The organism is Streptomyces silvae (genome assembly GCF_016745505.1).
GTDB classification, from domain to species: Bacteria; Actinomycetota; Actinomycetes; order Streptomycetales; family Streptomycetaceae; genus Streptomyces; species Streptomyces silvae.
The window spans coordinates 1-54,709 of sequence record NZ_JAERUC010000195.1 but is presented as its reverse complement, the minus strand read 5'-3'; the positions used below and the strand labels follow the sequence as shown (position 1 = coordinate 54,709).

General features: G+C 71.0%; 57 protein-coding genes and 1 pseudogene (1 of these 58 cut by a window edge). 24 read left to right on the top strand and 34 right to left on the bottom strand.

Annotated elements, in window-relative coordinates:
* Together JKV81_RS32050 and JKV81_RS32045 are read right to left on the bottom strand one after the other, a co-directional pair.
* Positions 1-673, bottom strand: the 5' portion of a protein-coding gene (locus JKV81_RS32050; RefSeq protein ID WP_307820644.1) for a geranylgeranyl reductase family protein. It extends 650 nt beyond the left edge of the window; only the first 673 of its 1,323 coding nucleotides appear in the window; it begins with the start codon at positions 671-673; its stop codon lies beyond the left edge, outside the window.
* A gap of 175 nt (positions 674-848) precedes the next feature.
* Positions 849-1,052, bottom strand: a complete 204-nt coding sequence (locus JKV81_RS32045; protein ID WP_014158060.1) for a cold-shock protein — start codon at positions 1,050-1,052, stop codon at positions 849-851.
* Between the two features lie 515 nt (positions 1,053-1,567).
* On the opposite strand from JKV81_RS32045, the gene JKV81_RS32040 reads away from it, so the two are divergent.
* Both JKV81_RS32040 and JKV81_RS32035 read left to right on the top strand, forming a co-directional pair.
* Positions 1,568-2,170 carry a hypothetical protein gene (locus JKV81_RS32040; protein WP_202079112.1) on the top strand — a complete coding sequence of 201 codons (603 nt, stop codon included), beginning with the start codon at positions 1,568-1,570 and terminating at the stop codon, positions 2,168-2,170.
* A 339-nt stretch (positions 2,171-2,509) separates the two neighbouring features.
* Positions 2,510-3,766: an MFS transporter gene (locus JKV81_RS32035; RefSeq protein WP_129260458.1), complete on the top strand. Its 1,257-nt coding sequence runs from the start codon at positions 2,510-2,512 to the stop codon at positions 3,764-3,766.
* 64 nt (positions 3,767-3,830) lie between these two features.
* Here JKV81_RS32035 and JKV81_RS32030 read toward each other — a convergent pair whose 3' ends face one another.
* On the bottom strand, positions 3,831-4,904 hold the full coding sequence (locus JKV81_RS32030; RefSeq protein WP_202079110.1) for a glycerophosphodiester phosphodiesterase family protein: 1,074 nt from the start codon (positions 4,902-4,904) through the stop codon (positions 3,831-3,833).
* Between the two features lie 261 nt (positions 4,905-5,165).
* Here JKV81_RS32030 and JKV81_RS32025 point away from each other — a divergent pair, with 261 nt between their 5' ends.
* Positions 5,166-6,056 carry a TIGR03620 family F420-dependent LLM class oxidoreductase gene (locus JKV81_RS32025; protein WP_202079108.1) on the top strand — a complete coding sequence of 297 codons (891 nt, stop codon included), beginning with the start codon at positions 5,166-5,168 and terminating at the stop codon, positions 6,054-6,056.
* Positions 6,057-6,147: 91 nt separating this feature from the next.
* On the opposite strand, the gene JKV81_RS32020 is transcribed toward JKV81_RS32025, so the two are convergent.
* The 3 genes from JKV81_RS32020 to JKV81_RS32010 all read right to left on the bottom strand — a co-directional run bounded on the left by JKV81_RS32020 (position 6,148) and on the right by JKV81_RS32010 (position 8,009).
* The gene (locus JKV81_RS32020) at positions 6,148-6,993 is read right to left on the bottom strand and encodes a GNAT family N-acetyltransferase (RefSeq protein ID WP_202079106.1); all 846 of its coding nucleotides are present in this window, start codon (positions 6,991-6,993) and stop codon (positions 6,148-6,150) included.
* Between the two features lie 270 nt (positions 6,994-7,263).
* Positions 7,264-7,770, bottom strand: a complete 507-nt coding sequence (locus JKV81_RS32015) for a GNAT family N-acetyltransferase (protein ID WP_202079104.1) — start codon at positions 7,768-7,770, stop codon at positions 7,264-7,266.
* A gap of 68 nt (positions 7,771-7,838) precedes the next feature.
* A complete protein-coding gene (locus tag JKV81_RS32010) occupies positions 7,839-8,009 on the bottom strand; it encodes a hypothetical protein (RefSeq protein ID WP_164493781.1) in 171 nt (56 codons plus the stop codon).
* A gap of 174 nt (positions 8,010-8,183) precedes the next feature.
* Here JKV81_RS32010 and JKV81_RS32005 point away from each other — a divergent pair, with 174 nt between their 5' ends.
* Positions 8,184-8,930, top strand: a complete 747-nt coding sequence (locus JKV81_RS32005; RefSeq protein ID WP_129260463.1) for a class I SAM-dependent methyltransferase — start codon at positions 8,184-8,186, stop codon at positions 8,928-8,930.
* 122 nt (positions 8,931-9,052) lie between these two features.
* On the opposite strand, the gene JKV81_RS32000 is transcribed toward JKV81_RS32005, so the two are convergent.
* The gene (locus JKV81_RS32000) at positions 9,053-10,126 is read right to left on the bottom strand and encodes an alkene reductase (protein WP_129260464.1); all 1,074 of its coding nucleotides are present in this window, start codon (positions 10,124-10,126) and stop codon (positions 9,053-9,055) included.
* A gap of 121 nt (positions 10,127-10,247) precedes the next feature.
* Between JKV81_RS32000 and JKV81_RS31995 the strand changes: the two genes are divergently transcribed.
* Positions 10,248-10,625: a MerR family transcriptional regulator gene (locus JKV81_RS31995; RefSeq protein ID WP_124278825.1), complete on the top strand. Its 378-nt coding sequence runs from the start codon at positions 10,248-10,250 to the stop codon at positions 10,623-10,625.
* A gap of 119 nt (positions 10,626-10,744) precedes the next feature.
* Here the strand turns inward: JKV81_RS31995 and JKV81_RS31990 are convergent, their stop codons facing one another.
* Positions 10,745-11,329: a DUF1707 SHOCT-like domain-containing protein gene (locus JKV81_RS31990; protein WP_202079102.1), complete on the bottom strand. Its 585-nt coding sequence runs from the start codon at positions 11,327-11,329 to the stop codon at positions 10,745-10,747.
* A gap of 206 nt (positions 11,330-11,535) precedes the next feature.
* Between JKV81_RS31990 and JKV81_RS31985 the strand changes: the two genes are divergently transcribed.
* Positions 11,536-13,056: an alpha/beta hydrolase gene (locus JKV81_RS31985; RefSeq protein WP_129260466.1), complete on the top strand. Its 1,521-nt coding sequence runs from the start codon at positions 11,536-11,538 to the stop codon at positions 13,054-13,056.
* 42 nt (positions 13,057-13,098) lie between these two features.
* Here JKV81_RS31985 and JKV81_RS31980 read toward each other — a convergent pair whose 3' ends face one another.
* On the bottom strand, positions 13,099-13,365 hold the full coding sequence (locus JKV81_RS31980; protein WP_202079100.1) for a hypothetical protein: 267 nt from the start codon (positions 13,363-13,365) through the stop codon (positions 13,099-13,101).
* 247 nt (positions 13,366-13,612) lie between these two features.
* Between JKV81_RS31980 and JKV81_RS31975 the strand changes: the two genes are divergently transcribed.
* The gene (locus tag JKV81_RS31975; protein ID WP_202079098.1) at positions 13,613-14,035 is read left to right on the top strand and encodes a PPOX class F420-dependent oxidoreductase; all 423 of its coding nucleotides are present in this window, start codon (positions 13,613-13,615) and stop codon (positions 14,033-14,035) included.
* Positions 14,036-14,287: 252 nt separating this feature from the next.
* On the top strand, positions 14,288-14,719 hold the full coding sequence (locus tag JKV81_RS31970) for a VOC family protein (protein WP_129260469.1): 432 nt from the start codon (positions 14,288-14,290) through the stop codon (positions 14,717-14,719).
* A 110-nt stretch (positions 14,720-14,829) separates the two neighbouring features.
* Here the strand turns inward: JKV81_RS31970 and JKV81_RS31965 are convergent, their stop codons facing one another.
* Both JKV81_RS31965 and JKV81_RS31960 read right to left on the bottom strand, forming a co-directional pair.
* Positions 14,830-15,597, bottom strand: coding sequence for an NPP1 family protein (locus JKV81_RS31965; RefSeq protein ID WP_129260470.1), 768 nt, complete (start codon positions 15,595-15,597; stop codon positions 14,830-14,832).
* Between the two features lie 113 nt (positions 15,598-15,710).
* The gene (locus JKV81_RS31960; RefSeq protein WP_236058312.1) at positions 15,711-16,847 is read right to left on the bottom strand and encodes a hypothetical protein; all 1,137 of its coding nucleotides are present in this window, start codon (positions 16,845-16,847) and stop codon (positions 15,711-15,713) included.
* A 187-nt stretch (positions 16,848-17,034) separates the two neighbouring features.
* Between JKV81_RS31960 and JKV81_RS31955 the strand changes: the two genes are divergently transcribed.
* A complete protein-coding gene (locus JKV81_RS31955) occupies positions 17,035-18,483 on the top strand; it encodes a hypothetical protein (RefSeq protein WP_372444269.1) in 1,449 nt (482 codons plus the stop codon).
* A 110-nt stretch (positions 18,484-18,593) separates the two neighbouring features.
* Positions 18,594-19,094 carry a GNAT family N-acetyltransferase gene (locus tag JKV81_RS31950; protein ID WP_129260472.1) on the top strand — a complete coding sequence of 167 codons (501 nt, stop codon included), beginning with the start codon at positions 18,594-18,596 and terminating at the stop codon, positions 19,092-19,094.
* A 142-nt stretch (positions 19,095-19,236) separates the two neighbouring features.
* Here JKV81_RS31950 and JKV81_RS31945 read toward each other — a convergent pair whose 3' ends face one another.
* Together JKV81_RS31945 and JKV81_RS31940 are read right to left on the bottom strand one after the other, a co-directional pair.
* Positions 19,237-20,085, bottom strand: coding sequence for a PepSY domain-containing protein (locus JKV81_RS31945; RefSeq protein WP_202079094.1), 849 nt, complete (start codon positions 20,083-20,085; stop codon positions 19,237-19,239).
* Between the two features lie 180 nt (positions 20,086-20,265).
* Positions 20,266-20,520 carry a DUF5133 domain-containing protein gene (locus tag JKV81_RS31940; RefSeq protein WP_202079092.1) on the bottom strand — a complete coding sequence of 85 codons (255 nt, stop codon included), beginning with the start codon at positions 20,518-20,520 and terminating at the stop codon, positions 20,266-20,268.
* A 275-nt stretch (positions 20,521-20,795) separates the two neighbouring features.
* Here JKV81_RS31940 and JKV81_RS31935 point away from each other — a divergent pair, with 275 nt between their 5' ends.
* The 6 genes from JKV81_RS31935 (at position 20,796) to JKV81_RS31910 (ending at position 25,782) form a co-directional block, all read left to right on the top strand.
* Positions 20,796-21,056, top strand: coding sequence for a DUF6296 family protein (locus tag JKV81_RS31935; protein ID WP_129260475.1), 261 nt, complete (start codon positions 20,796-20,798; stop codon positions 21,054-21,056).
* Between the two features lie 143 nt (positions 21,057-21,199).
* On the top strand, positions 21,200-21,961 hold the full coding sequence (locus tag JKV81_RS31930; RefSeq protein WP_202079147.1) for a DeoR/GlpR family DNA-binding transcription regulator: 762 nt from the start codon (positions 21,200-21,202) through the stop codon (positions 21,959-21,961).
* A complete protein-coding gene (gene pfkB / locus JKV81_RS31925; protein ID WP_202079090.1) occupies positions 21,958-22,905 on the top strand; it encodes a 1-phosphofructokinase in 948 nt (315 codons plus the stop codon). The genes JKV81_RS31930 and pfkB overlap by 4 nt, the downstream gene beginning before the upstream one ends.
* 82 nt (positions 22,906-22,987) lie before the next feature.
* Positions 22,988-24,976: a PTS fructose transporter subunit IIABC gene (locus JKV81_RS31920; RefSeq protein ID WP_202079088.1), complete on the top strand. Its 1,989-nt coding sequence runs from the start codon at positions 22,988-22,990 to the stop codon at positions 24,974-24,976.
* Positions 24,977-25,026: 50 nt separating this feature from the next.
* Positions 25,027-25,308, top strand: coding sequence for an HPr family phosphocarrier protein (locus tag JKV81_RS31915; RefSeq protein ID WP_124278813.1), 282 nt, complete (start codon positions 25,027-25,029; stop codon positions 25,306-25,308).
* A 39-nt stretch (positions 25,309-25,347) separates the two neighbouring features.
* The gene (locus tag JKV81_RS31910; protein WP_129260478.1) at positions 25,348-25,782 is read left to right on the top strand and encodes a protein-tyrosine phosphatase family protein; all 435 of its coding nucleotides are present in this window, start codon (positions 25,348-25,350) and stop codon (positions 25,780-25,782) included.
* A 108-nt stretch (positions 25,783-25,890) separates the two neighbouring features.
* Here JKV81_RS31910 and JKV81_RS31905 read toward each other — a convergent pair whose 3' ends face one another.
* Entirely contained in the window at positions 25,891-26,178 is a 288-nt protein-coding gene (locus JKV81_RS31905) for a hypothetical protein (protein ID WP_099171177.1), read from the bottom strand.
* A gap of 123 nt (positions 26,179-26,301) precedes the next feature.
* A complete protein-coding gene (locus JKV81_RS31900) occupies positions 26,302-26,733 on the bottom strand; it encodes a DUF2000 domain-containing protein (RefSeq protein ID WP_202079086.1) in 432 nt (143 codons plus the stop codon).
* A gap of 89 nt (positions 26,734-26,822) precedes the next feature.
* On the opposite strand from JKV81_RS31900, the gene JKV81_RS31895 reads away from it, so the two are divergent.
* Entirely contained in the window at positions 26,823-27,626 is an 804-nt protein-coding gene (locus JKV81_RS31895; RefSeq protein ID WP_202079084.1) for a helix-turn-helix transcriptional regulator, read from the top strand.
* Here JKV81_RS31895 and JKV81_RS31890 read toward each other — a convergent pair.
* From JKV81_RS31890 to JKV81_RS31855, 8 genes are all read right to left on the bottom strand, one after another.
* Positions 27,620-28,132 (bottom strand): mycothiol transferase, encoded by a 513-nt coding sequence (locus JKV81_RS31890; RefSeq protein WP_202079082.1) that lies wholly within the window; start codon positions 28,130-28,132, stop codon positions 27,620-27,622. The genes JKV81_RS31895 and JKV81_RS31890 overlap by 7 nt on opposite strands.
* A 52-nt stretch (positions 28,133-28,184) precedes the next feature.
* Positions 28,185-29,192 carry an alpha/beta fold hydrolase gene (locus tag JKV81_RS31885; protein ID WP_202079080.1) on the bottom strand — a complete coding sequence of 336 codons (1,008 nt, stop codon included), beginning with the start codon at positions 29,190-29,192 and terminating at the stop codon, positions 28,185-28,187.
* 105 nt (positions 29,193-29,297) lie between these two features.
* Positions 29,298-29,531, bottom strand: coding sequence for a DM13 domain-containing protein (locus JKV81_RS31880; RefSeq protein WP_129260482.1), 234 nt, complete (start codon positions 29,529-29,531; stop codon positions 29,298-29,300).
* 8 nt (positions 29,532-29,539) lie between these two features.
* Positions 29,540-30,211: a TNT domain-containing protein gene (locus JKV81_RS31875; RefSeq protein ID WP_129260483.1), complete on the bottom strand. Its 672-nt coding sequence runs from the start codon at positions 30,209-30,211 to the stop codon at positions 29,540-29,542.
* 139 nt (positions 30,212-30,350) lie between these two features.
* The gene (locus JKV81_RS31870; RefSeq protein WP_372444268.1) at positions 30,351-30,788 is read right to left on the bottom strand and encodes a nuclear transport factor 2 family protein; all 438 of its coding nucleotides are present in this window, start codon (positions 30,786-30,788) and stop codon (positions 30,351-30,353) included.
* 109 nt (positions 30,789-30,897) lie between these two features.
* The gene (locus tag JKV81_RS31865; protein WP_129260485.1) at positions 30,898-31,611 is read right to left on the bottom strand and encodes a DUF4230 domain-containing protein; all 714 of its coding nucleotides are present in this window, start codon (positions 31,609-31,611) and stop codon (positions 30,898-30,900) included.
* A 90-nt stretch (positions 31,612-31,701) separates the two neighbouring features.
* A complete protein-coding gene (locus JKV81_RS31860; RefSeq protein ID WP_129260486.1) occupies positions 31,702-32,217 on the bottom strand; it encodes a DinB family protein in 516 nt (171 codons plus the stop codon).
* A 127-nt stretch (positions 32,218-32,344) separates the two neighbouring features.
* On the bottom strand, positions 32,345-35,182 hold the full coding sequence (locus tag JKV81_RS31855) for a glycoside hydrolase family 48 protein (protein WP_236058318.1): 2,838 nt from the start codon (positions 35,180-35,182) through the stop codon (positions 32,345-32,347).
* A gap of 1,149 nt (positions 35,183-36,331) precedes the next feature.
* On the opposite strand from JKV81_RS31855, the gene JKV81_RS31850 reads away from it, so the two are divergent.
* A complete protein-coding gene (locus tag JKV81_RS31850) occupies positions 36,332-38,086 on the top strand; it encodes a glycoside hydrolase family 6 protein (protein WP_307820642.1) in 1,755 nt (584 codons plus the stop codon).
* On the opposite strand, the gene JKV81_RS31845 is transcribed toward JKV81_RS31850, so the two are convergent.
* Positions 38,083-38,886, bottom strand: a complete 804-nt coding sequence (locus JKV81_RS31845; RefSeq protein WP_202079078.1) for a VanZ family protein — start codon at positions 38,884-38,886, stop codon at positions 38,083-38,085. The genes JKV81_RS31850 and JKV81_RS31845 overlap by 4 nt on opposite strands.
* A gap of 62 nt (positions 38,887-38,948) precedes the next feature.
* Here JKV81_RS31845 and JKV81_RS31840 point away from each other — a divergent pair, with 62 nt between their 5' ends.
* Positions 38,949-39,449, top strand: a complete 501-nt coding sequence (locus JKV81_RS31840) for a tetratricopeptide repeat protein (protein ID WP_202079076.1) — start codon at positions 38,949-38,951, stop codon at positions 39,447-39,449.
* 281 nt (positions 39,450-39,730) lie between these two features.
* On the opposite strand, the gene rpmG is transcribed toward JKV81_RS31840, so the two are convergent.
* Positions 39,731-39,895 (bottom strand): 50S ribosomal protein L33, encoded by a 165-nt coding sequence (gene rpmG, locus JKV81_RS31835; RefSeq protein WP_103515106.1) that lies wholly within the window; start codon positions 39,893-39,895, stop codon positions 39,731-39,733.
* Positions 39,896-40,415: 520 nt separating this feature from the next.
* Between rpmG and JKV81_RS31830 the strand changes: the two genes are divergently transcribed.
* Positions 40,416-41,846, top strand: coding sequence for a PP2C family protein-serine/threonine phosphatase (locus tag JKV81_RS31830; RefSeq protein WP_202079074.1), 1,431 nt, complete (start codon positions 40,416-40,418; stop codon positions 41,844-41,846).
* A gap of 75 nt (positions 41,847-41,921) precedes the next feature.
* On the opposite strand, the gene JKV81_RS31825 is transcribed toward JKV81_RS31830, so the two are convergent.
* A complete protein-coding gene (locus JKV81_RS31825; RefSeq protein WP_129260491.1) occupies positions 41,922-43,418 on the bottom strand; it encodes a DNA-binding protein NsdB in 1,497 nt (498 codons plus the stop codon).
* 231 nt (positions 43,419-43,649) lie between these two features.
* Between JKV81_RS31825 and JKV81_RS31820 the strand changes: the two genes are divergently transcribed.
* Positions 43,650-44,786, top strand: coding sequence for an aminoglycoside phosphotransferase family protein (locus tag JKV81_RS31820; protein WP_099171208.1), 1,137 nt, complete (start codon positions 43,650-43,652; stop codon positions 44,784-44,786).
* 101 nt (positions 44,787-44,887) lie between these two features.
* Here the strand turns inward: JKV81_RS31820 and JKV81_RS31815 are convergent, their stop codons facing one another.
* Positions 44,888-46,219: an N-acetylmuramoyl-L-alanine amidase gene (locus JKV81_RS31815; protein WP_129260492.1), complete on the bottom strand. Its 1,332-nt coding sequence runs from the start codon at positions 46,217-46,219 to the stop codon at positions 44,888-44,890.
* Between the two features lie 241 nt (positions 46,220-46,460).
* On the opposite strand from JKV81_RS31815, the gene JKV81_RS31810 reads away from it, so the two are divergent.
* Complete coding sequence (locus tag JKV81_RS31810) at positions 46,461-48,722, top strand: family 2 encapsulin nanocompartment cargo protein terpene cyclase (RefSeq protein WP_129260493.1); 2,262 nt, start codon at positions 46,461-46,463, stop codon at positions 48,720-48,722.
* Here the strand turns inward: JKV81_RS31810 and JKV81_RS31805 are convergent.
* Complete coding sequence (locus JKV81_RS31805; protein ID WP_031095964.1) at positions 48,661-49,161, bottom strand: hypothetical protein; 501 nt, start codon at positions 49,159-49,161, stop codon at positions 48,661-48,663. The two genes, JKV81_RS31810 and JKV81_RS31805, sit on opposite strands and share 62 nt — an antisense overlap.
* Before the next feature lie 46 nt (positions 49,162-49,207).
* Entirely contained in the window at positions 49,208-49,609 is a 402-nt protein-coding gene (locus JKV81_RS31800; RefSeq protein ID WP_129260494.1) for an ACT domain-containing protein, read from the bottom strand.
* A 136-nt stretch (positions 49,610-49,745) separates the two neighbouring features.
* On the opposite strand from JKV81_RS31800, the gene JKV81_RS31795 reads away from it, so the two are divergent.
* Positions 49,746-50,816, top strand: a complete 1,071-nt coding sequence (locus JKV81_RS31795) for a right-handed parallel beta-helix repeat-containing protein (protein ID WP_202079072.1) — start codon at positions 49,746-49,748, stop codon at positions 50,814-50,816.
* Between the two features lie 34 nt (positions 50,817-50,850).
* Positions 50,851-51,936: a methyltransferase gene (locus JKV81_RS31790; protein WP_202079070.1), complete on the top strand. Its 1,086-nt coding sequence runs from the start codon at positions 50,851-50,853 to the stop codon at positions 51,934-51,936.
* 73 nt (positions 51,937-52,009) lie between these two features.
* Here JKV81_RS31790 and JKV81_RS31785 read toward each other — a convergent pair whose 3' ends face one another.
* The 5 genes and pseudogenes from JKV81_RS31785 to JKV81_RS31765 all read right to left on the bottom strand — a co-directional run.
* Complete coding sequence (locus JKV81_RS31785; RefSeq protein ID WP_202079068.1) at positions 52,010-52,342, bottom strand: TcmI family type II polyketide cyclase; 333 nt, start codon at positions 52,340-52,342, stop codon at positions 52,010-52,012.
* Positions 52,343-52,361: 19 nt separating this feature from the next.
* A complete protein-coding gene (locus JKV81_RS31780; protein ID WP_099171220.1) occupies positions 52,362-52,841 on the bottom strand; it encodes an SRPBCC family protein in 480 nt (159 codons plus the stop codon).
* Between the two features lies 1 nt (position 52,842).
* On the bottom strand, positions 52,843-53,100 hold the full coding sequence (locus JKV81_RS31775; protein WP_099171222.1) for an acyl carrier protein: 258 nt from the start codon (positions 53,098-53,100) through the stop codon (positions 52,843-52,845).
* 15 nt (positions 53,101-53,115) lie between these two features.
* Complete coding sequence (locus JKV81_RS31770; RefSeq protein WP_099171224.1) at positions 53,116-54,366, bottom strand: ketosynthase chain-length factor; 1,251 nt, start codon at positions 54,364-54,366, stop codon at positions 53,116-53,118.
* A pseudogene (locus JKV81_RS31765) lies at positions 54,363-54,709 on the bottom strand (beta-ACP synthase); the annotation flags it as partial. The pseudogene JKV81_RS31765 and the gene JKV81_RS31770, both read right to left, overlap by 4 nt.

The window sequence follows — 54,709 nt, the reverse complement described above, 5'->3', positions numbered from 1 at the left end:
GGTCACGGCCCGTACGGGAGCAGAGCAGGTCGGCCCAGAGCTCCAGATACGGGTCGTGGGTGCGGGCCTCGCTGCGGTAGTAGCGCCGGGCGGCGGTGGCCATCGGCCTGCTGCGGTCCCGCTCCAGCCCCATGGCGAGGGCGGTCCGGGCGGAGGCACCGTCGGCGGCGATCACCACGGGTGCGTGGAAGTTCTTCGGCTGCTTGTCAGCTCCGGCGACGGTGCTCACGCCGACGATGCGTCCGGCACGGTCGGTCAGCGGGGCCGTGGCCTTCGTCTCCAGGCACAGCCTCGCCCCGGCGGCCACGGCGTGCTGGGCCAGGATGTCGTCGAAGTCGTGGCGGGAGCGGGTCAGGCCGAAGTCCGGATGGCTGCCGGAGCGGGGCCAGTCGATGTGTACCTGGCGTCCTCCGCAGACCCATCGCATGCCTTTGGTCCGCATCCAGCCGGGGGCGTCGATGTCGACGCCCATGCGCACCAACTGCTGTACGCCTCGCGGGGTCAGGCCGTCCCCGCACACCTTGTCGCGGGGGAAGGTGCCCTTCTCCAGCAGCACCACGTCCACGCCGGCGCGCGCCAGGTGGAGTGCCGCAGCCGAGCCGGCGGGCCCCGCGCCCACCACGATCACCTGCGCCTGCTGATCGCCGCTGCCCATGCCGTCGTCCGACTCCACGTGCTGCCTCCTCGATGAGCGGGGCGGGCCGGGAGGTCCGACGCCCGATGCCGGCCGGACCGGTTCCGGTCGTGTCGAGGCCGCAGGGCCGTTTCCGGCAGGGTGAACGTGTGCGGAACAGCAGGCCCTCGGACGGTTGTTCCCTCCGAGGGCCTGGCTGTCTCGGCCTACGCGCTCAGGCGGTGGTGATGTTCTCCGCCTGCGGGCCCTTCTGGCCCTGGGTGACGTCGAAGGTCACGGCCTGGCCTTCCTGGAGCTCACGGAAGCCGGTGGCGTTGATGGCGGAGTAGTGCGCGAAGACGTCCGGACCGCCGCCGTCCTGCTGGATGAAGCCGAAACCCTTTTCGGCGTTGAACCACTTGACGGTTCCGCTGGCCATGCTCGTGCCTTCCCTTTGAGATCCGGACCCGCACCTCGCGGTCCCGGAGGCGTCGTGGTTCCGTGTCTGCCCAGCAAAACGCCCGCACCGAAGCGCGGGCAGGCAGGCGAACCACGACATCTGGCAGTGACGCTACATGGCGAAACCGGCCCCCACCAGAGAGCAACGACGCGATGTGCGCGTCCGGTGGGATCGGCTCACTCCTACGGCGTGATTTGGGCGTGAACTTCGGATGTGCGTCACCCCATTGCTCGCGGCGGGGTGGGACACGTTCCCGTCCGCGCCCTCCTGAGGACACACGTACGGGCAACAACTTCGGGCCAACCTTGCCGGGTCGTCATGGCGTGGAGGCCCGCACGTTCGGACGCGGCACACCTCCGCTCCGTCCGCCCCCGGCATATGAAAAGGGCACACATCCGTGGCGATTCGGGATCCACCGGGTGTTACCTACGCCCGTGTCGGTAGCATCAGCCGCTATAGGCCGTTTGAGACACACAGCGAAAGACGAGGACTGCATGTCCGAAAACACTCCTACATCCGGCATCAGCGCAGATTATGCGCAGCGCATCACGGACGATCTGGCAGCCAACCGGAGCGAACAGGACCGGGCGCGCGCCGAGCTGACCCGACTGCAGGACGAGCTCATCCAGCTGGAGGAGGGCGAGCAGATCTTGGTCAAGATGCAAGAAGTACTGGGTGTCGCGGCGCCCGCCGCGAGCAGGAGCAAGGCGGTGAAGGCGGCGGCGACCGTCCCGGCGGCCCGCAGCCCCAAGGCCAAGAAGGCGTCGCCGAAGGGCGGCAGCACGCCGAAGCCCCGCGCTCGGACCGACCGGCAGACGCCCGCAGGTGAGACCGGGACGGCCAAGAAGTCCGGGGAACCGACGTGGCGTGAGCTGGTCACCGGATATCTCGCGGACCAGAGGGAGCCGAAGTCCGCCGCAGAGGTGGCCGCGGCCCTGACCGAGGCTCACCCCCAGCGCACCACCCAGGTCACGGTGGTGCGGAACACCCTCGAGCAGGGCGTCGCGCACGGGCTGCTGGAGCGCTCCAAGCAGGGACGCTCCGTCTACTACAGCCCCGTCCCTGCCGCCAAGGCCACCGGCGCCGCGGCCAAGTAACCGCGGTCCAACGGCCGCGAGCTCATCCGCGCGGCCCGGCCCCCAGGGCGACGACCGCTTGTTCGATGGTCCGGCCGCTCCGTTCGGCCGTCGGGCTCGCGGGCCCCGGACGCACAACCGCACGGCGTCCGACCGAAGCGGACGAAGCGGCGGTCAGGGAGGCAGACTCCCACCCGGCCTCCCGGCCGCCTCGCCCTCACCGCACCCTCGGACATCCCGGACCCGTACTCCGGTGAACACCCACCTTCCGTCGGCATGACCGCCGGGGCCCGCGCAGGATCCGCCGCCTGCACGGAAGCGGGAGTGTACGTTCGTACGCTCGACCTATATGGTTCCCGTATGACTGTGGAAGCACCGAGCCGGCCCGTCCTGGCAGAACGGCAGGCCCGGGTGGCCGTCGCCGTGCTCTTCTTCACCAACGGGGCGCTGTTCGCCAACCTCCTGCCGCGATACCCGCAGATCAAAGCGGATCTGGGCCTGAGCAACTCCCTATACGGCCTGGCCGTCGCGGCGTTCCCGGCGGGGGCCATCGCGGCCGGGCTCGCGGCCGGAGTGGCCATCCGCCGACTGGGTTCGGCGCGGGCCGCGGTGCTGGGCACGCTGCTGACCGGTGGGGGCATCCTCGCGGCGGGCCTGGCCGACTCGGTCGTCCTGTTCGCGGGCGCACTGTTCCTGGCCGGGGCGATGGACGCCGTCACCGATGTCGCGCAGAACGCCCATGGGCTGCGGGTGCAGCGTCGCTACGGACGCTCCATCATCAACTCCTTCCACGCGGTCTGGTCCATCGGGGCCGTCGTCGGCGGTTCCATGGCCGCCGCAGCGATCGCACTCGGCCTGTCGAGGGGCCAGCACCTGACGATCTCGGCCGTGGTGTTCGCCGTCGCGGCGTGCATAGCCCTGCGGTACTGCCTCCCCGGGCCCGAGACGGAGACCGAGCCCGGGACAGAGACCGCGAACGACCCCGTCCCTGCGAGCGAGTCCGCCTCCGTGCCGGACGCCGGCGGTCGCGTGGAAGGTGCGGCGGGCCCGGGGACGAGAGGCCGGCGCACCGTGTATGTACTGGCCGCCCTCGTCCTCATCGCGACGGCGGGCACCCTCGTCGAGGACGCGGGCAGTTCCTGGGCGACGCTCTATCTCTCCGGTTCCCTGCACGCGTCGGTGACCCTGGCCGCGTTCGGCTACATCGCCCTGGTCGGTGCCCAGTTCATCGGCCGTGTCATCGGCGACCGGCTCGTCGACCGGTTCGGCCAGCGCACCGTGGCCCGGGCGGGCGGTCTGATCACGGCGGCCGGCATGGGTCTGGCCCTGGCCGTACCCTCGGTGCCCGGTACGGTCCTGGGCTTCGCCGCGGCCGGATTCGGGGTGGCGACCCTGGTGCCCGCCGCCATGCACGAAGCCGACGAACTGCCCGGGCTCAAGCCCGGGTCGGGGCTGGCGATCGTCTCCTGGCTCATGCGTCTGGGCTTCCTGGCCTCGCCCCCGATCGTCGGGCTGGTCACGGACGCCACCAGTCTCCGGGTGGGCCTGCTGGTGGTGCCCCTGGCCGGGCTGCTCGCGTTCCTGCTCGCCGGGGTGCTCCGCAACCGCCGCCACTGAGCGGCCGCCCGGGGTCATGACCGCCGTGCCCGCCTCCGGCCGTCGGACAGTTGCCGCTCCTCCGTCAGCGGCGCGGTGCCGGGTACGGCGTGGGCAGCGGCATGCCACGGGCGGCCATGATGTCCCGTACGCGGTCGGGGTAGTCGGTGATGATCCCGTCGATGCCCATGTCCATGAGCGCCTCGACGGTGGCGGGGTCGTCGCAGGTCCAGGGGATGACCTTCAGTCCGCGCCGGTGGGCGTCGCGGACCATCTTCCTGTCGGGGTAGAAGCGGAAGCCGGGGTCGGCGACCGTGCCGTTCTGCGGGAATCCGTAGTTCGGGGACAGTGCGGTCACGCCGGGGACGGACGCGGCCGCCCGGACGAAGTCGCCGTCGTAGTCATCGGCGTCGATCCCGCCGAGCCAGGGTGAGGCCCCGGGCTTTCCGATCTCGAGGAAGTCGTAGTTCGTCAGGGCCACCAGAGGGTACGACGGGGCGATCCTGTGCATCTCCTTCAGGGCGCCCCAGTCGAAGGACTGGACGGACACCTGCTTCTCGATGCCGGAGCGGCGGATCTCCTCGTGGACGCGACGCACGAACAGCGTGCGCGGGGCGGTCTGCTCGGGCGCTCCTGCCTCCACCTTCGTCTCGATGTTGAGCTTGATCCGCTTGGCGCCGTAGCTCCTCACCAGGTTGAGGACATCCTTCAGTTCGGCCATGCGATGGCCCTTGATCTGCTCCTGCTCGGGGAAGCCGGGCAGCTGCTGGTAGCCGCAGTCCATGGTCTTGATCTGCGCGAGCGTCAGGTCCTTGATGTACTTGCCGACGTACGGGTACATCGCGTCACCCGGTGTCAGCGGACCGGTGTCCTTGCACTTCTGGGCGCTGACCTGCCGGTCGTGGGTCACCACCACTCTGCGGTCCTTGGTGATCTGGGTGTCCAGCTCCAGGGTGCTGACACCCAGGCGTATCGCCTTGGCGAAGCCCTCCAGGGACTCCTCCGTGGTGAGCCCGAGGCCGCCGCGGTGAGCCTGGAGGTCGAAGGCGGCGAGGGGGTGGGGTTCGTGCTGGTGGGGAGCGGTGGCCGCGTGCGCGGACGCCGGAACGGCGAGCGCGGGCAGAAGGGCCAGGCCGGCGACTGCGTGCCTCAGGGACATGTGTGCCTCGTCTGTTGCGTCGAGCTGGACGCCGCGAAGCCAATCCCGGGGATCCGGCCCGTGCGAGGCCTCACAGCGAGGACACCATGAACGTACGTGGAACGGTCGCCCCCGAGGAAGGCCCGGGCCCCGCCGGTCACCGGCCGCAGCCGCTCCACCGCACGGAACGGGCCCCCCACGCCCGACGGGACCATCGGCCCCCGTTCGGGTGAACTCCTGTCCGGTCGGGAATAGCGGGTACGAGGCGCTGTTGACCTCACCATGAGTTCTGAGACGCGTGAGACATTCGGACGGGTCGGCATCTGGAGCGGTGCCCTGCACGGGTCGCGCACGGACGACGCGGGCAGGAAAGCGATCGCGGAGGCGGTCGCCGAGCTCGAAGAGCTGAAGTACGGCACCCTCTGGATCGGGGGCAGCCCTTCGGTCGAGGACGCCGCAGCTGTCGTCGCCGCCACCCGCACGGTCACCGTGGCCACCGGCATCCTGAGCATCTGGGACCACACCGCCGAGGAGGTCGCGGCAGGCATCGCCGCGATCGGCGCCGGCTCACGCGGGCGGTTCGTGCTCGGCCTGGGCGTCAGCCACGGCCCGATGGTGCCGCAGTACAGCAAGCCGTACAGCGCGATGGTCGGCTATCTCGACGCACTCGACGCCGCGAGCCCGCCGGTGGGACCGGAGAGCCGGGTCCTGGCCGCTCTCGGCCCGAAGATGCTGAAGCTCGCCACGGGGCGGGCGCTGGGCGCACATCCCTATCTCGTCACCACCGAGCACACCGCGGAGGCGCGTGCGGCGCTCGGCCCCGACGCCCTGCTCGCCCCGGAGCTGTCGGTGGTCCTCGACACCGACACCGACCGGGCACGCACCACCGCACGGAACATGCTCGCGATGTACCTCCAGCTGCCCAACTACACGGACAACCTGCTGCGCCTGGGGTTCTCCGAGAGCGACTTCGACGGTGGCGGCAGCACCCGTCTGCTCGACGCCCTGTTCGCCCTGGGCGACGCCGGGCGTGTGAAGGCCCGGACCCAGGAGTACCTCGACGCCGGTGCCGATCACGTGGCACTCCAGGTCCTCACCGCCGAGGAGGGTGGCGGCGGTCTGCCTCGGGCCGAATGGCGGGAGCTGGCAATGGCGTTCGGCGACGAGCTGTAGAGGACCACGTCCGGGGACGGCCGCTGTCCGTCCCCGGCCGGCGGCACCCGCACGGCGGCCATGTCCCGGAGCGTGAGGCTGCGGGCGCGGACTACCCCAGTTCGATGGTCGTGGCGGCGAAGAGGCCCGCCATGTCGACGTCGGGGGTGTCACCGGTGTACATCCGGGCGCACTCGAAGGTCGGTTCGAGTCCGAGGCGCTCCATCAGCCGGATCGCCCTCACGTTGACGTCGGGCACGTCCAGGGCCACCGGCGCCCCCTGCTGGGCTGCCGACAGGCCGTTCAGCAGAGCGAGGGCCACATCGTCGGAAGCGGCGTAGAGGGGGCCGACGCGCACACCCGACTCCGCGGGGCGGGCGACTCCGAAGCCGCTCAACTCGCCGTCCCGCAGCGCCACAAGGGCGGTGTGACCCGGCACGCCCACCCAGAGGGAGAGGAAGGCGTCACGGCTCGCGGGGAAGAAGCGGCGGTCGTACGAGGCCAGCCGGCCGAAGGGGACGGAGCCTGCGTCCATGACGGCGATGTCCTGTGCGGGCTTCTCGCCCGCCGGTGTTCCCGCGTACCGGATGTGGGTCCAGGCGGTACGGAACCCGGACCTGCGGTAGTTGTCCTGCTGGTCGACCACACCGTCGAGCCCCACGTTGCGGCCGTCGAGGCGCTTCATGGCTGCCTGCCACGCCTGGATCCCGTAGCCCTGGCCCCGGATCCGGGGACGGGCGATGTAGAACCCGATGAAGCCGAAGTCCGCTCCGTACCGCACGGCGGAGATGGAGGTGACGGGTTCTTCGTCGAGCTTGCCCAGGAGGAAACCGTGCGGGTCGGCGGCGTGGAAGGGGAGGTGGTCGAACTTCCCCGGGTTCCACTGCTCGTCGGCGGCCCACTCCAGGAACTTCGTCATCTCACGGGTCCCGGCGGTAGTGATCTCGTACTCTGCCATGTCCCTCTTCCACTCGATCCGGTGAAGCCCGGTGCAGCAACGGGGCGGGTCCGGCTCCCGTTTCGGCCCGGAACCCTGTCCCGGACGTTCCGTGCCGTCCGCTCGCGAGCGGCACGGATACGGGGAGTGGTACGGGCGAGGCCCGGCAGGCGGGCACGGGTGCACGGGAGCCGGTTCCATTCTTGCCGGTCCGCGACGAGCCCGGCTCCCTGTTTCCGGACGCGCCGCCGGGTGGTCCTCCGCTGCGTGCCGCCACCGGGCCCGCCCGGATCACAGGTCTCTGCGCATGCAGACCCTCGGCCAGCGGTCCAGGCCGTGGGCGGCCTCCGCCCGGCGGATCTCCCGCAGGCCCGGACCGAGCTCGGTGTCGTCGAGCAGGCGGAAGCCGCAGCGCGCGTAATAGGGCGCGTTCCAGGGGACATCGGCGAACGTGGTGAGGGTGAGGGCGAGTACACCGCCGGCCACGGCATGAGCAGCGAGGTGGTCGAGCAACGCACGTCCGATCGCGCGGCGCGCCTGGTCGGGGTGCACCGAGACCTGCTCGACGTGGAGGTTCCCGTCCACGTGTTCGGCGATGAGGTAGGCCACCGGTACGTCGGCCGGGTCGACGGCGGCCCAGGCGAGTCCGTTGCTCCGGTAGCGCTCCAGTTCACCGAGCGGGAGCGGCTCGTCCTCGGCGATCCGGGCCATGCCGATATCGCGGAAGCACTGCCCGGCGGCTCGCTCGATGTTCTGGAGACGCGGTAGTTCGTCGGTGTTCACCGGTCGGATACGCATGGGGGCATTGTCCCGGGCAGCCGGTGGCCCGGCTGTGCCGCCCCCGGCATGCGGCTGCCGGGCGACGCTCAACGGCGTCCGACGCGCCGCCCGTTACCGATGCCCGCGATGTGCAGCGCCAGGGCGACGAGGCCGAGCAGCATGATGTTCGTCGAGGAGAAGACGTCGTTCGTCGCTATGTCGGCGGCGTTGACCAGAAAGGCGATGAAGAACAGTACGGCTGCGGCAATACCCAGCATGGCGTCGCTCCCTTGAGTCGCTCGTATCGTCGGAACACGCGTGTGCCCCCGCAAGGGTGGATCAGGCCGGATCGGAGGCCGCGTCTCCTGGTTCGGGCCGGCGAAGTCCCGGCGAACCTGACGGTCCTGTCGAGTTCGTGCCCCCGTCGCCCCGGAATTCGCCAGGATGGTCGTATGACGACCACTTCGCAGGCCCTTTCCTTCGACGGAGCGGCCTCCCGGTACGCCGCGCACCGTCCTTCGTATCCGCCCGCGCTGTTCGACGCGATGGAGGAACTGGCGGGCCGCCCGCTGAGAGGCGCCGACGTCGCCGACATCGGCGCGGGTACGGGGCTCGCGACCCGGCACCTGCATGCCCGCGGTGCGCGCGTCGTCGCGGTCGAACCAGGAGCTGCCATGGCGGGCCAGTTCCTCCTCGGGCTGCCGGACGTCCCGCTCGTACGGGGCGACGGGAACCACCTGCCGCTCGCCTCCGGGTCCATCGACATACTCGCCTACGCCCAGAGCTGGCACTGGACCGACCGGCGCGCGTCCGTGCCGGAGGCCCGGCGAGTGCTCCGCCGGGGCGGGGCACTCGCCCTGTGGTGGAACGACTCGGACAGTACGGTCGGCTGGACGGCCGACCAGGACGCCCGTCTGCGCCGGCTCTTCGGCGCCGAGGACGAAGAGCCCGATCCCGCGGCCCGATTCCGAGGTCTGCCCCCGGGACTCAGCTTCGCCGAGCGGCAGATCACGTGGTCCAGGAGCATCCCGCTCGACTCGCACCTCGCGAACCTCGCCACTTACTCCGACTTCCTCGTCCTCGGCGAGAAGGCCACCGGGGCGTTCCTCGCCGAGGAGCGGGACCGTCTTCTGGAAGTGTTCCCGCACGGGACGGTCGAGGAGCGCTATGTGGTCAGCCTGGCCGTTGCCGTGCACTGACCGTCCGCGCGGACACCGTTCCGCGTCACGGCATGACGACGGATCGAGGCGGTCGGCACCGAGCAGCGTGGGCCTGGCCGCCTCGGGGCGGGAGGGGATCCGCCCCGCCCGGCTTCCGGGTCTCAGGCGGTGTACTGGTACGCCGGGTAGGTCAGGTAACCCGCGTCGCCCCCCTGGTAGTACGTGGCCTCGTCGACGGGCGCGATCGGCAGATTGGAGCGCAGGCGCTCCACGAGGTCGGGGTTGGCGATGAACGCACGGCCGAAGCCGATCAGGTCCGCGCCCAGCCCGAGCCAGTGGTCGGCCTCGGCCCGGCCGGTCTGCTTGGGGCCCATGGGGAACACCGGGTTCATGATCAGGGTGCCCGGCCAGGCCCGCCGCAGATCCAGCAGCACCTCTTCGCCGGCCGTGGCCTCGAGGTGTACGTAGGCCACCTCCAGCCGGGCCAGCTCGGCCAGCAGCGCCGTGTTGAGCTCCAGGGCGTCGGTCTCCTCGACGCCCCAGAAGCCGCCGCCCGGGGACAGGCGTATCCCGGTCCTCTCCGCGCCGACCGCCTCCACCGTCGCGGAGACCGCCTCCACGGCGAACCGGATGCGGTTGGCCACCGAACCGCCGTAGACGTCGGTGCGCAGATTGGCGTTGGTCGAGAGGAACTGGGAGATCAGATAGCCGTTGGCGCCGTGCAGTTCCACCCCGTCGAACCCCGCGTCGACGGCACGGCGCGCCGCGCTCGCGTACGCCTGGGCGTGCTCCCCCACCTCGGAGGTCTCCAGAGCACGCGGGAGCGGAGCCGGCTGAGGGCCGGTGGGGGTGAACACGTCACCCACGGCCGGGACCGCGGAGGGGCCGACCGGCTGCAGGCCGGTGGTGTCGGGGTGCGAGACCCGGCCGCCGTGCATGATCTGCGCGAAGATCCGCCCGCCGTTCGCGTGCACCGCGGACGTCACGGGACGCCACGCGGCCACCTGCTCGTCGGTGTGCAGTCCCGGCGTGCCGGGATTGGACTGTCCGATCAGGCTGGGCTGCACTCCCTCGCTCACGATGAGTCCGGCCGTCGCGCGCTGGGCGTAGTAGGCGGCCATCGAAGGGGTGGCGAGGCCGCCCGCCGCAGCGCGGACGCGCGTCATCGGCGCCATCACCAGCCGGTTGGGCAGATTCAGGTCACCGAGCTGGTAGCTGCGGAAGAGGTCCGTCATCTCGGGCACGTCCTTGCGTCGACTCCGCGCCCGCCTTCCGGGCACATCGATTACGCTAAAACCTCACATCAATGTCAGAGGCAAGCCCTGTGATGCAGATCACGGACCATGGGGAGGGCGTATGCGCATCGGGGAGCTCGCAGCACGGACAGGGGTGAGCGTCCGGTCCCTGCGCTACTACGAGGAGCAGGGGCTGCTCGCCAGCACCCGTAGCGGCAGCGGTCAGCGGCACTACACGGACGACCAGACCGAGCGGGTCGGGTTCATCCAACGGCTGTACGCGGCAGGCCTCTCCAGCCGCACCATCCTCGAACTGCTCCCCTGCACCGACTCGCCGAGCCGGAACAACTCCGACGCAGCTCTCGAACGGATGGCGCAGGAGCGTGACCGGCTCAGCCGGCACATCACCGACCTCGCGGCGACCCGGGACGCGCTCGACGGGCTCATCTCCACGGCCCGCGCCCACCGCGAACAGCTTCAGGAAGCGGTGACCGGCTGAGGGAACCCGAGACCTGCCGAGGGAACCCGAGACCTGTCGAGAGCGAGCCGTGACCTGCCGGGAGATCCCGGCAGCTCACTGCGGTGTCCGGACGCCCCCGACGAGGGCGAGACCCTAGCTCACCGGCTCTCCTTGAGCAGCTTGCGGCGTTCGCCGCGCTTGGGGTGACGCACCGTCACCCCGCCCATCCCGCAGGCCCCGGTGACGCGGATCAGAGGTGTGCCCGGGAGCTTGTCGGCGGTGGTCCTGTTCCGGAAGCCGGCGAGGCCGGGGTCCAGCTCCCCCGCCTCCACCACCCACCCGTCAGGGATGACGATCTCGACGCCACCGGTCTGGCCGTCCACCTCGATCTCCACCACGCGCAACCGGCACTCGACCCGGGTGAAGTCGATCTTGGCGCCGCCCAGACCGCCGTAAGCGCTGATGTGCTCGGGCACGCGCCAGGCCCCCTCACGCACCACACCGGCCATGCCCGCCTTGAGGACCAGCGGCTGGGCCGGCGGCAGGGCGGGGACGAGGTCGGCGGTGAGGGGTGCCAGCTCGTCATGTGTCCGGGCGGCCAGGGCCACTTCCAGCCGCACGCCCAGCTCGTCGAGGTCGATCCGGCCGTCGGCCGCCGCGTCCTGCAACTCAGCCACCACTGCCTCGCGGTCCGCGTCGGAGGCGCGCAGGGGGACGACGGGGCGTGAGGGATCGGCGCTCATGGAGCCGATGATATCGAGCGTGACGGCAGGGTGGGCCCGGAACCACGGACGCCGTGAGGGCCGTCCGCAGCCCAGGCCGCGACGGGTTCCCGCAGGGCGTAGAGGTCCGCGCTCCTCGCCTGGCCGCGGCCCAGGGGGTTTGCCCCACCTCAGGTACGCATGCCTGCCGCATGGGCAGCCGGGCGGGCCTCGACCACGCTTGCCGCATGACGAACTGGACCCGCACGACACTGTTCCTGACGCTCTGTGCCACCGCCGTGGCCGCCACGGTGACCGCCGCCCCGCCCGCGGCCCTGGCGGCCGGCACCGGAGGTGCGTCCGCGCCCCGGCTCGACTGGCACCCGTGCGAACTGCCCGCCGGAACCACCGGTCCCGCGGAGCAGGAGTGCGCCACCCTGCCCGTCCCCCTGGACTATTCCCGGCCCCACGGGAGCACCGTCCCCGTCGCCGTCACCCGGCTGCGCAGCGACCGGCCGGAGAAGCGGCGCGGCACCCTGGTCGTGATCCCGGGCGGCCCCGGATCGTCCGGTGTGCAGCGTCTGGCGCAGAAGGGCGCCGCGCTGCAGGAGGCGCTGGACGGGGCGTACGACCTGATCAGTCTCGATCCGCGCGGCGTCGGCGGAAGCGTCAGGGCGCGCTGCGGAATCCCGGCGGCGGACCGCCGGCTGGTGACGCTGCGGTCGTGGCCCGCCCTGGACGGCGGGATCACGGAGAACACCGCGCGGTCCCGGCGGACGGCCGAGTCCTGTGCCGCCCATGGGGGCGCGGTGCTGCGGTCGTTCACCACGAGGAACGAGGTACGTGACATCGACCGCTTCCGGCAGGCCCTGGGCGAGCGGAAGCTGTCGGTCTGGGGCACGTCCTACGGGTCGTACGTCGGTGCCGTGTACGGGCAGACGGAGCCCGCCCGTGTCGACCGTACGGTGCTCGACAGCACGGGCGACCCGGACCCGTCGAGGGTCGCGCGCGGGTGGCTGGAGAACATGGCGCGGGGGTCCGCCGACCGCTTCGTGGACTTCGCGGCCTGGGCGGCTGATCCCGCCCGTGAGGCGGAGGGGCTGCGGCTGGCCTCACGCGCCGAGGACGTGGAGCCGCTGTTCCTCGCGCTCGCCGAGCGCCTGGACCGTTCTCCGCGCGAGTCGGACACGCCGGGCGTCCCGCTGACCGGCAACGGGCTGCGGCAGGCGCTCCAGAACGCCCTGTACGGCGACGCGGCGTTCCCGGCGATGGCCCGTCTGATCCAGGAGGCCCGGGATCAGACGGGCAGGCCGTCCCTGCCGCCGGACCTGGCCCAGGTCATCCCGGACGAGGACGCGGCGCTCATGGTCGCGGTGATCTGCAACGACGTGCGCTGGCCCGGCCCCGCCTCCGGGGACGCGGGGCGGGTCGCCGCCGACCGCGCGCGGTATCCGCTGACGGCCGGGATGCCGGTCAACGTCACTCCGTGCGCCTTCTGGGAGGACGGCCCGGCCGAGCGGCCCGTACGGATCACCGACGAGGGCCCGTCCAACGTCCTGATGGTGCAGAGTCCGCGCGATCCCGCGACGCCGTACTCCGGCGCGCTGAAGATGCGCACGGCGCTCGGTGACCGCGCCAGGATGGTCACCGTCGACCAGGGCGGCCACGGGATGTATCTCGGCAACGGCACCGCGTGCGGCGACCGCGTGGTGACCCGCTTCCTCACCACCGGGCAGCGCCCCGCCCAGGACACCCGCTGCACGGACTGACGCGGGCGGGGCACCCCTGTGTGCGGGGAGGCGGACAGCTCGTCAGGGGCTGTCCGCCTCCCAGGCCCAGCGCCTCGGGTCGGCGGCCACGGGCCCGTACACGGCGCGTCCTCCCGCACCGAACTTCCCGAGCTCCGTGCCGAGCGCGGCGCCCACGGCGAGGCGCTCCTCGGGCCAGCTGGTCACGTCGAGGAGCAGCCCGTCCAGGGGGCCGCCCACCAGTTCCACGTAGACGTGCCCGGGCCTGGGCCCCGGGTCGGGGTCGTCGTGGTCGGCGCCGTAGACGCGGCGCCTCATCAGTTCGTCCATGGCACCAGCATCACAGCCACCACCGACAATCCCCCTCGGTCGCTCCGACGGTTTCCCGTACCCCGCCCCGCGACCGCGCTGTGCGGCTCACATGCGGTGGCCGAGGGCCGGATCCGCGGGCGGCGCGGGTTGGCGCTACGGGCGAGCGCTCACCCGGTGTGGCAGCGTGGAGGCGCGCCCGCCCTCCGCATCGCCCGGTACGGTTCACCGGCCCAGGGAGGGCCCCGTACGAGACAGAGGAGAGAACATGTCGAAGCCGCCACTCCCCGACGCCGCGATCGCCATGCTGCGCAAGCCCAACCCCGCGGTGATCGCGACCCTTCGTTCGGACGGGCAGCCGGTGTCGACGGCGACCTGGTACCTCTGGGACGAGGGCCGGGTGCTGGTCAACATGGACGAGGGCCGCAAGCGCCTGGACCATCTGCGCAGGGATCCCCGGGTGACGCTGACGGTGCTCGACGACTCCGACTGGTACACCCATGTGACCCTGATCGGGCGCGTCGTCGAGATGAGCGACGACGAGGGTCTCGCCGGCATCGACCGGCTGTCACGGCAGTACCTCGGCCAGCCGTACGCCGACCGCGACCGCGCCCGGGTCAACGCCTGGATCGAGATCGACCGCTGGCACGGATGGGGCGGCTTCCGGGACAGCTCCCAGGCGGCGACCTAGGGTTTCCGCCCGGACCAGGCCAGACCAGGACCAGGCCCAGGCCCAGGCCCGACCGCCGGACCAGGCCCCGTCGCTCTCGGCCCGGGCGGGGCAAATGGTCACAGTGCGGACTCCGCACGCGTTTCGGCGTGCGCGCCGCCCCCTTCCCGGGTGACGGTGGACCTCCTTCGGATGCGCCGGGGCGCCCCGCCGTCCGGCTCCGCCGAGGACGTCGCGATCGGCCAGGCGCACTGGCCCTGCTGAGGAGGCTCCATGAACTGGACACTCGAGGTCATCCCGGTCCCCGTCACCGACATGGACCGGGCGAAGGCCTTCTACACCGACCGGGCCGGCTTCAGGCTCGACCTGGACGACGAGGTCGCCCCCGGCATGCGCATCATCCAGCTGACGCCACCGGAGTCGCGGTGTTCGATCGCGATGCTCCGGGGGATGCCCGCCTTCCCCGGCGAGAGGACGATGTCACCCGGCACGCTGCAGGGTCTCCAGCTCTGCGTGACGGACATCGAGGCGGCACGCGAGGAATTGACGGGCCGGGGCGTGGACGTCTCCCCGATCCGGCACGTCGGCGCGACGGGCTGGGAGGAGGGCAAGGGGGACACCTGGAATTCGTTCATGTCCTTCGCCGACCCGGACGGCAACGGATGGGTGGTCCAGGAGGCGCCTTCGGAGCTGTCGGCCCGCTGACACGCCGCCGGGGCGGACCGGCGCCTCCCGTCCGGATCACACCGACCGGCGCTGACGCCGCATACCCCTGCCACTCGGCGGGGTATGCGGCGTCAGCGGCCCGTCCTGTATCAGGCGTTGGGGTCGAAGGGGATGCCGGCCGGGAGTGCCTTCGCCAGGTGGGCGGCGAAGTTGCCGTCCTTGAGGCCGAAGACCGCGCTCCCGAAGTCCGCCTGGACCAGCTTGTCGCGCAGGCCGGCCGGGTAGCCGTTCCAGCCGACGAGAGTCGGGAACCGCCACTCGTGGTAGTGGTTCTCCGGCGGCTCGTCGTTGGAGTTCGCGGGGCGGAAGCAGTGGGTGCTCACACCGTCCTTGTGGTAGACGATCTTGGGGTGGGTCCCGTCCCACCGGATCCGGTCACTGGAGTAGATGTCGAAGTTCCCGTGGGCGGAGGTGGACACGTAACGGGCCTGGTTGTCCTGGATCCAGACCACGACGTGTTCCCAGTCGTGCCGGTGCCCGCCGAGCCCGCTGCCGGCCACCGCCTGGTCCTTCTCGAAGTAGAGCCCGTACATGACGGCGCACCACCCGTTGTTGCAGGTGGAGCGGGCATAGCCGTTGGTGTTGTCCAGATCGACGGCGTCACGGCAACTGCCGTTGACCGCACCGGTGGTGTTGAGGCCGGGGGCGATCGTTCCGTCGGGCCCGATCGCCGGTGTGGGATAGCAGCCGTCCGTGTCGTAGTCGAACGCCGGCTGGAATGTCTGTTCCAGCGCGTCCGCGTTCGCCGGAAGCGCGGTCGGCGGGTCGGCGAGCGCGCTGCTCGCGGTGGCGATGACCAGAGCGACGGCGCTGGTCACGACGAGAGCGGCCTTACGGATCGGGGCGCGGCTTTTCACTGACGTCCTCCAGGTCGGCGCGTGGCTGTGGGGGGCACGCGCGATACGCCTGGCATGCCCACCACAAACACCTTGAACCCTGCGAGCGCGCCCGGTCCGGCGTCACCCCCAACTCAGCCTGCGCGTACGGCCGTTGTCGTCGCAGCGGAGGTACCGGCGCGGGCGGCCCTGCCCGGGCGCAGGGTCCACGGCACCGGGTCGGTGTTCGTCAGCCAGCCGTCGGCGATCAGCCCTCGGACGACGTACATCCGCAGCTCCCGCGACATCTTGCCCCAGCCCATCGCCTGGCAGAGCTGCTTGACCGAAGGCCCATGACCGTGTGCGGCGCGGAAGGCGGCGGCGAACTCGGCGGTGGCAGGCCCCTGGTCGGGGAACTTCGCCTCCCAGACACGGTGGGCCGCGCGCACCTTCTCCTCGAACTGGGCCGGAACCGCCGTGCGCATGAACGCCTCGGAGACCCTGGCCGTCGACAGGGAGCAGTCGGTGCAGCTCTCGACCGCCTCGACATGCCGGCGCAGGGCGACGCTCGCCCGGCCCTTCCAGTCCTCCCAGTTCAGTTCGTCCGCCTCGGGCTCCTTGCGCCTGGCCGCCGGAATGTCGGACGGGGGGCGTACCCCGGCCAGATGCCGTACGGCTTCCGACAGCAGATAGCGGTCGCCGTCGAGCTCCTGCAGGAAGCCCTTGGCGAGCAGTTCGGGCAGAGCGGTCCGGCAGTCGTCGGGCAGGTGGGCGGGCAGCGTGCCGTACGCGTCGGCCGGGCCGTGGGCCGCGAGGAACAGCGCGGCCAGCCGCACGGCGGTCGAGGTCTTCTTGACCGGCTTGGCGGCCAGGGTCCGCACCGTCCAGCCCGAGACCCTGGACCGCATCACCTTGCCGAAGGGCAGCCGGGCGTCGGTCCGGCCGGCGAGGTCCGGCACGACGATCCCCACCGGGGTGACGAGGTCGTCGCCGAGCAGGGTTTCCTGCCTCTGCCAGCCGAGGGCGGCGAAGGAGGTGACGGCGGCCTCCGGATCGGCCAGGCGCAGGGAACGCAGGTCCTGGCCGGTGAGGTTGCCGATTCCGGTCCGGGCCGCCCGGACGGCGACGACGACCGCGAGGAGCTGGGCGTCGGCACCTCGCAGCGGCAGTGATCCCACGTAGGCCAGGAGCGTACGGGCGGCTTCTCCCTGGCTGGGCGTCAGCAGGAAGGGCTTCGGCTTCACCACCGGTGCGGCCTGGGCGGGGGGCGAACTGGGGGAGGAAGTGGGCATGTTCTGCACAACGCGCGGGAGGGGCCGAGGTCACCGTTCGTGCCGATGTCCGCGCCGCCGGACGGTCGGCCGGTAAACGATATGAACGCAATGACGAGACCTCTGGTGGATCACAGCGGCGTGGCTAGCATCGGCCGGCATGCAACGGAGCGAGAAGCCAGGAGGCAATACCGTGGTCGCCTTTGTCATGCGGCAGCGTTCACACGGAAGGCGGTCACCGGTGACGGCAGGCTGCGCGGCAGGCGCTCTCGCCGCGAGCCTCATGCTCGCGGCGAGCCTCATCGGCCCCGCCCAGCCCTCGGCGGCGGCCGGAGCGCCGGATACGGTCGCCTGCCCGGCACGACTGGCACCGAAGGCGACCTGCTACGCCGGGCAGGACTCCCACGGCGCGCACTACACCGTCGCCGTCCCCCACACATGGAACGGAACGCTGGTCATGCACGCCCACGGTGGACCCGACCTGGGCGCGGAGTCGGACCCCGAGCGCAGCGCCGACGACCTGGAGCGCTGGTCGGTCATGGTCGACGAGGGCTACGCCTGGGCGGGTTCGGCCTACCGCCGCGGTGGCTACGGGACGAGGATGGCGGCCGCGGACACGGAGAACCTGCGCCGGCTGTTCACCAAGAGGTTCGGGCGCCCCGACACCACGCTGATCCACGGCCAGTCCTGGGGCGGGAATGTGGCCGCGAAGACCATCGAGACGTACGGAGCCGGGCCCGGCTCCCCCTATGACGGCGCGCTGCTCACCAACGGTGTTCTCGCGGGCGGCTCGCGTGGTTACGACTACCGGGTGGACCTGCGTGTCGTGTACCAGTACTACTGCCGGAACCATCCGCGCCCGTCGGAGCCTTCGTACCCCCTGTGGATGGGCCTCCGTGACGACTCGACCATGACGGGCGCCGGGCTGCGGGCCAGGCTTCAGGAGTGCACCGGGTACGCCTCGGAGCCTGCGGAGCGGACGCCCCTCCAGCAGCGGAACCTGGACGACATCCTCGCGGTCACGAAGATCCCCGAGCGGACCCTGGAGTCGCACCTCTCCTTCGCGACCTTCACGTTCCGCGACATCGTGCGACGGCTCGGCCTGCGCAGCCCCTTCGGCAACGAGGGGGTGCGTTACAGCGGGTCGCACGACGACGCGGCCCTGAACGCCGGGGTCGAGCGGTTCTCCGCCGACCCCTCGGCCCGCCGTGACCTCTCGTACGACAGTGATGTGACCGGCACCGTGTCCGTCCCCGTGCTGACCATGCACGCCATCGACGACCCCACGGCCTTCGTGGAGCACGAGGCGGCCTACCGCGACAGTCTGAGGGGGGCTCACCGCGACCGGTACCTCGTGCAGACCTTCACCCAGGAGGGCGAGCACAGCGGGCTCAGCACGGCGGAGTACGCCAGTGCGCTCTCGGCGTTGTCCGGGTGGGTGCGCACAGGACGGAAGCCGACGCCGGCCTCCGTCGCCTCTTCCTGCCCGGCCTTCGACGACGTGTACGGCACCGGGTGCTTCTTCCGGCCCGGCCATCGCCCCGGCCCTTACGCCTCGCGCGTGAACCCACGCCCGGGGGCCACGCAGTGGCCCGCGATGACCAGGGCCCAGGAGAGGAAGTGGAGCCGGCTCGGGGACGTGGGAATCGCGCCCTGAGCGGCGTCGACAGCGGCGTCGACAGCGGCGCACGCGTCGGGTGGCCGGGGCTTCGGTTCCGGCCCTGAAACCGCTCTCCCCCGGCGGTCCATGCTGGATATCGTTCCCGGATGGCTGTCCTCGAACGTCTGCGTCCCGATCACGCTCCCGCCCTGCTCGCCTTCGAGCGGGAGAACCGCGCGTACTTCGCCGCCTCCGTCCCGGACCGGGGGGATGCCTTCTTCGCCGGATTCGACACCCGGCTCGCCGAGTTGCTCGCATCGCAGGCGGCGGGCGTGGACCACTTTCACGTCCTGTCGGACGGAGACGGGGCCGTGCTGGGGCGGGTCAACCTGGTGGACGTCGCGGGAGGCTCGGCCGAGCTCGGGTACCGGGTCGCCGAGCGGGCGGCGGGACGGGGGCTGGCCACGTCGGCGGTCCGCGAGGTGTGTGCGCTGGCCCTCGCGGAGTACGGCCTGACCGTCCTGCGGGCCAGGACGACGGCGGACAACGCGGGTTCGAGGGCCGTGCTGGCCCGTACCGGGTTCGTGGAGGCCGGCGCGATCACGCTGATGGGAAAGCCCGGGCTGTCCTTCACCCGTGATCTGGCGGACGCGGGACACCGGGGCTGAGCGGGCGGGGCCCGCGCGGCCCCGTGCGCCACGGGCGATGTCCCGCCGGTGCCTGCGTGCACGGGGCCTTGCGGACCGGGGAAAGCACATCGGTGACGCACCGCGTCGCGGTCCGCCACCGATGAGTCCGTGGGTGCTGTGATCAGTCGTTGTCGACCTGCTCGTCCGTGATCGTGCCCTTGGCCGCGTCCACGTCGAAGGTGGTCTTCTTCCAGTCCTTGGTGACCACGTCGACCTGCCAGACCAGAACGTTGCTGTCGTTCTCGTCGAGGGCGATCGAGGTGACCTTGCCCGGCTTCTTGTCCGTGGCGACCTTGGCCGCCTGCTGGGGCGTCTGCGTCGCCTTGGAGATCTGGTCCGCAAGCTTCTGCTTGTCGGCGTCGCTCTGGTCGGCGTCCGGCGACGAGTCGATGACCTTTCCGGTCACCGCGTCGATGGTGACGTGGTGGGCGGTTCCGTCCTCCTCGACGACCTCCGCGACCCACTTCGGGCTGCCGGCGCTGCCGCTCGGGCTCGGGCTCGGGCTCGGGCTCCCGGTGCCGCCGGGGCTCTCGGTGCCGCCCGGGCTCGGGCTGGTGCCGTCCGTCGGGCTGCCGGTCGGGCTCGGGCTGCCGGTCGCGTCGTCGTCCTGGTCGTCGATGCCTTCGAGGTCCAGATCGGTCAGCTTGCCACCGGACACCTCGCCGACAGCCGTCGTGGCGGCCTTGTCGAAGGTGACCTTGACGGTCGACAGCAGTTCCTTGCGCTTGGTCTGGTCCTCGGTCAGCTGCGCCGTCCCGGAGGGCGAGACGCTCCCGGAGGGGCTGGTCGTCTGGTTCGGGAGGACCTTCGCAGCCTCAGAAGTGGCCGCGGCGGTCTCGTCACCGCTGTCCTGACCACAACCGGTCACGAGGGTGGCGGCAAGAGCGGCGGCGCACAGGGCGCCTCCGGCGACGCGGAGCCGACGGGTGCGCGGGGACACGGTCTTGTTTCGGCGGGGCTCAAATCTCATGCTGACATGCCTAGCCGCCCGCGCGAACAGTCATGTTGTCCGACCGGTGGGAGTCACCCGATCGACGGCGCCGTCCGCCCATTCGGCGTGTCGCGCGGTCTTCCGCCGGGTGGTGCCCGGACAGGACGAATGGCGCCGGTTCGACCGAACCGGCGCCATTCCCAGGTGTTCCGTACTGCGTCAGGCGGTCAGCTGCACCTCGGCCGCACCCGGTGCCGGGGCCAGGGACGCACCCGCCGGGACGGCGCGCAGCTGGACAGCCGCGGCGGCCAGGGCGTCCGGGACGGTCCTGGTTCCGGTGGTGACGCAGAGGGTGTACGAGACGTCTTCGAGTTGACGGCGGCTCTCGGACGTGCCGAGCCGTGCATGAGCGCTCCGCAGTGTCTCGTAGCGCTTGACGAGATTCCGCAGCGTTGCGGGATTGGCCATCAGCACGTCAGTTCCTCTCCACAGGGCGGCCGGGAGCCCGTGGGCCCCGCGCCGACGAAGTCCGATCGCGCCGGCGGTGCCGCCTGGCGTCACGGGCGGCCGTGCGAAGCTGACAGCACGCGTCCGATCCCTTGCAGATGATGGTCGCCCCGCCTCACCCATTCCGCATCCGCAATCACGGACGGTCACTCGACCATGATCCCCGGAGCGTCATGTGCTCCGGTGAGAAACAATGGAGCTGACGGGCGAGCGGCTTCCGCCATGCCCGGTCGGAGGTGGTCATGGATTATCCGGAGAGTTACGAGCTCATCTTCCAGGCGGGCGGCGCCGAGGACGACGTGGTCGTCGTCCACCTCACGGCCCGCTCCGGCGCGGGCGGGTACCCGGTCTACGAGGACGAGACCGGAATCGTGCGCGCCGAGATCAGCCGGCGCGGCGAGGTGCGCATGCAGGCGAGCGGCGGGCATCAGGTCCTGGGGGCACCGCTGCTGGCCCGGCCGCTGAGTCCACACGGCACGCACGGCACGCACGATCACGGCTGAGGACTTCGGGCTCGTAGCGGCAGCCGCCGGGCCCGAAGTCCGTTCATGTCCGCTCCCTGCCCGGATGTGTTTACTTTCCCGAGGCACGCCCGTAGTCTGCCGGTGAACCCACAGACTCGGGCATGAAACGGAAACGTAACCACATGTACGCACCGGAGCGGCAGCAGGAGATCCTCCGCATCGCCGGCGAGAGCGGGCGCGTCGACGTGCTCTCGCTGGCCGAGCAGTTCCAGGTGACCGCGGAGACGGTCCGGCGGGACCTGAAGGCCCTCGACCGGGCAGGACTCCTGCGCCGGGTGCACGGCGGCGCGATCCCGGCCGGGCGGCTCGGTTTCGAGCCGGACCTCGCCGAGCGCGACACCGTGGCGGCCGACGAGAAGGACCGCATCGCGGCGGCCGCCCTGGGCGAGCTCCCGGACCAGGGCAACATCATCATCGACGCCGGGACGACGACCGTCAGGCTGGCGGCGGCCGTCCCCATCGACTCGTCCCTCACCGTGGTCACCCATGCCCTTCCGGTGGCCGCCCGACTCTCCGACCACCCGGGGATCGCGCTGCACCTGGTGGGCGGGAGGGTCCGTCACCGCACCCGCGCGGCCGTCGACGCCTGGGCGCTGAGCGCGTACGCCGAGATCAACGCGGACGTCGTCTTCCTCGCCACGAACGGCTTCTCCCCCGACGGCGGCCTGACCACCCCTGACCTGGCCGAGGCCGCCGTGAAGCGTGCCGTGATCGCGGCGGCCCGCAGGGTGGTGCTTCTCGCCGACTCGGGCAAGTCCGGCCAGGAGCACTTCGCCCGCTTCGGCGATCTCTCCCACGTCGACCTGCTGATCACCGATACGGGGCTGAGCCCCGAGGACGCCCGGGCCATCGAGAGCCTGGGCACGGAAGTGGTACGCGCATGATCCTCACCGTCACACCCAATCCGAGCCTCGACCGCACGTACGAACTTCCCGGGCTCACCCGTGGCGCCGTCCTGCGGGCCACGGCGGACCGCGTGGATCCAGGCGGCAAGGGCGTCAACGTCTCCCGCGCGGTCGCCGCGGCCGCCCACCGCACCGTGGCCGTCGCGCCGTTGGGCGGGCCCGAGGGCGCGTTGCTGGCCCAGCTGCTCGAAGAGCACGGCATCGAGGCCGCCGGGGTCCCGATCGCCGGCAGCACCCGTGTCAACGTCAGCCTGGTCGAGCCCGACGGCACGCTCACCAAGGTCAACGCGGCGGGGCCCGAGATCACCCCCGCCGAGGCCGAGCGTCTGCTGGACACCGTCCGGGCGCGGTCGGCCGGCGCGGACTGGATCGCCTGCTGCGGAAGCCTGCCACGCGGCCTGCCGCCGCAGTGGTACGCCGAACTGGTCGCCCGGAGCCATCGGGCCGGCGTGCGGATCGCCCTCGACACCTCGGGCGCGGCGCTCGTCGCCGCGCTGGCCGAGCGGCCGGACGTGATCAAGCCCAACACGCAGGAGCTCGCCGAGGCGGTGGGCCGCCCGCTCGCGACGGTCGGTGACGCGCTCAAGGCCGCGCAGGAGCTGTGCGACCTCGGCGCGCGGTCGGTGCTCGCCAGCCTCGGTGCCGTCGGTCAGCTGCTGGTGGAGCCGTCCGGAGCCCATTTCGCCGTGGCGCGGGTGGACGCCGTCCGGAGCGACGTCGGTGCGGGGGACGCCTCGCTCGCGGGGTTCCTGTCCGCGGGCGGCACGGGCCGGGCGGCGTTGTCCGCAGCCGTGGCCCACGGCGCCGCAGCCGTGCAGTTGCCCGGAAGCGTCATGCCGACGCCCGCCGACCTCGATCCGTCCGCGGTGGTCACCACCGCGGACATCCCGATGGACCTGCCGCTCACCGGGCAGGCGCCATGAACCGCCCCGTCCCTGCCCAGCCGTACGACTCCCCCGTCCCCCGCGCCGTCCCCCGGGCGGTCCACGAGTAAGGAGCCCCGCGATGAGTGAGCTGATCACCGCGGATCTGGTCGATCTCGATCTGTCCGCCGAGACGAAGGACGCGGCCGCCCGTTCACTGGCCGGCCGGATGGTCGAGGCCGGCCGTGTCACCGACCTCGACGGCTTCCTCGCCGACGTGGCGGCCCGCGAGGCCCAGATGCCGACCGGCCTGGACGGCGGCATCGGCATTCCGCACTGCCGGAGCGAGCACGTCACCGAGCCGACGCTGGCCTTCGGGCGCAGCGCGGACGGCATCGACTTCGGCGCCCCGGACGGTCCCGCGGATCTGGTCTTCCTGATAGCCGCGCCCGCGGGCGCGGACGACGACCATCTGACGATCCTGTCCGGCCTGGCCCGCAGGCTCATGGACCCCGGTTTCACCGGGGCGCTGCGGGCCGAGGCCGATCCCGTTGCGGCGGCGGCCCTGATCCGCGGCGAGGAGGTTCCCGCGGCGGTGCCGGAGGACTCGGCGACGAGGACGCCGGAGCCGGCGGACACGGACGCGGCGCCCGAGCCGTTCCGTATCGTCGCCGTCACGTCCTGCCCGACCGGGATCGCGCACACCTACATGGCCGCCGAGTCCCTGGAGGCGGCCGCACGCGCCGAGGGCGTCGTCCTGGACGTCGAGACCCAGGGGTCTGCGGGCTTCGAGCGGCTGGATCCTGCGGTGATCGCCGCCGCTGACGCCGTCATCTGGGCGCACGACGTCGACGTACGGGAGAAGGCCCGCTTCGGCGGGAAGCCGGTGGTCGACACCGGGGTGAAGGCCGGGATCAACCGGCCCGCCGAGCTCATCGCCGAGGCCCGGCGGAAGGCCGAGCGGGGAGAGATCAGCAGGTTCGCCGACGGCCGCGACGAAGCGGAAGCCGGTACGGGCGGTTCGGCGGGTGCGTCCGGGCACTTCGGTGTCCGGCTGCGGACCTATCTGATGTCCGGCGTCAGCTACATGGTGCCGTTCGTGGCGGCCGGCGGGCTGCTCATCGCCCTCTCCTTCGCCATCGGCGGGTACGAGATCGCGAGCGCCAAGTCGGTGGCCGATCACTTCGTCTGGGGCGAGGCCGCCAGCTGGGCCGCGCTCCTCAACCAGATCGGGACCGCCGCCTTCGGCTTCCTGGTCCCGGTGCTGGCGGGGTACATCGCCTACGGGATGGCGGACCGGCCCGCCCTCGTCCCCGGGTTCGTCGGCGGGGCCATCGCGCTCACCATCGACGCGGGGTTCCTCGGCGGTCTGGTGGCGGGCCTGCTGGCCGGTGCGGCGGTGATGGCGATCCAGCGGGTGAAGGTGCATCCCACGCTGCGGGGCATCATGCCGGTGCTGGTGATCCCCCTGCTCGCGTCGATCGCGGTCGGCTTCCTGATGTTCATCGTGGTCGGCAAGCCGATCGCCTCGCTGCAGAACGCCCTCACCGACTGGCTGAACGGGCTGTCCGGCTCCAACGCGGTCATCCTCGGCGTCGTCCTCGGCCTGATGATGTGCTTCGACATGGGCGGCCCGCTGAACAAGGTCGCGTACGCCTTCGCGGTCGGCGGCCTGGCCGATCCGACGCCCGGCAGCCTCAAGGTGATGGCCGCCGTGATGGCGGCGGGCATGGTGCCCCCGCTGGCGCTGGCCCTCGCCACGACCGTACGCCGCGGACTGTTCACCGCGACCGAGCGGGAGAACGGCAGGGCGGCGTGGGTGCTGGGTGCCTCGTTCATCACCGAAGGCGCGATCCCGTTCGCCGCGGCGGACCCCCTGCGGGTGATCCCGTCCGTGATGGCGGGCGGGGCGGTCACCGGCGCGCTCTCCATGGCGTTCGGCTGCACGCTCCGCGCCCCGCACGGTGGTGTGTTCGTCGTCCCGCTCATCGGCGAGCCGTTCCTGTACCTGCTGGCGATCGCCGCCGGTACGGCGGTGTCCACGGCCCTGGTCGTCGTCCTCAAGGGCATGCGGCGGACGCCTGCCCCCGCCCCGGCCGAGGACGGGTCCGGCGTCACCGTGGCCGCCTGATCCCTGCTCCCCCGCAAACCACAGATCCCTCTTCACCCAGGAGTGAACCCGTGTACCAGCGCACAGTCTCCGTCGGCTCCCGCAGCGGCCTGCACGCCCGTCCCGCCTCGCTCTTCGTGCAGGCGGCGGCGCGCCAGCCGGTCACCGTCACCGTCGCACGGGAGGGCGGCACCCCGGTCGACGCCCGGAGCATGCTCTCCGTGCTCGCCCTGGCGGCCCAGCACGGTGATCTGCTGGTGCTCTCAGCCGTGGGCGAAAGCGCTGAAGGCGCGGTCGAGGAACTGGCTAGCCTCCTGTCCAGGGACCTCGACCAGAAGGACCCCGCGCGGTAGGACCTCGACCCGTAGGCCCTCGACCTGGAAGGACCGAGCATGGCGGAGACCTGGGACCCGGACGGTGAGGGCGTGATGCGGCTGCCTTCGGGGCGGCTGGTCCGCGGCCGTGGTCTGAGGCGTCCGCTTCCCGAGGGGCCCGGGCCCGCCTTTGCGGTGCATCTGCTGGGCGGGCCGCCACCCCCGGTGGCCTGGGAGTCCCGGTGGCTCCGCTGGCCCGACTTCCGTCTGCCGGCCGACAAGGCGGAGGCACGCCTGGTCCTGGCGGAGGCGTGGAGCCGGGCCGCGGAGGAGCGCGTCGAGGTCGCGTGCGCAGGGGGGCGCGGACGGACGGGCACGGCTCTGGCGTGCCTGGCCGTCCTGGACGGCGTCCCGGCGGCGGAAGCCGTCGAGTACGTACGCCGGAACTATCACCCCAGGGCCGTCGAGACGCCCTGGCAGCGCCGGTACGTGGTGCGTTTCGCGGCAACCTGACCGTGCCGTGCCGACGCAGGGACGCCACCGCGTACGGTCACGCCGCCACGTACGGCCGCTCCACCCGTGCGGTCGGACCACCGGGTGGGGTCACACCACCGGGTGTGGTCACTCCACCGCGTGCGGAACCGGAACCGTGGCTCCGCCGCCGTCGCGAACCGCCTCGACGACTCTCTGGTGGAGATCCCTACTGGCTTCTTCGGAGGAGCACGGCACCGGGCTGCCGGCCAGTGTGAACCAGTCCGATGCACCGCTGTACTGGACAGCGACCTCGGCCTGCTCCTCGGTCCACGTCGTGTGTACGGTCAGATCACCGCTCACGACACCTACCTCTTCGGTGCGCACTCCGCCGGTTCCCGCGAAGACACCGAGGGTGGTCCACGATGCCCAGTTCATGACGCGTCGCCTTTCGGGACAATGACAAGCCTGTCAAGCGGACTTGTCTCGAGTATGGCACCGGGAACCATCACCCGCACGGGTGTGTCCGTGAGTATCCGGCCGGTGACGCCGGGGCGCCGGTCACGGGTGCATCGAGGCGCCCTTGAGGATCTTGTCGACGGCGTTGCGCGGTCCGTGGACGGCCAGGCCCACCAGGTCCATCCCGTCCCTGCGCACCGCCCGGACGGCCGCCCGGTTGGCCCCGTCATGGCCGGTCGCGAAGAGGTCGGACGTGAACACGGACAGGGTCACGCCCCTGCTCACCGCCTTGGCGTGCGCGCCGGTCAGGATCTCCTTGGACCCGGCGAACACGAGGACCGGCTGCCGGAACATGGGCAGGTACGGGGTGTCGTCGGCGTCCGCGTACGGTTTGCCGATCACCTCGGGCACCTGGGTGCCGAGGCCGCTGACCAGGAAGGCGGTGACGTTGAGGCGCTGCCAGGTCTCCAGGTCGTCGCGGAGCAGCACAGCGATCTTGGTGTCGAAGCGTACGGGTGCGTTGTCGTCGGTCATGCGAGCAGTCTGCCGAGCCCGGTCACCGGCCGTCTTGTACGAAGTTTGCACGCCGCGGGGGTCCCGGCCCGCTCTTGTACGCTTCCTGCATGGGTGCACGTCCGGACATCAGCGCGTGGCGTCCGCGCGTCGAGGGGATCGACGAGGTCTTCCACGCGCACTTCGCCGACCACGCGTATCCCATGCACACCCACGACGCGTGGACCCTGCTCATCGTCGACGAGGGAGTGGTCCGCTACGACCTGGACCGCCATGAGCACGGGGCGCCCAGTTCGGTCGTGACGCTGCTGCCTCCGCACGTCCCGCACAACGGCGGCGCGGCGACTCCCGGAGGGTTCCGCAAGCGCGTCCTGTACCTCAACACCGCGCAGATCGACGGTGATCTCGTGGGGCGCGCGGTCGACCGGCCCGTGCTGCGGGATCCCCGGCTGCGCCACCGTGTGGACCAGCTGCACCGGACGCTCGAGCGCGCCGGGGACGAGCTGGAGGCGCAGAGCCGGCTCGCGCTCGTCTCCGAACGCCTCGCCGGGCACCTGCGCGACGAGGCCGTCGCCCCGCAGGTGCCCGACCGCCGGGTCGCGTACGCACTCCGGGATCTGCTCGACGAGCACTTCGTGGAAGGGCTGACGCTGCGCGAGGCGGCGGAGCGTCTGCACACCCACCACACCCACCTGGTACGGGCCTTCAGCCGGGAGTTCGGCATGGCACCGCACCAGTACCTGACGGGGCGCCGCGTCGATCTGGCCCGCCGTCTGCTGCTCGACGGGATGCGCGCCCCGGAGGTCGCGGCCTCGGCCGGGTTCTACGACCAGTCCCACTTCTCCCGGCACTTCAAGCGCGTGGTCGGCACGAGTCCGGGCCACTACGCGCGCACCGGGGCAACGGTCTACTGACGGCGCTCCAGCACGCCGCGGACGAACGCCGCCTGTCCCGCGTGCTGCAGGTCGTCGGCGATGACGCTGATCAGCCGTACGCCGAGGGTCACCGGTGGCGACCACGCCTCGTCCACGACGCGGTCCAGGGCCCGGCCGTCGAGTCCGCGGACGAAGCCGAGGGTCTGCTCGTGCACGGCGTCGAAGTAGCCGAGGAGGAGGTCGCAGGACCCGACCGTCACGGAGCCCACCTGCGCGCTGCTGTGGCCGTAGCCGGTCGCGCCCTTCTCCAGGGGCAGCTCGAAGCGGGAGGCCCAGTCCTCGGAGAACCAGATCTGCTCGGTGCCCGCCGCGTCGGCGACGTGGTCGTCCTGGACGCGCGTGAGGTGCCACACGAGCCAGGCGATGGAGTTCGCGTCGTCGTCGGTCCTGGCGTTGAGGTCCTCGGGCGGAAGACCCTCGACCGCGGCGTGCACCGCTTCATGGATACGTTCGAACGCATCGGCGAGAATGCCTGCACTGTTCATACGACCACCATGGCCGGTCCGCGGACGGGGCCCCGACTTCGACACGCGGCCGTCACGCGTGCACGGTGTGCAGCCACTTCGTCAGCAGGGCGTTGACCTCTTCGGGGCGCTCCTGCTGGATCCAGTGGCCGCACCCGTCCAGGATGTGCGAGGAGACCAGGCCGGGAAGCGTCGTCGGGTAGGCGGCGATGGCGTCGGCCATCCAGGTCGTGGAGGAGTCGAGGGCTCCGCCGATGAAGAGGACGGGGCAGGTGAGCCGGGCCCCGTCCCAGGCGGCCAGGTCCTCCCAGTCGCGGTCGACGTTCCGGTAGCGGTTGAGCGCGCCGGTGAGGCCGGTCCGCTCGAAGTCGGCGCTGTAGACGTCCAGATCAGCCTGCGGGAGCCAGGACGGCAGGGCGCCGCCGGTGAAGCGGTCGCGCATGGTCCCTCCGGCGGGCACGAAGAAGGGGCTGCCCGCGCCGGGCGGCGGCATCGTGTCGCCGGAGAGCGAGGTGTAGAAGCCGGCGAGCCACCCGCGTACATCCGGTTCGATCTCCGCCTCGGCGCGGCCGGGCTGCTGGAAGTAGCTGACGTAGAACTCCTCGTCCCCGCCGATGCGGGCGAAACCGTCGGTGGGACGGACCGGGTTCCAGGGGGCGTAGGGGACGCTGAGCAGGGCTGCGGCCGTGAACATGTCGGGGCGCAGCAGCGCGCTGTCGGCGGCGATGGACGAGCCCCAGTCATGGCCGACGAGCGTCGCGGTCTCCTCCCCCAGGGCGTGCACGACACCGACGTTGTCGGCCACGTGGGCCGTCATCCGGTAGGCGTCCACGGGCCCCGGGGCCGAGGAACGCCCGTAGCCGCGTACGTCGAGGGCGACCGCGCGGAAGCCCGCGGCGGCGACGGCGGAGAGCTGGTGGCGCCAGGAGTACGAGGTCTCGGGAAAGCCGTGGATCATGAGGACGAGCGGGCCGGTCCCCTGTTCCAGGAGATGGATCCGGCCGCCGGGGACGTCCACCAGCCGGTGGACCGCCCCGGGGACGGTGGTGGAGGGCTCGGCGACGGGGGCGTGCTGCGGCATGGGTCTCCTCGGGTGATCGGTGCCTCTCGGCACGACCATCATTCGGGGCCGCGGCACCACCGGCCAAGAGAACTTGCCGTTATGGCAAACCCGTCTGCGGCCCCGTCAGGCGAGGAGGCGCAGGAGGTGTGCGCAGGCCGCCGCCTCGTCCGGGTGCCGGGCGATCACCTCGTACGTACCGCGCTCGTACGCCCCGGTCTCCCACACCCCGTCGGGTGCCTTCCGCAGGAACAGGAAGTCGGGGGGTGTGGGGGCCGGTTCGTGCACGCCTTCGATGCGGTAGTAACCGTCGGCGACGCCGGCCGCGTGCAGCGCGGCGCGCAGTTCCCGGCGTTCCACGGCGGGTCCTACGCGCCGACGGCGGTGAGGTAGGCGTGGTCGAGCAGCCACTTCACGTTGAGCCGCTGGCCCGCGCCCGGGTCGAGGAAGACGGCGTCGAGCTTGATCTGCTGGCCGCCGCCGGGCTGCTCGAACCACGGCGCGATGCTGCCCTGCCAGACCCAGAACGGCTTGGTGACCTTGTAGACGCGGTAGTCGCACGGGACCGCGGCGTCGCGGGTGTTGAGGTTCTGCGGGGGCAGGGCGCGCTCCTTGTAGGCGTCGCCCGCCGGGGCGAGGTAGCCGCCGAACTCCGAGCCGAAGCGGTCCAGGCGCTGGCCGGTGCGCAGCTTCGCGGGCTCCTTGTCGATCTCGCCATTGACCTCGGCGAATCCGTCGTTGGGCGGGTACTTCCAGCTGCCCGTGTCCGCCGGTCCCTCCCAGTACTTGTTCAGGAAGGCGGAGGGGGACAGGCTGCCCGTCCGCTTGTATCCCTTGAGCAGCGGGCCGACGGGGGCCTGCTTCGTGGAGGGCAGCCACTGCGGGCCCAGCCGCGCGTCCCCGAGGAACTCACCGGTGCAGGGGTCGTGGGCGACTGCCGCCGTCGTACGGTCCTCGTGCGGTGCGGCGCTCGCCGCGGGCGCGGTCACCAGGCCGGCGGCGAGGCCGATCGCGGCAAGTGCGGTGCGGATACGGTTCATTCGGGGGTCCCCTCGGATGCCGATGAATGCTCGGTAAGCTCACGTAGGGTAACCGACCGACTCCGCACAGCGGTTGCGCCATGCCGTGCGGTGTCCGGCCGGGGGATGCCCGGCCGGACAGCGTTCCCTCAGCGTTCTCTCAGTGGGCCGTACCGTCCGGGACGAGGCCGTCGGCGGCGAGGCCCTGCAGGACGGCCTCGCCCAGCGCCTGGACCGCGGACATCGGGCGGACCATCACGGTGAACTCCTTGATACGGCCGTCCTCGTCGAACTGGAGCATGTCGATCCCGTGGATCGCCTTGCCGTTCACCGTCGCCCTGAACAGCAGGATCTCCGAGGGCTCCTGGGCGCCCTCCGCGCTGGTGGATGCCTCGCCCTCGAAGTGCCCGACGTACCGGAAGTCCTCGAACGTCCGAAGGAGCACACCGAAGAGTCCGAGCACCATCGGCCGGCCTTCGAAGGGCGTGAACTTCACCGGGCTGAAGAGGCGGGCGTCCTCGGTGAACAGCTCCTCCAGTGCCGCGTGGTCGCCCTTCTCGACGGCGGCCCTGAAGCGTTCCGTGGTTTCGGCGGTCATGGTCATCACTCCCCGGCTCCTGACGGTCGCCGTCGGGGCGACCGTTCGCTCAGGCGAGTGTGGCGCAGGGCCGACGGGGCGGTTGCGGCGGGGCGGGACGTGGCGAAGGTCAGCCGGGCGTATCGGCGTAGCGGACAGTGACCTTCTCGAATCCGAGCGAGGCGAGCAGGCCCTGGAGCATCGCGGTGGTGTTCTTCTCGGCCCGCTTCGTCAGGCCGCTCTCCTCGGCCGCCTTACCGATGTGCTGCGCGGCCAGTTTGTTGACCGCCTGCTCGCTTCCGGGGTTGTCGGAGAAGAAGTCGCCGAGCCGGTCGAGGAGGCCACGCTGCTTGGACACGGCGTAGGAGCGGTCCGGGTCCAGCGCGGGCTTGCCCAGCACCGCGTGGGGCAGGACGAGTTCGGCCGTGGTGCGGTCCTCGTTGACCGTCACCCCGCGGGGCCCGACCTCGCCGAGGTCCACGGAGGCTCCGACCGTGCCCGCGCCGACGTACAGCGTCCGGGTGCCCCGGATGGCGTCGGGCAGGTATTTCGCGTCCTTCTCCAGGTCGACGACGACCTGGAAGTTCCCGGAGGCCGCCTCGTAGGCGCTCATGTCCTGGATGGACTTGAGAACCGCGGGGCCGGAGCGGTCGGTGGTCTCCTCGCCGAAGAGGCCGCCGAGCCCCGGCAGCAGGCTGATCCGGGAACCGAGGAGCAGCAGGACGAGCGCCGCGGCGCACACTCCCGCGAACGGCAGGCATCCCCGCGTGCGGGAGCGGCGGCGCGGCGCACCGTCGTGGCCGGGGTCCCCGGTGCTGTCTGTCCTTACGTCAGTGGACGTCATTCCTTCCGTGTGACCCGGTCCGGCGATTTCAGTCCGTCCGGGCCCCCGGATTACGCCAGATCCTGTACGGGGATGGGCCGTTGGGCGGTCTCAGGCCCCGGTGGTGCCGTCCAGCCGCTCCCTCAGAAGGTCGGCGTGGCCTATGTGGCGCGCGTACTCGGCGATCATGTGGACGTACACCGTGCGCAGCGAGTAGACCGAGCCGCGCCAGGCGAGGGTGGTGTCGAGCGACACGTCGGCCGCCGCTTCGTCGGCGAGGCGTATCTCCTCGGTCAGACGGGCGTAGTCCTCCGGGGCGCGGTCCGGTGAGAGGTCCTCGAAGTCCGCGTCCTTGCCCTTCTCCGGGTCGTACATCGAGGGGAGGGACAGGCCGGCGAGCCCCTGCCGGAACCAATAGCGTTCCACCTTGGCCATGTGCCGGATCAGGCCGAGGAGGGTGAGGTTGGACGGCTCGACGGTCTGCTCGGCGAGTTGCCGGCCGGTCAGGCCCGCGCATTTCTGCAGCAGTGTGCTGCGGTAGAACGCCAGGAAGGTGGTCAGTGTCTCGCGCTCGCTGCCGGCGAGCGGTCCGACGGTGCGGGTGGCTTCAGGAGCTGTCCATGTCATCGCATGATCATGCCTCGCGACGGCCGGTTCGTGGGAGGTGTCCGGGCGGTCGGGTTGTCCGGCGTGCGCCTCCTGGGAAGTCCCGGCCGCCGGCTGACGGCCGGGACCCCCCGGGTTCCGCGTTCACTCACTCCAGGAGATCTGCGTACGCCCCCAGGGCCAGTGCGACGTCGGTCTGTGCCCAGAACCGGTGGTAGGTGAAGACGGGAGCGGCTCCGCCGTCCAGATAGGCCTGCACCTTGGGCCAGTTCGGGTCGTCCTCGTAGAACGACCGGATGGAGAGGAACGTCGAGTCGTTGTCGACGGTGTCCCCGTTGGGCATCGCGCCCGTCCAGCCGTTCGGGACGTACACCGGGTCGTCGAACCGGTTGTAGTCGGCGCGTGTCTCGGGGACCGCTATCCCCGCGTCGTCCTGGTAGTGGCTCCACATGCCGTCGAGCAGTCCTTCGGCCGTGGCCTTGGCGTCGGCGTCACCGGACCTGGCGGCGTAGTAGGTCAGCGTCCTGGCGTAGGCACCGGCCACCCCGACGTCGTTGGTGTAGTCGGCGACCGTGACGTGCAGTCCGGAGTTGGCGCCGGGGTTCGACGCGTTCCAGGTGTCGGGCGCGCCGGACCACTGGAGGGTGGACGGCATGAGGTAGGTGCCGTCCGGGTTGATGGTCGTCTCCGACACGGCCCAGTCGACCCACTTGTCGAGCACGGCCTTGGCCTGTGCGTCACCCGACTCGTGGTAGTACTCGGCGACGCGTTCCATGGACCACGCCTGGAAGCCGAACCACTGGTTGGACGGCGGGTCGTGGTAGACGGGCTTCTCGTCGTAGTACATGCCGTGGAAGGTGGGTGTGCCGGCCGGGGGCTGGGCGTAGCTGCCCTTCCAGCTGTTGGTCGCGCCGCCCGCGATGGCTCCCTCGTCGGACTGGAGCCACTGGTAGAAGTCCATCTGGCGGTCCAGGCTCTTGGCCCAGTCCGACTGTCCCGTGGCCGACTTGGGCTTGAGATCGGCGACGGAGCTCAGCGCGTAGGCGGCCATCGGGTTCTGGTAGCCGCCGTGGGCGTGGCTCGATCCGATGCGCCAGGACCAGCCGGCGGAGGTGTCGGTGGCTCCGCCCCAGGCGTAGTACCAGGACATCAGGTAGTGCGCGCTGTCCTTGCCGCTGCCGGCGGGGCAGGTGGTCGGGCCGACGCAGTTGCCGACCTTCTTGAAGTACTTGTCGAACATGGAGTAGCGGAGGTAGTCGCCCATCTTGGCTGCCTTGCCGACGGTCTCCGACACCTCGCCCGACTTGCCCTGCTCCTTCGCCCAGACGTCGGCCCAGTAGGCGGCCTGTACGGCACGGGCGTCCGCGTCCGGTGCGTTGGTGAACTTCCACTGCTTGGCGTAGGAGGCGTCCCCGGTGAACAGGTCCAGGTAGCCGTTGGCCCCGCCGTAGGTGAAGTTGTCGCAGGTGGGGTGGGTGACGGTCTCCCAGACGGACTCCTGGGGGCCGCGCTGGAAGGTGTTGATGTACGACGGCCCGGTCTCGGTGGGTCCGGCCGCGCACTTCCCGGGGGTGTTGCCGTATCCGTAGACGTTGTCGACGTCCTGGATCCAGTGCATCCCGTAGATGTCGTCGGTGCCGTAGGCGCTCTTCAGCTCGGAGGCGATCGGGTCCGAGCCGGACGCCGCCGAGCCGTCGAGGACGGCCGGGTACTCGTTCGGGGTGTCGTGCTCGGGGGCGTACGTCGCGGGCTTCGACGCGTCGTAGAAGGAGTTCGTGGGCTGGTCGGCGTGGGTGGGGATCATGTACGTCTCCATGGTGTCCCACGCACCGTTGAACTTCGCCCAGTCGCCGGTGATCTTCCCGTACATCGCCTGGAGCCAGATCAGATAGCTGTACGCCTCCGACGTCGTCTCGTGGCCGTGGTCGGGGGCTTCCACGATCAGCGTCTCGACGGAGTGGTAGGGGATGCCCTCCGAGGAGAAGTAGCCGTTCGCGGGGTCGGTGATCTTCCCGTAGAGGTCGAGGAAGCGGGCGTCGTAGTCCTTGGCCTCCGCGAGCTGGGTGACGGTGACCTCGGACTTGCCGTGGCCGGGGGCCGTGACGGTGAAGGTCGCGGCTCCCGTGCCGGTCGCGTCGGCCGAGACGGTGACCTGCTGCGGGGTGGACCAGTTCGCCGGGGTGAAGGTGAGGCTCGCGCCGCCGGTGACGCTCAGACCGGAGTTGCCGGCGCTCCTCGCCACCGTGGCGGTGACGGACGAGGCGGGTTCGGTGGAGAGCGAGACCGTGAATGTCCCCGACTTGCCTTGCTGGACGCCCAGTTGGGCGGGCGTCGCGACGACGGCCGGGCCCGCGACGACGGTGATGCCGGCCGGGGTGGACTCCGCCGAGGCGCCGAGGCTGTCGTACGCCCTGGCGTACACGGAGTGGCCGCCGGCGGTCAGCCCTTCGGCGCTGTAGGTGTACGGGGACGTGGTGTCCGTGCCGAGCAGCTTCGTGTCGTCGTAGAACTCGACCTTGCTGATCCCCGCGCCGTCGGCGGCCGCGGCGGTGGCGGCCAGGGGGACGGCGTCCCCGGCGGAGAAGACGGCGCCCGCCGCCGGACTGGTGAGGACGGTGATCGGCGGCTGATGGGGACCCACGCACTCCGTGCCGTTGACGGCGAAGGTGGTGGGTGCGGTGTTGGTGCCGCTGTAGGTGAACTGCGCGCCCGTCGTGACGGCGCTTCCGGCGGCGATGGCGCCGTTCCAGCTCGCGTTCCTGACGGTCACCGTGCTCCCGGACTGGGACCAGGTCCCGTTCCAGCCGTTGGTGAGCTTCTGACTGCCGGCGTAGTCGTACGTCAGGGTCCAGCCGTCGATCGCGGCGGAGCTCCTGTTGGTGACGGTGAGTTCGGTGCTGAAGCCCGAGCCCCAGTCATTGACCGTGTAGTCGACGCTGCATCGGACTGCGGCGGCCTGGGCCGGCGTACCGGCCGCGGCGGTCATCCCGAGGGGGAGGGCCAGCGCCGCCACGAGGGCTGTCCACAGCCGTCGGCCTCCGGCTCCGGTTCTGCCGGGTCTTCTCCGTAACCAAGTTCTTCGTGCGCGTCCCGTTGGCATGCGCAGTACCTCCTCGCGGCTCGGCGACATGGGGGGTGTGCGGGGCTGAGCACAAGCCTTGAACCAGTGGGAGCGCTCCCAGCATGGGGACGAGGAAAAAGAGAGTCAAGAGACTTGAAGAGTCGAATTATTTCGATACCGAGAGATGAGAACGGGTGTGTTGACCGACACCACTTGACGCTCTAACGTCAAGCCACACCAGTGGGAGCGGTTCCACCAGTCGACGTGCCGTAGGGGGCACGCCCGGTCTGCAAGGAGTCGCTCATGTGTCACCCCCCGCACGTGTCGCACCTGTTCAGACTGCTCCCCGGAGCAGTGCTCGGCATGGCCGGCAACACTCGCGCGGCCATGGTCACGGCTTCCGGATCCACCCTCGTACGCACGGTGGAGAACAGCACGGCGCACCGGCGGGACAGCGCTCCCGCGTCGGTGGGCCGTGGCGCGACAGTGCGGCCCGCACCACGGATCCGACCGGCTCCACCGGTCCGGTGGATCTCCCCGTCCCCGCCGACGGACCGCCCTGGACGGGCGTCCGGAGCGACGAGCGCGTCGCCCACGCCCCTGTGCGGACGTACGCCGGCCGGGACACCCGCACCGCCCCCGCACCCTCGGACAAGGAGTACCGCCCTGGCCTGAACCATGGATCAGCAGTACGCGGAACGGCCCGACGGGCCGATGCGCACGCCGACGGCATCGGTCACGAGGACCGCGGGCGGGCAGGACCGCCCGCAGCCGCGTGGCACGCCCACCAGCCATCAGCCGTGCGAGCGAGGACCGTTCGAACGCCCCGCTCGCAGCCGGTCGCGCCGAAGTCCCCCTCGCCGCAGGCGAGTCGGCGAACAGACCTGACCCCACCGGCCTCGCCGGCCGTGCAGGGGTCCGGCGGCCGAAGACCCCTCTCCCGGACGGGCCCGGAACACCTGGGACCGCTCACGGCCCCGTCCCCGATCAGCGACCACGACGGAACCCCCACCCCGTACGAATCGGGCTGCGCGGCACCCGCGCGCCCTCGACAGCTGAGGAAACGGAATTCGTATGAGCCGCACGAGCCGCACCACCCTGCGCCGATCCCGAATGGCGCTCATAGCCGCGGGCGCACTCGTCGCCGCAGCCGCGGGCTCCGCCACCGCGGCGGCCCCCTTCGGAGCCTCCGCCGCGGCGGCAGCGGGCTGCACGGTCGATTACAAGATCCAGAATCAGTGGAACGGCGGGCTGACCGCCGCCGTGAGCGTCACCAACACCGGTGACGCCCTGGCCGGCTGGCAGCTGGAGTGGTCGTTCGCCGGCGGCGAGACGATCAGCCAGGGCTGGAACGCCACGGTCTCGCAGAGCGGCTCCGCTGTCACCGCGAAGGGCCTCTCGTACAACGCCGCGCTCGCCAACGGGGCGTCCGCGTCCTTCGGCTTCAACGCGACGGGCAACGGCAACAGCGCCGTACCCGCGACCTTCAAGCTGAACGGCGTCACGTGCAACGCCGACCCGTCGAACCCGACCGACCCCACCGACCCCACCGACCCCACCGACCCGACGGACCCCACGGCCCGCGTCAACAACCCGTACGAGGGCGCCAAGGTCTACGTCAACCCGGAGTGGTCGGCCAACGCGGCCGCCGAGCCGGGCGGCAGCCGGATCGCCGACCAGCCGACGGGCGTGTGGCTCGACCGCATCGCCGCCATCGAGGGCGCCAACGGCGGAATGGGCCTGCGGGACCACCTGGACGAGGCCCTGACCCAGAAGGGGTCCGGCGAACTCGTCGTCCAGCTCGTCATCTACAACCTCCCCGGGCGGGACTGCTCGGCACTCGCCTCCAACGGCGAGCTGGGTCCCACGGAGATCGACCGCTACAAGAGCGAATACATCGACCCGATCGCGGCCGTCCTCGCCGACGAGAAGTACGCGGGCCTGCGCATCGTCACCACCGTCGAGATCGACTCACTGCCCAACCTCATCACCAACGCCGGCGGCCGCGAGACGGCAACGCCTGAGTGCGACGTGATGAAGGCCAACGGCAACTATCAGAAGGGCGTCGGCTACGCGCTCAACAAGCTCGGCGACGCTCCGAACGTCTACAACTACATCGACGCCGGCCACCACGGTTGGATCGGCTGGGACGACAACTTCGGTCCGACCGCCGACCTCTTCAAGGAGGCCGCGACCACCGAGGGCGCGACCGTCGACGACGTGCACGGCTTCATCACCAACACCGCCAACTACGGTGCGACGACGGAGGACCACTTCTCCATCGACGACTCCGTCAACGGCACGTCGGTACGCCAGTCGAAGTGGGTCGACTGGAACCGCTACACGGACGAGCAGTCCTACGCCCAGGCCTTCCGCAACGAGCTGGTCTCGGTCGGCTTCAACTCCGACATCGGCATGCTCATCGACACCTCCCGCAACGGCTGGGGCGGCGACGACCGGCCGACCGGACCGGGTGCGACCACCAATGTGGACACCTATGTGGACGGCGGCCGCTACGACCGGCGCATCCACCTGGGCAACTGGTGCAACCAGGCCGGAGCCGGACTCGGCGAACGGCCGCAGGCGGCACCCGCCGCGGGCATCGACGCGTACGTCTGGATGAAGCCCCCGGGGGAGTCGGACGGCTCCAGCAAGGAGATTCCGAACGACGAGGGCAAGGGATTCGACCGTATGTGCGACCCGACCTACGAGGGCAACGTCCGTAACGGCAACAACATGTCCGGCGCGCTGCCCGACGCGCCGGTCTCCGGCAAGTGGTTCTCCGCCCAGTTCCAGGAGCTCATGAAGAACGCCTACCCGGCGCTCTAGTCTCCGCGCCGGCGGGCTCCGGGCGCTCCCCCGCCCGGGCCCTCCCGCCGGCCGCGCCACCTGTCGAGCAGAGCGCGTCCGCGAGCAGTCGGCGCGGGCGCGCTCCGGCGTGCTGCGGAGCCGGACCCACGGGGCTTCGCCTCCTCAGCCTTGGCCCGGGACGTCGGCTCCGCCGCCTTGACCCGGGACTTGGACTCGGCAGCCCTGGTCCGGGGTTTCGTCGCAATGGCGCGCTTCGCTACGGGCTCGGCGGCCGGCTTCTTCCTGGGCGACGTCCGCGGTTCGGGCTTCGCCTCCTCCGCTGCGGCCCGGTCGTCCGACAGGGCGTGGTAACGGTGGCTGATGCGGCGCCCCACCAGCGCGTACCCCAGCAGCGCGCCCGTCGTGTTGAGGATCACGTCGTCGATGTCGAAGGCCCGCCCTGCCACGAGGGCGCCCTGCGTCAGCTCGACGACCGCCATGACGAGCACCGTCAGTACGGTCATCCGGATCATCCGGAGACGGCGCGGCACCAGAATGGGCAGCAGCACGCCGAACGGCATGCCCATCAGGATGTTTCCGCCCGCCTGCTTGCACGCGGCGAGGAAGGTGTAGTCCTCCGCGTACTGCCGCAGGGACCGTCCCGGCCTCAGATTGGACGTCACGATGTCCTCGGAGGCGGGCGACGGTGTGAGCGTCAGCTTCGCCAGGACCACGGAGAACGCGACCAGCGCCACGAACGCGGCGGCCAGCACCGCTGCCCGCAGCAGTAGACGTCCTATCCCTGCGCGTCGTGCACTACGATTCGCCTCTGCTGTCATGGCGGAACGGATGCCCCCAACCCCCGCGGCCACACCCCCGGTCCGGGTGCGACCATGTGCGCATGAGCGCACAGAAGAAGGACGAGCTGCTGGCGGAGGCCGTACAGCTGCGGGAACAAGGCCATCCCGAACAGGCCAGGGAACGCCTCCTCGCCCTCACCGCCTCGTTCCCGGAGGCGGTGGACGTCGCGTACCAGACCGCCTGGGTCCACGATGTGCTCGGCCTCGAGGCCGAGGCGGTGCCGTACTACGAGCGGAGTCTGCAGGGCGACGGCCTCACCGATGAGGACCGCCGGGGGGCGCTGCTCGGGCTCGGCAGCACCTACCGCGTGCTGGGCAGGTTCGGGCAGGCCGTCGAGACGCTCCGGCGCGGTGTGGCGGAGTTCCCGGACGACGGGGCGCTGAGGACCTTCCTGTCCATGGCCCTGTTCAACACCGGCGAGCACCACGAGGCGATGCAGCTCCTGCTGCGCCTGGTCGCCACGACGAGCGACAGCCCGCGCGTCCAGCGGTACCGGCCCGCCATCGAGCATTACGCGGCGGACCTCACCCGGACCATGTGAGCGGCGCATGACGCGGCAGACCTCACCCGGCCCCATGTGAGCGGCGGGCGGGCAAAGGGAAGCCCCGGCCGGATCGGGGGAATCCAGCCGGGGCGGCTTGTGTGCGGAGGTGAAGGCGGGCCATTGCCCGGCGGCCTCACGGCCACTCACCCCTACGCATAGATGAACGATAAACCACCACCAGCCGTTCCCGTGAATCGGCCCCCCGTCGTGTGATCCACACCACGGCTGTGCAGGCCGGGACCTCGGCGCGGGTTACGGGACGGTGGCGCGGCCGGCCGTCAGCGGGCCTCGCGGAACACGACATGCCGCCCGGCGGCCGGGTCGAACTTCCGCAGCTCCAGACGGTCGGGGTCGTTGCGCCTGCTCTTCCGCGTCACATAGGTGTGGCCGGTTCCGGCCGTGGACCGGAGCAGGACGACGGGCCTGGTCTCACTGCGCGCCATGGGGCCTCCAGACAGGGACTCCGACCTCATCCCCGGGGTGGGAATGGGTGTCGTTTTCGTTTCTGGTCCGCACAACGCACTCCGGGGCGCCTCCATTCCCGCCCCAGGGCTCCTCCGGAGCCGCGGACCGTTGCCCCGGCCACGGGGATCGAACGGGCGGCCGACGCACGCGCGTCATCGACGTCGAACATCTCATCGACCGGGGGCGGAGGGCGGCACCGGCCGCCACCGGTCGGCACCTCCACGCCACTCCGCATATGCCCTGCTCCCGGTCGGTGCGAGCCGTGCGAGGTCGCACGCGCGGGCGTACGCCGAGCGGCTCACGCCCGGCGACTTGCGTCAACTCCCCACCAGGGGCAAGGGTGTTCGGCGGACCCGCACCCCACTCAGCCGATGGCATATGCCGGAAGCAAGAACGCATCGAGTGTTGCCAAACCCCTTACAGGGCCTCGCAGCCTGTGCCACAGTCGTGTTCGGTCCACCCCACGAACCGGCCGTACCGCCTGTATCGGAGTACCAGATGCCGTCCCATCTGTTTGCGGACCGCCCCGCCCCACAGCCACCCGAGCGTGACGCCGTCGACGCCCTGATCAACCGGACCCGGCTGCTGCGCGGCGATGTGGACGCGGTGCGGCGCGACACCTGCGTCATCGACGACGAGGGCCCCCAGCAGCGCTGGCAGCGGGCCCTGTGCGAACTCGCCGTCCATCAGCTCGACGACCTCGGCGAGCATCTGGGACAGCTGAGGGACGGCATCCCCGGCGCCACGGCCGCCGAGCCCGTGGAGGAGCCCTCCACTGCGCCGGCCGGACCGCCGACGGGCTCGCTCCTCAGCAGGGTGGGCAGCGCGGAGTGGAATCTGCTCACCGACGAGGTCAGCTGGTCCGACGAGCTGTACCAGATCTTCGGCAGGGACCCGGGGGCGGGAGCGCTGTCCCTGGACGAGCTGCCGTCCGTGCTCCTCGCGGAGGACCAGCCCCTCCTGACCTCGATGGTGACCGACTGCCTGGTGGACGGAAGGCCGATAGACGGGGAGTTCCGCATCCTGCTGCCCGACGGCGGTATGCGCACCCTGCACATGATGGGCGAACCCGTCCTCGACGCGGACGGCTGCACCGCTTCCATGTGGGCGGTCCTGCGCGATGTGAGCAGGCTGCGGCGCAGCCAGCACATCGTGGGCAGGACCCGGGACACCCTGCGGCGCCAGGAGCACATGGCCCGGACCGAGCACCGGATGGCGGTGGAATTCCAGGAGGCCGTTCTCCCGCCGTGGCGAGGATCGCTGCCCATATCCGGCCGGGGCACGAGGGGCCTGGACGTCGCCGCGCACTACCTTCCGTCGGGAGCGAGCGACCTCATCGGCGGCGACTGGTACGACGCGCTGCCGCTCCCTGACGGAACGACTCTGCTGACCGTCGGGGACCTCACCGGTCATGGGATCCCGGCGACCTCGGCCATGGCGATGCTGCTCGGGGCGCTGCGCGGCATGGCCGTGGCAGGCATCGGCCCGGGGCCGGTCATGGGCCACCTGAACCAGCTGATCGAAGCCTCGGCACAGCCCGCGCTGGGCAGCGCCGTGTGCTGCCGCTTCGACCCGGCGACCGGAACCCTCGTCTGGGCACAGGCAGGACACCCCGCGCCGCTGCTGTTCCGCGACGGGGTGGGGCGTCCGCTGCCCGCGCCGGACGGAGTGCTGCTCGGGGCGGCGTCCGGGGTCACCTACGAGCAGGACCAGGTGGACCTGCTGGCGGGCGACGTGCTCGTCCTGCACACCGGCGGACTGACAGACCATAGCGACCGGAACACCGGCCCGGACATGCTTCTGGGGCTGGCGCCTCGGTTCGCGCAGGCCCGCACGGCACAGGAGTGCGTACGGACCGTGGTCGAGGAGCTCGGGTCCGCCGAACGATTCGACGACGCCTGCGTGTTGGTGGCCCGCGTCGAGGCGTGAGCGGGCTCCTGGCCGACCTGCCGAGGACCGTCCTGCCGAAGCTCCCCGTATCCGCCCTGCCGCGTACGGACCGGATCAGACCTCTGAACCCTTCGCCTTCTTGGCTGCCACACGGGGGGGCAGGGCGCTTTCGATCTCCTCCCGCAGGTCCTCGATCTTCGCGTATCCCGCGAACTGGCCGGTGAGGCGGTACATCTCGCGCAGCCGGTCCCAGGTCCGGTGCGAGGACGTCTCCCCCATCGACACGAGGGCGAGCCGTGCGTAGCGGTCGGCCTGCTCGGGGTCGTCTGCGATGAAGCACGCGGAGGCCAGCGAGATGTAGTCGAAGATCTTGGACCGCTGGCGTCCGTTTATCCGCAGATCGAGCGCCTGCTTGGCGTGACGCTGAGCGGTGGAGGCCGCTCCCGGGTCGTGCTCGGCCAGCGTACGGAAGGCCAGGGCCTGCATGCCGTGCATGTCCGCCTCGTCGAACAACTGCATCCAGCTCGGGGGCGGCACATCGCCCTTGTCCGAGACGAAGAGCTCCTCGGCCTCGCCGAGTGTGCGCCGCATGGCCTGCCCGCGTCCCATCGACGCCTGTGCCCAGGCCTCGATGGTGTGCAGCATCGCCCGGGTACGCGGCAGGGTCTCCTCCCCCGAACCGGACTTGGCGAGCTTCATCAGGTCCAGGGCGTCGTCCGGCCTGCCCAGGTGGACCATCTGACGGGCGGCTCGGGAGAGCGCCTCACCGGCGCGGGGACGGTCCCCGCCCTCGCGCGCCGCGTGGGCCGCGATCACGAAGTACTTCTGGGCGGTGGGTTCGAGGCCGACGTCGTGGGACATCCAGCCGGCGAGGACCGCGAGGTTGGCGGCGACACCCCAGAGGCGGCGCTGCAGATGGTCGGGGTGGCGGTAGGCGAGCATGCCGCCCACCTCGTTGAGCTGGCCCACGACGGCCTTGCGCTGGAGTCCGCCGCCTCTTGAGGCGTCCCAGGCCCGGAAGACCTCGACCGAGCGCTCGAGGGCCTCGATCTCCTCGGATCCGATGGGGGCGGCCTCGTACAGGTCGAAGCCGGCGTTGTCGGCGTACAGGGGGTCGTTGAGTCCGGAGGCCCGGGCCGCCGGAGCGGGCTCGGAATGCAGCCAGTCGTACATGGCGCCGGTGAGAGCTGAGCCAGCGGCGAGCGCGGCGCCCGCGCCCACCAAGCCGCGTCGGTTGAGCATGAGGTCCATTCCCGTGAATTCGGTGAGGACCGCTGCCGTCCGTTCGGGCGCCCACGGCAAACCGTCGGGATTGTCTTCCGTCCCGGCTTTTCGCCGCTTCCCCACACGCCCGCGCCGGCCGAACCCGAGGTCCTCGATGGTCACGACACGGCCGAGCCGCTCGGTGAACAGAGCTGCCAACACCTCCGGCACGGGATCGCGGGGGGACTCCCCCATGTCGATCCAGCGCCTCACCCGCGAGGTGTCGGTGGCGAGTTGGAGGTGGCCCATGGCCGCCGCCTGCCTGTTCACCATTCTCGCGAGTTCGCCCTTGGACCAGCCGGCCAGGCCGAACAGGTCCGACAGACGGGTGTTGGGTTCTCCGGTCACGTCAAGCCCCCAGGTTCTCGGCTGACTTGACCCTAGCCCCCCGGCGGATGCCGGGCGAATATTCGCCAGGGTTCGCCAGGGGTCGCTAGATGTTGTGCCACCCGCGGTCCGGTGTCAGGTAGGAAAGCGCCACCCCGCCCGGCAGCCCTCGGTACTCCCCAGGGTGCCGAACGGCCGCCGGCCGGGGCGGCGCACGTAACTTGTCGGCGCACGAAGGGATCTGTCTCGCCCATGTACACAGCATCGTCCTCCGTGTCCGCCCCGCCCCGGCCGCTTCGTCCTTCGGGGGCGGGCGGCGGGCCGTATCTCGACCCCCGCGCCGCGTCACCGGCGTCCGGCACGGGTCGGACCCGGCGGGCGGCGGGGCCGGGCTCCCAACCGCTCAGCGGACGACTGGACCTGTCCGGCGCTCAGGGCGCGCAGCTGCGGATGGCCATCGCCTCCGTGCACCGCATCTGCCCCGAGTTCAACCCGGTCCAGGTGCTGCGCCGCAGCGGGCGCTCGGTGCTGATCGTGGGCACCACCGGTCGCGCGACCGCGGTGGCCAAGTGTTTACTGGACCACTCCCCCGCGTGGACGGAGCGGTTCAGGCACGAAATAGCGGCATACCGCGCCTTCGTCAGGCACCGCCCGCCGGTCCGGGCCCCGCGGCTCATCGCCGCCGACCCGGAGAACTGCACCCTGGTGATCGAGCGGATGCCCGGACGGGTCGCGGCACTGACGAGGCACCCGGCGGAGGCGCCGCCCCGCGCGGATCTGCGTGCCGTGCTCGGCGCGGTCAGCCGGATCAACGCCTGGAGGCCGCCGGCCGGACTGTTCGACGCGCCCCTGGACTACGCCTCGCGCATCGCCCGCTATCACGAGCTGGGTCTCTTCACCGATCGTGATCTGGGTGACCTGCAGAAGCTGCTGCACGGTCTGGCCCACGCGGGCGGGCGGCAGGGCATGGGCCAGTTCTGCCACGGCGACGCCCTGCTCTCCAACATCCTGCTGCCGCCCACCGGGCCCGTCCTGGTCGACTGGGAGCACGCCGGCTGGTATCTGCCGGGGTACGACCTGGCGACGCTCTGGACCGTGCTCGGTGACGCGCCGGCGTCCAGGCGCCAGATCAGCCAGCTGGCGCAGGCGTCCGGCGCGGCTGCCCGGGACGCGTTCCTGGTGAACCTGATGATCGTGCTGACCCGGGAGATCCGTACGTACGAGACGGCTGTCCAGCGGGCGATGCGCGAAGGTGCACCGGCCGGGGCCGGTCAGGCGCGGCCGGGGGTGCTGTCCTCCGGCGAGGAGCAGAGGCTGCTGCTGCGCAGGCTGCACGACGACTGCGCCATGGCCCGGCGGGCCGTGCGCGCCGCGGTGGGCACACGCTGACCACGCCGGATCGACCGGCCTGACGGACGGGGGAAGCGCGCTGCGGGACCGGTGCCGACACACGGGTCCCGCAGCGCGCCGTTCGCCGTCTCAGCCGCCGTTCATGATCCGGCTCGCACGACATCGACGTCGGACGCCTTCACGAAGCCGATCCGGTGTCCGATCTGGACCGTCACGTACTTCTGGCTTCCCCGGAAGTACGTGTGGTCGTAGGGCTTGGAGGAGTCGATCGTCGGTGCGTAGAAGTAGCCGTTGGGGGCTTCGCCGCCGCCGGGGAATGCCTGTCCGGCCTTGATGGTGTAGACGAGCGGGGTGCCCACGGTCGGCTTGGCGAAGTCCGCGGGGTACTCCGTCTTCTCCGGGTAGGCGACGCCGTACACCGGCACCTCCTCCTTGCCGGCCTTCGGTCGAACGACACGGCCGGATGTGGGGGTGACGACCCGGGTTCCGGCGGGCGTGCGGAACCATGCCTTCTCCCCGTACCACCAGATCGCCGTCCAGCCGGGTGCGCGACCGGCGACGACCGCCTGCTGGGTGGCGCTGATCTTGCTGCCCCAGTCGGCGGCACAGTTGGTTCCGGGCGAGCCGTCCGGGTGCAGTCCCGGGTCGGAGAAGAGCGGTGAGTCGTCGGACGGCCCGGTGTGCAGGGGCACCGCGCTGCTGCCCTGCCGGGGCAGGTCGGCGTTCTTCTCGCAGTCGCGGAACTCCTGCTGGTTCTTGGTGAAGTCCGCGCTGACGGTGACCAGTTCGCTGCTGCGGGGCGCATTCGGCACGGTGGGCTTGCCGAGCAGTGCCATGAAGCGGTTCCAGTCCCAGTAGGGGCCAGGGTCCCAGTGCATGTTCTGGGTGCCAGCCGCGCTGGTGGGCGGTACGCCGTCGTGGCCGAGGATGTGCTGCCGGTCGAGCGGGATGTCGTACTCGGCCGCGAGGTGGCGTACGAGCCGTGCGGTCGAGCGGTACATCTCGGGGGTGTACCACTCGGCGCCCTCGGCCGCGAAGCCCTCCTGCTCGATGCCGATGGAGTGGGTGTTGAGATACCAGTTGCCCGCCTGCCAGGCGACGTCCTTGTTCTTCACCATCTGCGTGACATGGCCGTCGGCCGAACGCACCACGTAGTGGGCGGAGGTCTGGTTGGCGGGGTTCTGGAAGATCTTCAGGGTGGTGTCGTAGTCGACCTCGGTGTCGTGCAGGACGATGTACTTGATGGAGTTGGTCGCGGGCCGGTTCGCGGTGTCGTAGTTGCCGTAGGTCTCCTTGTCCTCCGGGTCGCCGGTCTGCTGGTAGGCCGCGGGGACCCAGTCGCAGGCCAGCCCTCGTGGACATTCGGGTCGTACGGTGTCCGCGCCTGCGGCGGCCGGGGAGAGGAGCGCCATGCTCAGCGCCCCCGCCGTGGTCAGTGCGAGCGCGAGTCTGATCCTCTGCTTCGACGTCATGACAACCCTTCTTGGGCCAGGTGGCAGAGAGGTTCCCAGGGGCGCTCCCCGCGTTCATCGGGTCGGCGCACACTCTGTGGCGCGAGGTGTTGGTGAGTCAAGAGTGCAGCGTGCCGCTTGACATGAGCTTGTGTGACTATTTCGCGCCGTGCGTGCCCCGTATGGCCGAGGGGTAGTGCTGGCGCCGACAGGACCGGTCCGCGTGGACCGCGCGGAATTCTCGGAAAGGCCGGACGCACACATGGCACAGCCCTTCTCACTGCCGGACTTCTACGTGCCGTACCCGGCGCGTCTCAACCCCCACCTGGAGGCGGCCCGGAGCCACACCCGGGAGTGGGCGCGCGGAATGGGGATGCTGGAGGGCTCCGGTATCTGGGAGGAGAAGGACCTGGAGGCCCACGACTACGCGCTGCTCTGCGCGTACACCCACCCGGACTGCTCGGCCGAGGCCTTGTCCCTGGTCACCGACTGGTATGTGTGGGTCTTCTTCTTCGACGACCACTTCCTGGAGCTGTTCAAGCGCACTCCGGACCGGGAGGGCGGGAAGCGTTATCTGGACCGGCTGCCGGCCTTCATGCCGATGGAGCGGGGTGCGGCGACCCCGGAGCCGGAGAATCCGGTGGAGGCGGGGCTCGCCGACCTCTGGGCGAGGACGGTGCCGGCGATGTCGGACGCCTGGCGGGCCCGGTTCGCCGAGGCGACGGAGAACCTCCTCAACGAGTCGCTGTGGGAGCTCTCGAACATCAACGAGGGGCGTATCGCCAACCCCGTCGAGTACATCGAGATGCGCCGCAAGGTGGGCGGGGCGCCGTGGTCGGCGGGCCTGGTGGAGTACGCGGCGAACGCGGAGGTTCCTGAAGCGGTGGCGGACTCGCGCCCGTTGCGGGTCCTCAGGGACGCCTTCTCCGACGGGGTGCATCTGCGCAACGACCTGTTCTCGTACCAGCGCGAGGTCGAGGACGAGGGCGAGAACAGCAACGGTGTGCTGGTCCTGGAGAGGTTCCTGGGCTGCTCGACCCAGGAGGCGGCGGAGGCGGTCAACGACCTGCTCACGTCACGCCTGCAGCAGTTCGAGAACACCGCCCTCACCGAACTGGGACCGCTCTGCGCGGAGGAGGGCCTCACGCCCGACGGGACGGCCGCGGTTCTGGCGTACGTGAAGGGGCTGCAGGACTGGCAGTCCGGTGGCCACGAGTGGCACATGCGCTCCAGCCGCTACATGAACGGGGGCGGCGCGGGCGAGAGCGTCCCCGGTTTCGGGATGGCCGCTGCTTCGATCCGGCTCACCCCCCGTTCCGAGTCGCTCCGGCTGCGCAGCCATACGCATGTGCCGTACCAGCGCGTCGGCCCGTCGCTGCTGCCGGACTTCGACATGCCGTTCAGTACGACGCTGAGTCCTCATCTGGACGGGGCGCGGGTGCGGATCGTGGACTGGGCGCGCCGGATGGGGATCCTGGAGGCGCAGCCGGGCGTGCCGGGTTCGCATATCTGGGACGAGGAGCGGCTCATCGCGACCGACCTGCCGCTCTGTGCGGCGGGGCTGCACCCGGACGCGACGCCGGACGAGCTCGACCTGTCGTCGGGGTGGCTGACCTGGGGGACGTACGGCGACGACTGGTTCCCGGTGGTGCACGGCCGGACCCGTGATCTGGCGGGTGCGCGGCTGGCCAACGAGCGGCTGTCGCTGTTCATGCCGCTGGACGGCTCGTCGGTGCCCGAGCCGGTCAACGCGCTGGAGCGCGGGCTGGCGGACCTCTGGCAGCGGACGGCGGAGCCGATGGACGAGGGTGCGCGCCGCACCTTCCGGGACGCGGTGGAGTCGATGACGGCGAGCTGGCTCTGGGAGCTGGCCAACCAGGCGCAGAACCGGATTCCCGATCCGGTGGACTACATGGAGATGCGCCGGGCGACGTTCGGTTCGGATCTCACGATGAGCCTGTGCCGGCTGGGTCACGGCCGGAAGGTGCCGGAGGCCGTCTACCGCAGCGGCCCGATGCGGTCCCTGGAGAACGCGGCGGCGGACTACGCGTGTCTGCTGAACGACCTGTTCTCGTACCAGAAGGAGATCGAGTACGAGGGTGAGGTGCACAACGGGGTGCTGGTCGTCCAGAACTTCTTCGGGGTGGACTACCCGACGGGGGTCGCGATCGTGGACGACCTGATGAATTCCCGGATGCGCCAGTTCCAGCACGTGGCGGAGCAGGAGCTGCCGGTCCTCTACGACGACTTCGACCTGGACGCGGAGGCGAGGGAGGTCCTGGCGGGGTATGTGCTGGAGCTCCAGCACTGGATGGCGGGGATCCTGATCTGGCACCGGGACTGCCGGCGCTACCGCGAGGAGGATCTGCGCCGGGGCACCGGGACCCCGTGGCACATCAGCGGCCCCACGGGGTTCGGGACGTCGGCGGCGCGGGTGACACGACTGCTGACGCAGGGACGTTTCAGCCCTGCTGGAACAGCTCCGCGGGAAGTGGCTTCAGCAGGGCGTACAGATCATCGGTGATCGGCCGGTCCCAGCTGGCGATGGTGACGAGGACGCCGTCGCTCCGGTCGAACTGGACGCATGAGATCCGGCTCTCGGAGAGCTTGATACGGCGCACGATCAGCAGGCTGTCGCCCTGCATGACGGGCACGTCCTCGGTGCCGGTGACTTCGACCGGCTCATCGTTCTCGAGGGCGAGGAGGAGCTGGGCGACCTCGAAGGGGACCTGGCCCTCCTCGGTCTCGCGGGCCGGGGAGCCCTCCGGCAGATTGCCGATGATCATCGCGGGGCCGCGTCCGCCGAAGAGGTCGTAGCGCAGGAACACGCCCTGACAGCTCCCGTCGGGAGCGGGGAGCAGACCGGCGCCGAGGTTGCCGGGCCAGTCCCCCGGGTCCATGGCCAGGACGTCGAAGTCCGGGCCCGCGGGTGTGGCGGCGCTACGGCGGCGGAGGAAGGACATGGACCCATGTTACGTGTCCCGGCTCACGTCACGGAGCCGGGCACTCCTACGCGGACTCGGCGGCCAGCGCTTCGAGCGCGCGGATCGCGTCGGCCGCGCGGGCGTACGGCACGAACAGGTGGTCGTGATGATGTCCGGCGACCACGTTGCAGCTGATTCCGGCGTCGGTGAGGGCCAGGGAGACCGCCGCGGTCAGTCCGACGGCGTCCAGTGCGGAGTGCACACGGAGCGTGATCCAGGCGGCGGCGAAGTGGTACGCCAGCCCCGCCTCCAGGGCCTGCGCTTCGGGGACGACGAGGGTCAGTCCCTCCTGCTCGGCGACGGTGACCACCGGGGTGACACCGGTGGGCACCGCTCCGCCGGGCAGGGTCGTGTAGACGTAGCGGCCGGGGTTCAGCTCCGGCCGCATGCCGTGCAGCAGTGTTCGAAGATCGCGCTCGCCCGTCATGGGGGCCACGCTACGGGTGCGCGGGGGCGGGGCGCCGACGCAGTAAGCCATTCAGGCACGCCATGTGTCCATACGCTCACCTTGCGTGGCACCGGTGGTTGATCGCCCATAGCTTCGGCTCATGAGGAAAAGACACATGAAATGCCTGGCGGGTATCACCGTCTCCACGGCCACGGCACTGGGTCTCGCGGCCGTTCCCTCCGCCGCGGCAGGACCCGGTGATCATGTGGTGCGCCCCGGCGACTCGATCCAGAGCGCGGTGGACGCCGCGGACGCCGGCGACACCATCGTCATCCTGCCCGGCACGTACCGCGAGAGCGTCCTGATCACGAAGCCGGGGCTGACCCTGGTCGGCACCCGGGGCCGGACGGTCCTCGCACCGCCCGCCGCGGACGGCACCAAGGCCGCCAACGCCTGTGCCACCGGCGGGAACGGCATCTGCGTCATCGGGACCAAGGGCCACACCGTCGATGACGTCACCATCCGCTCGCTGACCGTCTCCGGCTTCACCGGGAGCGGCGTCTGGGCGTCCTGGACCGACGGGCTCAGCGTCCGCAGGGTGACCGCCGAGTCCAACGGCGTCTGGGGCATCGCGCAGGAGCGGTCGACCCGTGGCGAGTTCCGGCGGAACACCGCCACCGGGAACGGGGACGCGGGGATCTTCATCGCGAACTCGGTCAGCGAGGAGGGCGGGGCCACCGACACCGGGGGGACCGCCGTCGTCGACAACTCGGTGAGCGGCAACCGCATCGGCGTCACGGCCCGGCGGGTGAGGAACCTCGTCATCGACGGGAACACCCTGACCGGCAACTGCAGCGGGGTCTTCGTCGTGGGTGACGAGTCCAAGCCCGCGGCGGGGGCGATGACGATCAGCGGCAACCGGATCGTAAAGAACAACAAGTTCTGTCCGGCGACCCCGCGTCTGTCGGCGATCCAGGGCTCGGGCATCGTCCTCACCGGCAGCGAGGCCACGGTCGTACGTTCCAACGTCATCCGGGACAACGTCGGCTCGACCCCGCTCTCCGGCGGCGTCCTGCTGTTCAAGAGCTTCGTGGGTGCGCTCAACACCGACAACACCATCAGCCACAACCTCGTGCAGGGCAACAAGCCGGCCGACCTCGCCAACGGTGACACCTCGGGCACCGGCAACACCTTCGTCAGCAACACGTGCGGGACGTCCGTCCCGGCCGGCATGTGCGCCGGATGACGGCTCAGCGCCGGACAAGGAGAAACGAGACGGTATGACCACCGTGAGTCCCACCCCCGACACCACCCCCGTCGCGACGCCTGTCGCCGTTCCCCAGGTCTCCGCCGCGCAGTCCCCGCCGCCGTCCATGCGTCTGCGGGAGCTCGCGTTCGGGGCAGCCTGCGCCGCCGCCGTACGCGCCGCGGCGAGGCTGCGCGTGGCGGACGCGCTGGGCGACGCCCCGGCATCGGCCGCGGAGCTCGCCCTGATCGTGGACGCCGATCCCGCGCCTCTGCGGCGGCTGCTGCGCGCGCTGTGCTGCTACGGAATCTTCGAGGAGACGGCGGACGGGAAGTTCGTCCACTCGGAGATGTCCCGGCTGCTGCGCGAGGACGACCCGAACAGCCTGCGCTACATCTCGCTGTGGTGCACCGAGCCCTGGACCTGGGAGGTCTGGCCGCGGCTCGACGACGCGGTGCGCTCCGGCGCGAGCGTCTTCCCGGAGACGTTCGGCAAGGGCTTCTTCGAGTATCTCCACCAGGACGCGGGCGAGTCCGCGCAGGTGTTCAACCGGGCGATGACCACCTCCAGCGTGCAGTCCGCGCAGGACGTCGCCGACCTGCTGGACCTCACCGGGGTGTCCTCGGTCGTCGACATCGGCGGCGGTCAGGGGCACGTCCTCGCGAGTCTGCTGGAGAAGCACCCCTCGGTCCGGGGGACGCTCCTGGACCTTCCGGGTGTCGTGGCCCGCGCGGACGCCCGGCTGCGGGAGGGCGGCGGCCTCGCGGACCGCGCACGGATCGTGCCGGGCGACTGCCGTGAGGACGTCCCCGTCGAGGCGGATCTGTACATCATCAAGAACATCCTCGAGTGGGACGACGAGAGCACGCGCAGGACCCTGCGCAACGTGATCGCCGCGGCCCGCCCGGGCGCCCGTGTGGTGATCATCGAGAACCTCGTGGACGACAGCCCGTCGATGAGGTTCACCACCGCCATGGACCTGCTGCTCCTGCTCAACGTCGGGGGTGCCAAGCACACCCGGGAGAGCCTGGTCACCCGGATGACCGACGCGGGGCTGCGGGTGGGCGAGATCCACCCCGTCAACGCGTACCTGCACGCGTTCGAGTGCGTCGTGCCGTAACCGTGGCCCCGGCGCACAGAGATCGCCCCGGGTCCGGCACCTAGGTGCCGGACCCGGGGCGGTCGTCCGTGTGTCAGGCGGAGCCGTCGCTCTCCCACCGGTAGAACTGCTGCGCCATCGCGTCCTTCGGACCGCGCCAGGTCTCCGGGTCGTAGGGGCTCACATAGGCGGTCAGCCGGTCGCTGATGGCCTTGAACTCCGGATGCTCCGTCACCTTGGCGATCTCCGGGCCCGGGGGCCGTTCGGATTCGATCAGGTGCAGGTACACGTCGCCGAACTGGAACAGGGTGCGCCGCTTGACGCCGACCAGGTGGGGCAGGTCGGTGTGGTCGGAGGCCGCGAACAGCTTCGCGATGTCCGGCGCGGATTCCGGCGCCATCCGGGCGACGATCAGTGCGTGGTGCATCTGGCTGCCTTTCGGGGCATCAGTTGGCGGGGACCGAGGCGGACCGGCGTTCCCGGTCGCGCTGCTCGATCTTGTCGCGGATGAGCTCCAGCTGGACGCGCGAGTTGCGGTTGATGTTGTCGGTCATCCACGCGTCGTCGACCGGGGCGTCGGGGCGCATGGCGAAGTCCTGGCGCCAGTGCATGCGCGTGCCGCCCGGAACCTCCGAGTACTCCCACCGGATGTCCATGTGCTGGAACGGGCCGGGCTCGACCCGCCGTGCGCGTACGTTGCGGCCCTGGCGGTCCGTGGTGCGCTCGGAGACCCAGCTCCAGACCTTGCCGTTGTCGTCGGGGTGCATCGTGAGGCGGAAGGTCGTCTTCTGGCCCTGCCGCTCGATGACCTCGACCGCCGCGTACTCGCTGAACAGCTGCGGCCAGTTCTCGAGATCGTTCGTCATGTCCCAGACGAGGTCCAGGGGGGCGGCGATGGTGATCTCGTTCTCCGTGTGTCCGGACACGTCAGACTCCTGTCACTGGGGTGTTGTTCACGAGGTCGAGGAACTCGCCGGGCGTCTTGCACCGGTCGGCGTCGGCGGGCAGCGGGCGGCCGTACCGGTTCTCGAGCGCGGCGACGATGCCGAGCAGACCGAGCGAGTCCAGGCCGTACTCGTCGAAGGCCGAGCCGGGCCGGCTGGCCATGTCCGACGGGTCGACCGTCAGGCCGGCGCCGTTCTTCATGAGCGTGGCCAGTTCTTCGTACGTCAGTCGATCGTTCACGAGGTCTGCTCCTTCTCACAGGGGGGTGTCGGTCGGGCGCCGCAGCACCAGGGCCGCGTTCGAGCCCATGAGTCCTCGGCTCAGCACGAGCGCGGTCCGCATGTCGGCGGGGCGCGCGCGCCCGGTGACCACGTCCAGGTCGTGGCACACCTCGAAGACGTTGGGCGTCGGCGGGATCAGGCCGTGTTCCATGGCGAGCACCGCCGCGGAGGTGTCGAGCACGGGCGCGCCGCAGTAGGCGCGGCCGGTACCGGTCTTGGGCGCGGTCACCGGGACCCGGCGTCCGTGGGCGCCCAGGGCGTCGGCGATCGCCAGGGCCTCGGCCCGGTCGGCCGCGGGCACGCCCAGCGCGTCGGCGAAGACGACGTCGATCTCCTCCGGCGCGCAGTCCGCCTCGCGCAGCGCCCCTTCGATGGCCCGGGCCAGCCCCGCGCGGGACTCCTCCCAGCGGGACGCGCCGGTGAAGGTGGCCGCGTGGCCGGCCAGCTCGGCCCGGACCTTCGCACCACGTTCGCGGGCCGCCGATTCCTCCTCGACCACCAGCATGGCGCCGCCCTCGGCCGGTACGAACCCGCAGGCGTCCGCGGTGAACGGCCGGTAGGCGCGGGTGGGTTCCTCGCAGAGGCTGAGATCGTCGTAGCCCAGCTGGCAGACCACCGAGTACGGCGCGAGGGGTGCCTCGGCCGCGCCGACGACGACGGCGTCCGTGCCCCGCCGGATGGAGCGCGCGGCGTGCATGAGCGCGTCCAGGCCGCCGGCCTCGTCGCTGGCGACGACGGCGCAGGGCCCCTTGAAGCCGCCCCGGATCGAGATCTGACCGGTGCTGGCCGCGTAGAACCAGGCGATGGACTGGTACGGGCCGACGAATCGGGAGCCCTCGCCCCACAGCCGCTGCAGCTCGCGCTGGCCGAACTCACCGCCGCCCGATCCGGCGGCGGTGACGACGCCCACCTTGAACGGCGCGCCCTCGTAGTCCGCGCGGCCGAGCCGGGCGTCGTCCAAGGCGAGATCGGCTGCGGCCATCGCGTAGTGCGTGAAGCGGTCCGTCTGGACGAGGAAACGCTCCTCGATGAACGCGACCGGGTCAAAGTCCCTGACCTCGCCCGCGACGCGCAGCGGGAGGTTCTCGCAGCCCTCGCGGGACACGCGGTCGAGGACGCTGACCCCTTCCTGGGTCTGCTTCCAGAAGGCACCGGCGCCGGTCCCGTTGGGGGCGACGACACCGATCCCCGTGATGACGGAGTTGCGGTGTGCGGGGGTGTTCATGGGGTCCTCCCGCCTGATCTGGTCATGGCGACGGCGGACTGGAATCCGCCGAAGCCGCTGCCGACCGAGAGCACACTGCGCAGCTTGAGGGGCCGGGCGGTGCGGGGTACGTAGTCGAGATCGCACTCGGGGTCCGCGGTCTCGTAGTTGGCCGTCGGCGGCACCGTCTGGTGCTTGAGGGCCAGGACGCAGGCGGCGATCTCGATGGCGCCGATCGCGCCGAGGGAGTGCCCGACCATCGACTTGATCGAGCTCATCGGCACCTTGTACGCGTGCGCGCCGAGGGCCTTCTTCACCGCTGCCGTCTCGTGCCGGTCGTTCTGCTTGGTGCCCGAGCCGTGCG

Coding starts and splice junctions, on each gene's coding strand:
- JKV81_RS32045 (WP_014158060.1), bottom strand. CDS start 1,052: ATGGCCAGCGGAACCGTCAAGTGGTTCAACGCCGAAAAGGGTTTCGGC.
- JKV81_RS32040 (WP_202079112.1), top strand. CDS start 1,568: ATGTCCGAAAACACTCCTACATCCGGCATCAGCGCAGATTATGCGCAG.
- JKV81_RS32035 (WP_129260458.1), top strand. CDS start 2,510: ATGACTGTGGAAGCACCGAGCCGGCCCGTCCTGGCAGAACGGCAGGCC.
- JKV81_RS32030 (WP_202079110.1), bottom strand. CDS start 4,904: ATGTCCCTGAGGCACGCAGTCGCCGGCCTGGCCCTTCTGCCCGCGCTC.
- JKV81_RS32025 (WP_202079108.1), top strand. CDS start 5,166: ATGAGTTCTGAGACGCGTGAGACATTCGGACGGGTCGGCATCTGGAGC.
- JKV81_RS32020 (WP_202079106.1), bottom strand. CDS start 6,993: ATGGCAGAGTACGAGATCACTACCGCCGGGACCCGTGAGATGACGAAG.
- JKV81_RS32015 (WP_202079104.1), bottom strand. CDS start 7,770: ATGCGTATCCGACCGGTGAACACCGACGAACTACCGCGTCTCCAGAAC.
- JKV81_RS32010 (WP_164493781.1), bottom strand. CDS start 8,009: ATGCTGGGTATTGCCGCAGCCGTACTGTTCTTCATCGCCTTTCTGGTC.
- JKV81_RS32005 (WP_129260463.1), top strand. CDS start 8,184: ATGACGACCACTTCGCAGGCCCTTTCCTTCGACGGAGCGGCCTCCCGG.
- JKV81_RS32000 (WP_129260464.1), bottom strand. CDS start 10,126: ATGACGGACCTCTTCCGCAGCTACCAGCTCGGTGACCTGAATCTGCCC.
- JKV81_RS31995 (WP_124278825.1), top strand. CDS start 10,248: ATGCGCATCGGGGAGCTCGCAGCACGGACAGGGGTGAGCGTCCGGTCC.
- JKV81_RS31990 (WP_202079102.1), bottom strand. CDS start 11,329: ATGAGCGCCGATCCCTCACGCCCCGTCGTCCCCCTGCGCGCCTCCGAC.
- JKV81_RS31985 (WP_129260466.1), top strand. CDS start 11,536: ATGACGAACTGGACCCGCACGACACTGTTCCTGACGCTCTGTGCCACC.
- JKV81_RS31980 (WP_202079100.1), bottom strand. CDS start 13,365: ATGGACGAACTGATGAGGCGCCGCGTCTACGGCGCCGACCACGACGAC.
- JKV81_RS31975 (WP_202079098.1), top strand. CDS start 13,613: ATGTCGAAGCCGCCACTCCCCGACGCCGCGATCGCCATGCTGCGCAAG.
- JKV81_RS31970 (WP_129260469.1), top strand. CDS start 14,288: ATGAACTGGACACTCGAGGTCATCCCGGTCCCCGTCACCGACATGGAC.
- JKV81_RS31960 (WP_236058312.1), bottom strand. CDS start 16,847: ATGCCCACTTCCTCCCCCAGTTCGCCCCCCGCCCAGGCCGCACCGGTG.
- JKV81_RS31955 (WP_372444269.1), top strand. CDS start 17,035: ATGCGGCAGCGTTCACACGGAAGGCGGTCACCGGTGACGGCAGGCTGC.
- JKV81_RS31950 (WP_129260472.1), top strand. CDS start 18,594: ATGGCTGTCCTCGAACGTCTGCGTCCCGATCACGCTCCCGCCCTGCTC.
- JKV81_RS31945 (WP_202079094.1), bottom strand. CDS start 20,085: ATGAGATTTGAGCCCCGCCGAAACAAGACCGTGTCCCCGCGCACCCGT.
- JKV81_RS31935 (WP_129260475.1), top strand. CDS start 20,796: ATGGATTATCCGGAGAGTTACGAGCTCATCTTCCAGGCGGGCGGCGCC.
- JKV81_RS31930 (WP_202079147.1), top strand. CDS start 21,200: ATGTACGCACCGGAGCGGCAGCAGGAGATCCTCCGCATCGCCGGCGAG.
- pfkB (WP_202079090.1), top strand. CDS start 21,958: ATGATCCTCACCGTCACACCCAATCCGAGCCTCGACCGCACGTACGAA.
- JKV81_RS31920 (WP_202079088.1), top strand. CDS start 22,988: ATGAGTGAGCTGATCACCGCGGATCTGGTCGATCTCGATCTGTCCGCC.
- JKV81_RS31910 (WP_129260478.1), top strand. CDS start 25,348: ATGGCGGAGACCTGGGACCCGGACGGTGAGGGCGTGATGCGGCTGCCT.
- JKV81_RS31905 (WP_099171177.1), bottom strand. CDS start 26,178: ATGAACTGGGCATCGTGGACCACCCTCGGTGTCTTCGCGGGAACCGGC.
- JKV81_RS31900 (WP_202079086.1), bottom strand. CDS start 26,733: ATGACCGACGACAACGCACCCGTACGCTTCGACACCAAGATCGCTGTG.
- JKV81_RS31895 (WP_202079084.1), top strand. CDS start 26,823: ATGGGTGCACGTCCGGACATCAGCGCGTGGCGTCCGCGCGTCGAGGGG.
- JKV81_RS31890 (WP_202079082.1), bottom strand. CDS start 28,132: ATGAACAGTGCAGGCATTCTCGCCGATGCGTTCGAACGTATCCATGAA.
- JKV81_RS31885 (WP_202079080.1), bottom strand. CDS start 29,192: ATGCCGCAGCACGCCCCCGTCGCCGAGCCCTCCACCACCGTCCCCGGG.
- JKV81_RS31875 (WP_129260483.1), bottom strand. CDS start 30,211: ATGAACCGTATCCGCACCGCACTTGCCGCGATCGGCCTCGCCGCCGGC.
- JKV81_RS31870 (WP_372444268.1), bottom strand. CDS start 30,788: ATGACCGCCGAAACCACGGAACGCTTCAGGGCCGCCGTCGAGAAGGGC.
- JKV81_RS31865 (WP_129260485.1), bottom strand. CDS start 31,611: ATGACGTCCACTGACGTAAGGACAGACAGCACCGGGGACCCCGGCCAC.
- JKV81_RS31860 (WP_129260486.1), bottom strand. CDS start 32,217: ATGACATGGACAGCTCCTGAAGCCACCCGCACCGTCGGACCGCTCGCC.
- JKV81_RS31855 (WP_236058318.1), bottom strand. CDS start 35,182: ATGACCGCCGCGGCCGGTACGCCGGCCCAGGCCGCCGCAGTCCGATGC.
- JKV81_RS31850 (WP_307820642.1), top strand. CDS start 36,332: ATGAGCCGCACGAGCCGCACCACCCTGCGCCGATCCCGAATGGCGCTC.
- JKV81_RS31845 (WP_202079078.1), bottom strand. CDS start 38,886: ATGACAGCAGAGGCGAATCGTAGTGCACGACGCGCAGGGATAGGACGT.
- JKV81_RS31840 (WP_202079076.1), top strand. CDS start 38,949: ATGAGCGCACAGAAGAAGGACGAGCTGCTGGCGGAGGCCGTACAGCTG.
- rpmG (WP_103515106.1), bottom strand. CDS start 39,895: ATGGCGCGCAGTGAGACCAGGCCCGTCGTCCTGCTCCGGTCCACGGCC.
- JKV81_RS31830 (WP_202079074.1), top strand. CDS start 40,416: ATGCCGTCCCATCTGTTTGCGGACCGCCCCGCCCCACAGCCACCCGAG.
- JKV81_RS31820 (WP_099171208.1), top strand. CDS start 43,650: ATGTACACAGCATCGTCCTCCGTGTCCGCCCCGCCCCGGCCGCTTCGT.
- JKV81_RS31815 (WP_129260492.1), bottom strand. CDS start 46,219: ATGACGTCGAAGCAGAGGATCAGACTCGCGCTCGCACTGACCACGGCG.
- JKV81_RS31810 (WP_129260493.1), top strand. CDS start 46,461: ATGGCACAGCCCTTCTCACTGCCGGACTTCTACGTGCCGTACCCGGCG.
- JKV81_RS31805 (WP_031095964.1), bottom strand. CDS start 49,161: ATGTCCTTCCTCCGCCGCCGTAGCGCCGCCACACCCGCGGGCCCGGAC.
- JKV81_RS31800 (WP_129260494.1), bottom strand. CDS start 49,609: ATGACGGGCGAGCGCGATCTTCGAACACTGCTGCACGGCATGCGGCCG.
- JKV81_RS31795 (WP_202079072.1), top strand. CDS start 49,746: ATGAAATGCCTGGCGGGTATCACCGTCTCCACGGCCACGGCACTGGGT.
- JKV81_RS31790 (WP_202079070.1), top strand. CDS start 50,851: ATGACCACCGTGAGTCCCACCCCCGACACCACCCCCGTCGCGACGCCT.
- JKV81_RS31785 (WP_202079068.1), bottom strand. CDS start 52,342: ATGCACCACGCACTGATCGTCGCCCGGATGGCGCCGGAATCCGCGCCG.
- JKV81_RS31770 (WP_099171224.1), bottom strand. CDS start 54,366: ATGAACACCCCCGCACACCGCAACTCCGTCATCACGGGGATCGGTGTC.